Source organism: Nonomuraea sp. NPDC003560 (assembly GCF_042878785.1).
GTDB lineage: Bacteria > Actinomycetota > Actinomycetes > Streptosporangiales > Streptosporangiaceae > Nonomuraea.
Genome location: NZ_JBIAOF010000012.1, coordinates 1 through 56,403, shown reverse-complemented (window position 1 = coordinate 56,403; position 56,403 = coordinate 1). Strand labels below are relative to the sequence as shown.

General features: G+C 70.7%; 55 protein-coding genes (1 of these 55 only partly in view). 28 read left to right on the top strand and 27 right to left on the bottom strand.

The window, feature by feature from the left end:
• Positions 1-217, bottom strand: the beginning of a protein-coding gene (locus tag ACFYUV_RS37775; protein WP_387677596.1) for an NYN domain-containing protein. The gene continues 1,046 nt to the left of window position 1, outside the view; only the first 217 of its 1,263 coding nucleotides appear in the window; the start codon lies at positions 215-217; its stop codon lies off the left edge, out of view.
• Positions 218-403: 186 nt separating this feature from the next.
• A complete protein-coding gene (locus ACFYUV_RS37770; protein ID WP_387677593.1) occupies positions 404-2,740 on the bottom strand; it encodes a sigma-70 family RNA polymerase sigma factor in 2,337 nt (778 codons plus the stop codon).
• A gap of 111 nt (positions 2,741-2,851) precedes the next feature.
• On the opposite strand from ACFYUV_RS37770, the gene ACFYUV_RS37765 reads away from it, so the two are divergent.
• Both ACFYUV_RS37765 and pyrE read left to right on the top strand, forming a co-directional pair.
• On the top strand, positions 2,852-3,550 hold the full coding sequence (locus ACFYUV_RS37765; RefSeq protein WP_387677590.1) for a hypothetical protein: 699 nt from the start codon (positions 2,852-2,854) through the stop codon (positions 3,548-3,550).
• A 10-nt stretch (positions 3,551-3,560) separates the two neighbouring features.
• A complete protein-coding gene (gene pyrE / locus ACFYUV_RS37760; RefSeq protein WP_352357535.1) occupies positions 3,561-4,094 on the top strand; it encodes an orotate phosphoribosyltransferase in 534 nt (177 codons plus the stop codon).
• Here pyrE and ACFYUV_RS37755 read toward each other — a convergent pair.
• Both ACFYUV_RS37755 and ACFYUV_RS37750 read right to left on the bottom strand, forming a co-directional pair.
• Complete coding sequence (locus ACFYUV_RS37755) at positions 4,069-4,473, bottom strand: hypothetical protein (RefSeq protein ID WP_387677587.1); 405 nt, start codon at positions 4,471-4,473, stop codon at positions 4,069-4,071. The genes pyrE and ACFYUV_RS37755 overlap by 26 nt on opposite strands.
• An 89-nt stretch (positions 4,474-4,562) precedes the next feature.
• On the bottom strand, positions 4,563-5,273 hold the full coding sequence (locus ACFYUV_RS37750) for a DedA family protein (protein WP_387677584.1): 711 nt from the start codon (positions 5,271-5,273) through the stop codon (positions 4,563-4,565).
• A 126-nt stretch (positions 5,274-5,399) separates the two neighbouring features.
• Here ACFYUV_RS37750 and fbaA point away from each other — a divergent pair, with 126 nt between their 5' ends.
• The 3 genes from fbaA to ACFYUV_RS37735 all read left to right on the top strand — a co-directional run bounded on the left by fbaA (position 5,400) and on the right by ACFYUV_RS37735 (position 8,279).
• A complete protein-coding gene (gene fbaA / locus ACFYUV_RS37745; RefSeq protein ID WP_352318009.1) occupies positions 5,400-6,422 on the top strand; it encodes a class II fructose-bisphosphate aldolase in 1,023 nt (340 codons plus the stop codon).
• Between the two features lie 34 nt (positions 6,423-6,456).
• A complete protein-coding gene (locus ACFYUV_RS37740) occupies positions 6,457-6,867 on the top strand; it encodes a DUF3151 domain-containing protein (RefSeq protein ID WP_352318011.1) in 411 nt (136 codons plus the stop codon).
• A gap of 128 nt (positions 6,868-6,995) precedes the next feature.
• Positions 6,996-8,279 carry an adenylosuccinate synthase gene (locus ACFYUV_RS37735; RefSeq protein WP_358290619.1) on the top strand — a complete coding sequence of 428 codons (1,284 nt, stop codon included), beginning with the start codon at positions 6,996-6,998 and terminating at the stop codon, positions 8,277-8,279.
• 171 nt (positions 8,280-8,450) lie between these two features.
• Here ACFYUV_RS37735 and ACFYUV_RS37730 read toward each other — a convergent pair whose 3' ends face one another.
• Positions 8,451-9,137, bottom strand: coding sequence for a GNAT family N-acetyltransferase (locus ACFYUV_RS37730; RefSeq protein WP_387677581.1), 687 nt, complete (start codon positions 9,135-9,137; stop codon positions 8,451-8,453).
• Between the two features lie 155 nt (positions 9,138-9,292).
• On the opposite strand from ACFYUV_RS37730, the gene ACFYUV_RS37725 reads away from it, so the two are divergent.
• The gene (locus ACFYUV_RS37725; RefSeq protein ID WP_387677579.1) at positions 9,293-10,201 is read left to right on the top strand and encodes a glycerophosphodiester phosphodiesterase family protein; all 909 of its coding nucleotides are present in this window, start codon (positions 9,293-9,295) and stop codon (positions 10,199-10,201) included.
• A 90-nt stretch (positions 10,202-10,291) separates the two neighbouring features.
• Here ACFYUV_RS37725 and corA read toward each other — a convergent pair whose 3' ends face one another.
• Positions 10,292-11,308 carry a magnesium/cobalt transporter CorA gene (gene corA, locus ACFYUV_RS37720; protein WP_352357551.1) on the bottom strand — a complete coding sequence of 339 codons (1,017 nt, stop codon included), beginning with the start codon at positions 11,306-11,308 and terminating at the stop codon, positions 10,292-10,294.
• Between the two features lie 462 nt (positions 11,309-11,770).
• Between corA and purD the strand changes: the two genes are divergently transcribed.
• From purD to ACFYUV_RS37700, 4 genes are all read left to right on the top strand, one after another.
• Positions 11,771-12,988 carry a phosphoribosylamine--glycine ligase gene (gene purD / locus ACFYUV_RS37715; protein WP_358290629.1) on the top strand — a complete coding sequence of 406 codons (1,218 nt, stop codon included), beginning with the start codon at positions 11,771-11,773 and terminating at the stop codon, positions 12,986-12,988.
• The gene (locus tag ACFYUV_RS37710) at positions 12,985-13,821 is read left to right on the top strand and encodes a phosphoribosylaminoimidazolesuccinocarboxamide synthase (protein WP_358290632.1); all 837 of its coding nucleotides are present in this window, start codon (positions 12,985-12,987) and stop codon (positions 13,819-13,821) included. Before purD ends, ACFYUV_RS37710 begins: the two co-directional genes overlap by 4 nt.
• A gap of 78 nt (positions 13,822-13,899) precedes the next feature.
• Positions 13,900-15,165, top strand: a complete 1,266-nt coding sequence (murA, locus tag ACFYUV_RS37705; RefSeq protein ID WP_358290635.1) for a UDP-N-acetylglucosamine 1-carboxyvinyltransferase — start codon at positions 13,900-13,902, stop codon at positions 15,163-15,165.
• Between the two features lie 201 nt (positions 15,166-15,366).
• A complete protein-coding gene (locus ACFYUV_RS37700; RefSeq protein WP_352357559.1) occupies positions 15,367-16,656 on the top strand; it encodes a GTP cyclohydrolase IIa in 1,290 nt (429 codons plus the stop codon).
• A 367-nt stretch (positions 16,657-17,023) separates the two neighbouring features.
• On the opposite strand, the gene ACFYUV_RS37695 is transcribed toward ACFYUV_RS37700, so the two are convergent.
• Positions 17,024-17,482 carry a rhodanese-like domain-containing protein gene (locus ACFYUV_RS37695; protein WP_387677574.1) on the bottom strand — a complete coding sequence of 153 codons (459 nt, stop codon included), beginning with the start codon at positions 17,480-17,482 and terminating at the stop codon, positions 17,024-17,026.
• A gap of 159 nt (positions 17,483-17,641) precedes the next feature.
• Between ACFYUV_RS37695 and ACFYUV_RS37690 the strand changes: the two genes are divergently transcribed.
• On the top strand, positions 17,642-18,580 hold the full coding sequence (locus ACFYUV_RS37690; protein WP_387677571.1) for an EamA family transporter: 939 nt from the start codon (positions 17,642-17,644) through the stop codon (positions 18,578-18,580).
• Here the strand turns inward: ACFYUV_RS37690 and hisC are convergent.
• The 7 genes from hisC to ACFYUV_RS37655 form a co-directional block, all read right to left on the bottom strand.
• Entirely contained in the window at positions 18,577-19,635 is a 1,059-nt protein-coding gene (gene hisC / locus ACFYUV_RS37685; protein ID WP_358290644.1) for a histidinol-phosphate transaminase, read from the bottom strand. The genes ACFYUV_RS37690 and hisC overlap by 4 nt on opposite strands.
• A gap of 62 nt (positions 19,636-19,697) precedes the next feature.
• Entirely contained in the window at positions 19,698-20,195 is a 498-nt protein-coding gene (locus tag ACFYUV_RS37680; RefSeq protein ID WP_387677568.1) for a GNAT family N-acetyltransferase, read from the bottom strand.
• A complete protein-coding gene (locus tag ACFYUV_RS37675) occupies positions 20,192-20,848 on the bottom strand; it encodes an NUDIX domain-containing protein (protein WP_387677565.1) in 657 nt (218 codons plus the stop codon). The genes ACFYUV_RS37680 and ACFYUV_RS37675 overlap by 4 nt, the downstream gene beginning before the upstream one ends.
• A gap of 31 nt (positions 20,849-20,879) precedes the next feature.
• A complete protein-coding gene (locus ACFYUV_RS37670; protein WP_358290652.1) occupies positions 20,880-22,679 on the bottom strand; it encodes a DUF4434 domain-containing protein in 1,800 nt (599 codons plus the stop codon).
• 43 nt (positions 22,680-22,722) lie between these two features.
• Positions 22,723-23,811, bottom strand: a complete 1,089-nt coding sequence (locus ACFYUV_RS37665; RefSeq protein ID WP_358290655.1) for a glycosyltransferase — start codon at positions 23,809-23,811, stop codon at positions 22,723-22,725.
• Positions 23,812-23,830: 19 nt separating this feature from the next.
• Positions 23,831-25,093 carry a nucleotide sugar dehydrogenase gene (locus ACFYUV_RS37660; RefSeq protein ID WP_352357573.1) on the bottom strand — a complete coding sequence of 421 codons (1,263 nt, stop codon included), beginning with the start codon at positions 25,091-25,093 and terminating at the stop codon, positions 23,831-23,833.
• Between the two features lie 115 nt (positions 25,094-25,208).
• The gene (locus tag ACFYUV_RS37655; RefSeq protein ID WP_387677560.1) at positions 25,209-26,762 is read right to left on the bottom strand and encodes a glycosyltransferase family 4 protein; all 1,554 of its coding nucleotides are present in this window, start codon (positions 26,760-26,762) and stop codon (positions 25,209-25,211) included.
• Between the two features lie 176 nt (positions 26,763-26,938).
• Between ACFYUV_RS37655 and wecB the strand changes: the two genes are divergently transcribed.
• Both wecB and ACFYUV_RS37645 read left to right on the top strand, forming a co-directional pair.
• Positions 26,939-28,069 (top strand): non-hydrolyzing UDP-N-acetylglucosamine 2-epimerase, encoded by a 1,131-nt coding sequence (wecB, locus tag ACFYUV_RS37650; protein WP_358290661.1) that lies wholly within the window; start codon positions 26,939-26,941, stop codon positions 28,067-28,069.
• Positions 28,070-28,123: 54 nt separating this feature from the next.
• On the top strand, positions 28,124-30,160 hold the full coding sequence (locus ACFYUV_RS37645; RefSeq protein ID WP_387677556.1) for a glycosyltransferase: 2,037 nt from the start codon (positions 28,124-28,126) through the stop codon (positions 30,158-30,160).
• A 3-nt stretch (positions 30,161-30,163) separates the two neighbouring features.
• On the opposite strand, the gene ACFYUV_RS37640 is transcribed toward ACFYUV_RS37645, so the two are convergent.
• The 3 genes from ACFYUV_RS37640 to ACFYUV_RS37630 form a co-directional block, all read right to left on the bottom strand.
• Positions 30,164-30,811, bottom strand: coding sequence for a hypothetical protein (locus ACFYUV_RS37640; RefSeq protein WP_387677553.1), 648 nt, complete (start codon positions 30,809-30,811; stop codon positions 30,164-30,166).
• Between the two features lie 107 nt (positions 30,812-30,918).
• Entirely contained in the window at positions 30,919-32,442 is a 1,524-nt protein-coding gene (locus tag ACFYUV_RS37635) for an SPFH domain-containing protein (RefSeq protein WP_387677550.1), read from the bottom strand.
• A gap of 10 nt (positions 32,443-32,452) precedes the next feature.
• Positions 32,453-32,677 carry a hypothetical protein gene (locus ACFYUV_RS37630; RefSeq protein ID WP_364327704.1) on the bottom strand — a complete coding sequence of 75 codons (225 nt, stop codon included), beginning with the start codon at positions 32,675-32,677 and terminating at the stop codon, positions 32,453-32,455.
• 182 nt (positions 32,678-32,859) lie between these two features.
• Between ACFYUV_RS37630 and ACFYUV_RS37625 the strand changes: the two genes are divergently transcribed.
• From ACFYUV_RS37625 to ACFYUV_RS37600, 6 genes are all read left to right on the top strand, one after another.
• Entirely contained in the window at positions 32,860-34,248 is a 1,389-nt protein-coding gene (locus tag ACFYUV_RS37625; protein WP_387677547.1) for a hypothetical protein, read from the top strand.
• A complete protein-coding gene (locus ACFYUV_RS37620) occupies positions 34,245-35,102 on the top strand; it encodes a PrsW family intramembrane metalloprotease (RefSeq protein ID WP_387677545.1) in 858 nt (285 codons plus the stop codon). The genes ACFYUV_RS37625 and ACFYUV_RS37620 overlap by 4 nt, the downstream gene beginning before the upstream one ends.
• A 164-nt stretch (positions 35,103-35,266) precedes the next feature.
• A complete protein-coding gene (locus tag ACFYUV_RS37615) occupies positions 35,267-37,378 on the top strand; it encodes a nitrate- and nitrite sensing domain-containing protein (RefSeq protein WP_387677543.1) in 2,112 nt (703 codons plus the stop codon).
• The gene (locus ACFYUV_RS37610) at positions 37,375-37,782 is read left to right on the top strand and encodes a roadblock/LC7 domain-containing protein (RefSeq protein ID WP_352318060.1); all 408 of its coding nucleotides are present in this window, start codon (positions 37,375-37,377) and stop codon (positions 37,780-37,782) included. The genes ACFYUV_RS37615 and ACFYUV_RS37610 overlap by 4 nt, the downstream gene beginning before the upstream one ends.
• On the top strand, positions 37,779-38,141 hold the full coding sequence (locus ACFYUV_RS37605; protein WP_352357593.1) for a DUF742 domain-containing protein: 363 nt from the start codon (positions 37,779-37,781) through the stop codon (positions 38,139-38,141). Before ACFYUV_RS37610 ends, ACFYUV_RS37605 begins: the two co-directional genes overlap by 4 nt.
• Positions 38,122-38,694: an ATP/GTP-binding protein gene (locus ACFYUV_RS37600; RefSeq protein ID WP_352318064.1), complete on the top strand. Its 573-nt coding sequence runs from the start codon at positions 38,122-38,124 to the stop codon at positions 38,692-38,694. Before ACFYUV_RS37605 ends, ACFYUV_RS37600 begins: the two co-directional genes overlap by 20 nt.
• 50 nt (positions 38,695-38,744) lie before the next feature.
• Here the strand turns inward: ACFYUV_RS37600 and ACFYUV_RS37595 are convergent, their stop codons facing one another.
• The 6 genes from ACFYUV_RS37595 to ACFYUV_RS37570 form a co-directional block, all read right to left on the bottom strand.
• Positions 38,745-39,119, bottom strand: coding sequence for a DUF742 domain-containing protein (locus ACFYUV_RS37595; protein ID WP_358290686.1), 375 nt, complete (start codon positions 39,117-39,119; stop codon positions 38,745-38,747).
• Positions 39,116-41,350, bottom strand: coding sequence for a nitrate- and nitrite sensing domain-containing protein (locus ACFYUV_RS37590; protein ID WP_387677538.1), 2,235 nt, complete (start codon positions 41,348-41,350; stop codon positions 39,116-39,118). Before ACFYUV_RS37590 ends, ACFYUV_RS37595 begins: the two co-directional genes overlap by 4 nt.
• Before the next feature lie 56 nt (positions 41,351-41,406).
• Entirely contained in the window at positions 41,407-42,090 is a 684-nt protein-coding gene (locus tag ACFYUV_RS37585; RefSeq protein ID WP_364327722.1) for a DUF998 domain-containing protein, read from the bottom strand.
• A 353-nt stretch (positions 42,091-42,443) separates the two neighbouring features.
• Positions 42,444-43,952 carry a xylulokinase gene (locus ACFYUV_RS37580; RefSeq protein WP_387677534.1) on the bottom strand — a complete coding sequence of 503 codons (1,509 nt, stop codon included), beginning with the start codon at positions 43,950-43,952 and terminating at the stop codon, positions 42,444-42,446.
• An 84-nt stretch (positions 43,953-44,036) separates the two neighbouring features.
• Positions 44,037-44,225, bottom strand: coding sequence for a hypothetical protein (locus tag ACFYUV_RS37575; protein WP_387677531.1), 189 nt, complete (start codon positions 44,223-44,225; stop codon positions 44,037-44,039).
• A 60-nt stretch (positions 44,226-44,285) separates the two neighbouring features.
• Positions 44,286-44,735, bottom strand: a complete 450-nt coding sequence (locus ACFYUV_RS37570) for a MarR family winged helix-turn-helix transcriptional regulator (protein WP_387677528.1) — start codon at positions 44,733-44,735, stop codon at positions 44,286-44,288.
• Between the two features lie 63 nt (positions 44,736-44,798).
• Between ACFYUV_RS37570 and ACFYUV_RS37565 the strand changes: the two genes are divergently transcribed.
• Together ACFYUV_RS37565 and ACFYUV_RS37560 are read left to right on the top strand one after the other, a co-directional pair.
• Positions 44,799-45,308 (top strand): VOC family protein, encoded by a 510-nt coding sequence (locus ACFYUV_RS37565; RefSeq protein WP_358290701.1) that lies wholly within the window; start codon positions 44,799-44,801, stop codon positions 45,306-45,308.
• Positions 45,309-45,352: 44 nt separating this feature from the next.
• Positions 45,353-45,583 carry a hypothetical protein gene (locus tag ACFYUV_RS37560; protein WP_352318077.1) on the top strand — a complete coding sequence of 77 codons (231 nt, stop codon included), beginning with the start codon at positions 45,353-45,355 and terminating at the stop codon, positions 45,581-45,583.
• 128 nt (positions 45,584-45,711) lie between these two features.
• On the opposite strand, the gene ACFYUV_RS37555 is transcribed toward ACFYUV_RS37560, so the two are convergent.
• Positions 45,712-46,992 carry a TIGR04013 family B12-binding domain/radical SAM domain-containing protein gene (locus ACFYUV_RS37555; protein WP_387677523.1) on the bottom strand — a complete coding sequence of 427 codons (1,281 nt, stop codon included), beginning with the start codon at positions 46,990-46,992 and terminating at the stop codon, positions 45,712-45,714.
• A 15-nt stretch (positions 46,993-47,007) separates the two neighbouring features.
• The gene (locus ACFYUV_RS37550) at positions 47,008-47,586 is read right to left on the bottom strand and encodes an NAD(P)H-dependent oxidoreductase (RefSeq protein ID WP_358290706.1); all 579 of its coding nucleotides are present in this window, start codon (positions 47,584-47,586) and stop codon (positions 47,008-47,010) included.
• A 78-nt stretch (positions 47,587-47,664) separates the two neighbouring features.
• On the opposite strand from ACFYUV_RS37550, the gene ACFYUV_RS37545 reads away from it, so the two are divergent.
• Together ACFYUV_RS37545 and ACFYUV_RS37540 are read left to right on the top strand one after the other, a co-directional pair.
• Positions 47,665-48,003, top strand: coding sequence for a helix-turn-helix domain-containing protein (locus ACFYUV_RS37545; protein WP_352357614.1), 339 nt, complete (start codon positions 47,665-47,667; stop codon positions 48,001-48,003).
• A gap of 161 nt (positions 48,004-48,164) precedes the next feature.
• The gene (locus tag ACFYUV_RS37540) at positions 48,165-49,346 is read left to right on the top strand and encodes an MFS transporter (RefSeq protein ID WP_387677518.1); all 1,182 of its coding nucleotides are present in this window, start codon (positions 48,165-48,167) and stop codon (positions 49,344-49,346) included.
• Here ACFYUV_RS37540 and ACFYUV_RS37535 read toward each other — a convergent pair.
• On the bottom strand, positions 49,303-49,842 hold the full coding sequence (locus tag ACFYUV_RS37535) for a hypothetical protein (protein ID WP_387677514.1): 540 nt from the start codon (positions 49,840-49,842) through the stop codon (positions 49,303-49,305). The two genes, ACFYUV_RS37540 and ACFYUV_RS37535, sit on opposite strands and share 44 nt — an antisense overlap.
• Before the next feature lie 164 nt (positions 49,843-50,006).
• On the opposite strand from ACFYUV_RS37535, the gene ACFYUV_RS37530 reads away from it, so the two are divergent.
• The 4 genes from ACFYUV_RS37530 (at position 50,007) to ACFYUV_RS37515 (ending at position 52,850) form a co-directional block, all read left to right on the top strand.
• Positions 50,007-51,122, top strand: coding sequence for a S1 family peptidase (locus ACFYUV_RS37530; RefSeq protein WP_387677511.1), 1,116 nt, complete (start codon positions 50,007-50,009; stop codon positions 51,120-51,122).
• Between the two features lie 135 nt (positions 51,123-51,257).
• Positions 51,258-51,635: a VOC family protein gene (locus ACFYUV_RS37525; protein WP_387677508.1), complete on the top strand. Its 378-nt coding sequence runs from the start codon at positions 51,258-51,260 to the stop codon at positions 51,633-51,635.
• Positions 51,636-51,637: 2 nt separating this feature from the next.
• Positions 51,638-52,006: a VOC family protein gene (locus ACFYUV_RS37520; protein WP_387677505.1), complete on the top strand. Its 369-nt coding sequence runs from the start codon at positions 51,638-51,640 to the stop codon at positions 52,004-52,006.
• 283 nt (positions 52,007-52,289) lie between these two features.
• Positions 52,290-52,850 (top strand): DoxX family protein, encoded by a 561-nt coding sequence (locus ACFYUV_RS37515; RefSeq protein ID WP_387677502.1) that lies wholly within the window; start codon positions 52,290-52,292, stop codon positions 52,848-52,850.
• An 87-nt stretch (positions 52,851-52,937) separates the two neighbouring features.
• Here ACFYUV_RS37515 and ACFYUV_RS37510 read toward each other — a convergent pair whose 3' ends face one another.
• Positions 52,938-53,450: a hypothetical protein gene (locus ACFYUV_RS37510; RefSeq protein ID WP_387677499.1), complete on the bottom strand. Its 513-nt coding sequence runs from the start codon at positions 53,448-53,450 to the stop codon at positions 52,938-52,940.
• A 923-nt stretch (positions 53,451-54,373) separates the two neighbouring features.
• Between ACFYUV_RS37510 and ACFYUV_RS37505 the strand changes: the two genes are divergently transcribed.
• Positions 54,374-55,903 (top strand): hypothetical protein, encoded by a 1,530-nt coding sequence (locus ACFYUV_RS37505; protein ID WP_387677496.1) that lies wholly within the window; start codon positions 54,374-54,376, stop codon positions 55,901-55,903.
• Positions 55,904-56,403 lie beyond the last annotated feature (500 nt).

The window sequence follows — 56,403 nt, the reverse complement described above, 5'->3', positions numbered from 1 at the left end:
CGTCGTGCTCCGGGGTGCGGCGGCCCTCGACGGTCGCCTCGTACCAGTAGCACCGCAGCAGCGGCAGGCCCGTGCGTTCGCGCGACAGGTTGGTCATCAGCTGGAGGAGCCCGGGATAGTCCCAGGCGACGGCCTCTCGATGGCGAGTGCCGTGCACGGCCATCGCTCCGTCTGCCAGCAGATAGCCGGCGTCCACGAACAGCGCACAGCGATCCACTGACACCGCCCCTTTCCTGGTGGTCCGACCTTGCTGGCTCTGCACCGTCAGAGACCGGACTCGGCGGCCCTCTTTCAGGGTAATGAAAGCAGGTGATCGCGCGAGGGTGAATCCCGACGATTCGACCGCGGGCCGCCGCGCAGCCGGACCATTTAGGCAGACCGTACCAGTTCGTCCTGTTTGCGGTCATGAGCGTGCCCTGACGGTCAGCGCGGCCGCTCCGAAGAGCACGACGTCCTTGTCGGTCACGATCGTCAGCGCCGGATCGCGGCCCAGCTCGGCGTCGACCGTGTCGACGTCGACGCCGAAGGTCATGCCCCCGGCGCCGTTGGCGGAGCCGTCGAAGACGTTGGCGCGCTGGCGGTCGCCGCCCGCCGGGACGATCGCGCCGGTGCCGAGCGAGACCTTGTCGCCCTGGAGATCGGCGTCGCCCTCCCAGGTCACCAGCTCGGCCCGGGCCGGCGCGGCGGCCGGGCTCAGGCCGCCGAGCGGCATGCGCACCTTCCGGTCCGCGCCGCCGATCACGGTCGCGGTGTCGAGCACCACGGCCTGGCTGTACGGCTGCCGCGGCCCGGTCACGACCACCACCAGGCTCCACCCGGCGTGGCTGGAGGCCCCCTCCGCCATCGGCGCGTCGGCCGCCCACCACAGGCCGCCCGGCCGCGCCTGCCCGGCCAGCGCGGTGACGTCGGCGAACGCCTGGTAGGCCGGGCCCAGCGGCATGTCGAGGGCCGTGACGTGGTCGGGACGGACCGACACGTACGTGCGCCGGCCCGGCGCCCTGACCTTGACGGGCCCCGCCGCCGCGCCGCTCGCCGACCAGTAGAGGCCGGCCCACACGACCCTGCTGTCCTTGGGCAGGGTGAGCCGGGCCGCGCTGGAGGCGCTGGTGGCCGGACTGGCGTCCTGGTCGAGGGGGGTCATCGGCCACAGGTCGTTGTCGCGCTGGTCGCCCTGGCGGCGCCTGGCCTCGGGACAGCCGTCGTGCTCCTCGGGACAGCTCAGCAGCGTGTTGCCGATCGCCCGGACGGCCACCCTGCCCTCGGTGGCGAACCTGGCCGACGCCCCCACCGTGCGCACGCCCTGCGCGGCCCGCGCGTCGACGTGGAGGTCGTCGGCGTCGACGCGCACGGCGGGCCCGGCGCCCTCCGGAGCCAGCTCCGACACCAGCACGCGAAGGAACACCGCCGTGCCCTCCCCGGCGGCCAGCGGCCGCCTGGCGCACCGCGCGCCCTGCCCGGCCTGCCGGCAGGACCAGCCGTCGACCGTGCCCACGGGTTCGAGCAGCGCCACGCCGTGCCCGCGCCTGGCCGGTGGCAGGAGGGTCACGCCGGGCGGCAGCTCGACGGTCGCGGCCAGCTCGCCGCTCGGGCCGTCGCCGTCGTTGCGCAGGCGCATGCCGACGATGCCGGGCTGGGCGCGTACGAGGGCGCCGAGCGCGCCGATCGTGGCCCGCAGCCGCGCCCTGCCCCGCGGCTCCCGCCGCGGCGGCGGGACGCGCGCCGGCGGCTCGCTCGCCACGGGCAGCGGCACCGGCCGCACCGACACCGGGGGCCGGGCCACCAGTGTGGGCGTGGCCACCGGCCGCTCGGCCACCGGCGACTCCCCGGACACCAGCACGAACGCCGCCACCGCCGCGGACGCGACCGCGACACCGCCCGCCGCCACGACCTGCTGCCGCGAGGGCGCCCGCCGCAACCAGCCGAACAGCCGCAGCAGCCAGCCCGCTCCGCCGCCGGCCGCGCCCGCCTTGGCCAGCGCCGCGGCGTAGCCGCTGAACACCGGGCCGGCGATCAGCGGGCCGACGATGACCCGCAGGCCGCGGTTGACGTCGGTCAGTTCGAGCAGGACGCCGTGGCACTCCTCGCAGTCGTTGACGTGGTCGTCGACCGCGCGGGAGTCGCGCCTGGCCAGGCCGCCCCTGACGTAGGCGCCCATCTTGCCGAGCACCGGACGGCACTCGTGCTGCGGCGCCGCGCGCAGGTGCATCTGCAGGTACGCCTGCCGCAGCCCCTCGCGCGCCCGGTAGGCCAGCGCCGCCACCCCGTTGGCCGACAGGCCGAGCAGCGGCGCGACCTCGGCGGGCTTGCACTTCTCCACCTCGGTGTGCCAGAGCACCGCCCGCCACCGCTCGGGCAGCGACAGGAACGCGCGCGAGATCATCGACCGCTCCAGGCCGACGAGCGCCGGGTCGACGAAGGGCACGCCCGCGTCGTAGCGCTCGATCTCGCCGGTGGTCACCTGGCGGCTCTCGACCCGGCCGCGGTCGTAGACGGTACGGCGCACGACGGTCAGCAGGTACGTGCGGAACCCCGACTCGGGCCCGCCGCCCCTGCCCACCAGGTCGAGGATCTTCGTGAACGACTCGGCCACGACGTCCTCGACCTCGGACTCGCCCCTGACGAGCTGCCTGGCCAGCGCGCGGGCCGCGGCCACGTGACGCTCGTAGAGCCGTCCGTACGCGGTCGCGTCGCCGGCGCGGACCTCCTTCAGCAGGTCCGCATCGCTTCGCGGCGATTCCACACTCATTGTGACCTCACGATTACGGTGGGTTGCCCCGCGCAATCATTCCGCATTCTCCGTCATGACTAAACCGCAGCGCCGTCTTTACCTCTGAGGACCACGGGAGGGCGCATGGACGAGGACGTGCTGTCGCGCTGGCGCGGGCGGAGCATGGCGGAGGGCTGGTCGCTGGCCGACGACTGGTGGACCCCGGCGGTGGCGTACGCGATCAGGGCCGTGACGGACGGCGGCGACCTGCGGCGCGCCTGCGAGGAGCTGGGCGCGGCGCGCGCCGGGGCGGGGGTCGGGATCAGCGAGGGGCTGGGCGACCTGGCGGCGCTGTTCGCCGTCACCGATCGAGGAGAGCCGACGTTCCCGCTGGTACGGGCGTACGCGGCCGGGTGGGCCGAGCAGAGCTTCGCGCCCATGAACGACCTGCAGTGCGAGGACCCGCTGACCGGCCTGGCCACGGTGGCCTACCTGCGTACCAGGCTGGGCGAGCTCTACCGGGGGGCGGTCGCGGGCGGGCACCTGCTGGTGGTGGCCGAGCCGTACGGGCAGATCGCCGAACTGGCCGAGCGGCTGGCGGCGGCGCTCAACCTGGCCACGGCGCTGCGCAGGGCGTTCACCGGCGACGAGACGCTGGCGCTGCTCGCGCCCACCCGCGTCGGCGCGGTGACCAGGGAGGACGACCGGCTGGCCGACAAGATCGCCGGCCTGCGGGCCACGGAGATCCTGTACGGCCGCCACCCCCGCGTCCGGGTGCGCCGGCTCCCCCGCGCGCACGCGCAGGCCCTGGCTCTCATCAGGACGCTGAGCCTGGGACCCTAAGCTTGGGCGCATGACAGACCGCGACAACCTGCTGGCCGAGATCAAGCGCAAGGCCGTCGTCCACGGCAAGGTCACGCTCTCCTCGGGCAAGGAGGCCGACTTCTACCTCGACCTGCGGCGGATCACGCTCGACGGGGTGGCCGCGCCGCTCGTCGGCAAGGTGATGCTCGACCTGACCGACGATCTCGACTTCGACGCCGTCGGCGGGCTCACGATGGGCGCCGACCCGGTGGCCTGCGCGATGCTGCACGCGGCGGCGGCGCGCGGGCGCACGCTCGACGCGTTCGTGGTGCGCAAGGCGCAGAAGTCGCACGGCATGCAGCGCCGGATCGAGGGGCCCGAGGTGAAGGGCCGCCGGGTGCTGGCCGTGGAGGACACCTCGACGACCGGCGGCTCGCCGCTGACCGCCGTGGAGGCGCTGCGGGAGGCGGGCGCCGAGGTGGTGGCCGTGGCCACGATCGTCGACCGGGGCGCGGGCGCGCGGATGGCGGAGGAGGGGCTCGACTACCGCACCGCCTTCACCCTCCAGGACCTCGGGCTGTAAGGGCCTCCCTCGCGCCCTGCTCGCCGGGGGCGCGGGGGCTGCCGTTCTCGGTGACGCGGACGGTGCCCGCGTCACCGAGCACGACGTCGAGCTCGGGCTCGAAGTAGCTGACCTCTTCGCCCCTGCTCATCTCGCGATGGTGCAGCACGTCCCCGCCGGGGACGCGGACGGTCACGGTGGGGCAGACCTCGGCCACGCACTCGATGCGCACGGTCGGCGCCCTGCCCTCGCTCGCCCGCACGACCGTGGACCCTGCCGCGGCGGGCGGCCGCTCCGGCTGCGAGCCGGACGAGCCGATCAGGGCGCGCACGCCGACGACCACCAGCGTCACCACGGCCCCCACCGCGAGGACGACGAGGGCGGATCGGGCGATTCCCATCGGATCTGACCTGTGGCGTCCCACAGGGGGCACTGTACCCGGTGGTAACTCAAGGGCCCCCGGTCAGCGCCGGGGGCCGGTGCCTGCTGTCAGTGCTGGGGGTCGGTGCTGGAGGGCACGCGGTGGTGCTTGCCGTTGGGCAGCGGCAGCCGCTTGCGCTCGCGGCGCTTCTTGACGACCTCGACGATGATCGGAATCAGCGAGATGAAGACGATGATGAACACGCCCGGCAGGATGTACTTGTCGATCTGCTTGGGATCGACCTTGCTGCCGAGGAAGTAGCCGAGCAGCACCAGGCCCTCGACCCAGACCACGCCGCCGATGACGTTCCACAGGAAGAAGCGCCTGGCGGGCATCTCCAGGACGCCGGCCACCGGGTTCATGAACGTGCGGACGATCGGCACGAACCGCGCCAGCACGACCGCCCGCGCCGGGCCGAACTTCTGGAAGAACTCCTCGGCGCGTACCACGTGTTCGCGTTTGAACAGCCGCGAGTCGGGCCGGTCGAACATCTTCCTGCCGAACTTGGCCCCCAGGAAGTGGCCGAGCTGGGCGCCCGCGATGGCACACAACGGTGTGCCGATCACCAGGACGGGGAAGGAGATCGGCGGCGCCTCGCCCACGACCAGCGACGCGGAACTGAAGATCCCCGCCGCCACCAGCAGCGAGTCGCCCGGCAGGAAGAAGCCGAGCAGCAGACCCGTCTCGGCGAAGATGATCGCCAGGACGCCGATGGTGGCGAAGGCGCCGAGGATGGTGAGCCACCACGTCGGGTCGAGGAGATTCCAGAGCCAGTCCACCCCGTGAGCCTACCTGGAGCCGAGCGAATCGGATGTGGCCATCCGGCACGCGTTGTCACTACCAGTTGTGGTTGGGAGCCGGGATACTGGGCAGGCGCGAAGCCGTACTTCTCAGGGAGATGACTCATGCCCATCGCGACTCCAGAGGTCTACGCCGAGATGCTCGACCGTGCCAAGGCGGGCGGGTTCGCCTATCCGGCGATCAACGTGACCTCTTCTCAGACCTTGAACGCCGCGCTGCGCGGGTTCGCCGAGGCCGAGAGCGACGGCATCGTGCAGGTGTCCACCGGCGGCGCCGAGTTCCTCTCCGGCACGACGGTCAAGGACATGGTGACGGGCGCGACCGCGCTGGCCGAGTACGCGCGGGTGGTGGCCGCCAAGTACCCGGTCACGGTGGCGCTGCACACCGACCACTGTCCGAAGGACAAGCTCGACGGCTACATGCGGCCGCTGATCGACATCTCGCTGGAGCGGGTGTCCAAGGGCCTCGACCCGCTCTTCCAGTCGCACATGTGGGACGGCTCGGCCGTGCCGCTGGAGGAGAACCTGGAGATCGCCAAGGAGCTCCTGGACAAGTGCGCCCGCGCCCGGATCATCATGGAGATGGAGATCGGCGTCGTCGGCGGCGAGGAGGACGGCGTCGTCGGCGAGATCAACGAGAAGCTCTACACCACCGCCGAAGACGCGCTGGCCACGGCCGAGGCCGTGGGCGTCGGCGACCGGGGCCGCTACATGCTGGCCGCCACGTTCGGCAACGTGCACGGCGTCTACAAGCCGGGCCACGTGAAGCTGCGGCCGAGCGTGCTGAAGGAGATCCAGGAGGCGGTCGGCGCCAAGTACGGCAAGGACAAGCCGTTCGACCTGGTCTTCCACGGCGGCTCCGGCTCGCTGCTGGAGGAGATCCACGAGGCCATCTCCTACGGCGTGGTGAAGATGAACGTCGACACCGACACCCAGTACGCCTTCACCAGGCCGATCGCCGACCACATGTTCCGCAACTACGACGGCGTGCTGAAGGTCGACGGCGAGGTCGGCAACAAGAAGGCCTACGACCCGCGCGCCTACGGCAAGAGCGCCGAGACCGGCATGGCGGCCCGCGTGGCGGAGGCCTGCCACAACCTCAAGAGCAGTGGGACGAAGATCTCCTAGCCACTTGGGCGGCACGGCGGGTATGACTTGTCCTATGGATAACCTTCTCGCCGGGCCGCCCCCGACTCACCTGCCGGACCTGCCCGAGGCCAGGGAGGCGCTGGAATCCGGGGCCAAGGCCGCCGACGTGGCCGCCCGCTTCCCCGCCCACCCGGCGGCCTGGGCCGCGCTCGCGGAGGAGTACTTCGCGCAGGGCCATGCCGTCACCTCCTACGCCTTCGCCCGCACGGGCTACCATCGCGGCCTCGACCAGCTGCGCAGGAACGGCTGGAAGGGCCACGGTCCCATCCCTTGGGAGCACGAGCCCAACCGCGGCTTCCTGCGCTGCCTGCACGCCCTGTCCAGGGCGGCGCAGTCCATCGGCGAGAAGGACGAGGCCGAGCGCTGCCTGCAGTTCCTCAAGGACAGCAGCGAGACCGGATATGAGGCGCTGACCAAGGGTTAGCAGCGCATTGGGCCCGCATTGGGCCCACGCGCCTTGGGACGAATGGGCAGACTCGGGTAGTCTCTCTACGCAAGAGCCCCTGTCGCACTTGCGCCAGGGGTTTCGTTTTGTGCTCGGGAGACTGAACAATGCCGGCTGCCGTTCTCGTTGGGGCCCAGTGGGGCGATGAGGGCAAGGGCAAGGCCACCGACCTGCTCGGTGGCGACGTCGACTACGTCGTCCGTTATCAGGGTGGCAACAACGCGGGACACACCGTCGTCATCGGTGACCAGAAATACGCTCTGCATCTTCTGCCGACGGGGATCCTGTCGCCGGACGTCGTACCGGTGATCGGCAACGGTGTGGTGATCGACCCGGGGGTGCTGCTGAGCGAGATCGACGGGCTGGCCGCGCGGGGCATCTCCGCCGAACGCCTGCTGATCTCCTCCAACGCGCACCTGATCATGCCGCACCACAAGGCGCTGGACAAGGTCACCGAGCGCTATCTGGGCAAGGCCAAGATCGGCACCACCGGACGCGGCATCGGCCCCGCGTACGGCGACAAGATCGCCCGGATGGGCGTGCGGGTCCAGGACCTGCTCGACCCGGGCATCCTGGCCAAGAAGATCGAGGTCGCGCTGACCGAGAAGAACCAGGTGCTGACCAAGGTCTACAACCGGCGCGGCATCGACCCGGCCGCCGTGCTGGAGGAGTACCTGGCCTACGCCGAACGGCTCAAGCCGCACATCGCCGACACCTCGCTGGTGCTCTCCAAGGCGCTGGACGAGGGCAAGTTCGTGCTGCTGGAGGGCGGTCAGGGCACGCTGCTGGACATCGACCACGGCACGTACCCGTTCGTCACCTCCTCCTCGCCGACGTCCGGGGGCGCGTGCGCCGGGGCGGGCATCCCGCCGAACCGGCTCACGAAGATCATCGGGATTCTGAAGGCGTACACGACCCGTGTGGGCTCGGGGCCGTTCCCGACCGAGCTGACCGACGAGACGGGCGAGTGGCTGCGCAGGACCGGCGGCGAGTACGGCGTCACCACCGGCCGCGACCGTCGCTGCGGCTGGTTCGACGCGGTGATCGCCCGCTACGCGACCCGGATCAACGGGGTCACCGACTACTTCCTCACCAAGCTCGACATCCTGTCGGGGCTGGAGCGCATCCCGGTGTGCGTGGCCTACGAGGTCGACGGCGAGCGGTTCGACGAGATCCCGATGACCCAGACCGACTTCCACCACGCGGTCCCGGTCTACGAGGAGCTGCCGGGCTGGAAGGAGGACATCTCCAACGCCAAGTCGTTCGACGACCTGCCGCCGAACGCGCAGTCGTACGTGCGGGCGCTGGAGGAGATGAGCGGGGCGCCGATCTCGGCGATCGGCGTCGGCCCCGGCCGCGACCAGACCGTCGTGGTGCGGTCGCTGGTCTGACCGGCACGTGACGAGGGGCCCGGCGCGACAACGCGCCGGGCCCCTCGCGTGTGAAAGGGACTACGGCCGGACGGCGGGCTCCTCACGTGTCAGGTGACTACGGCGGGACGGCGGGCTCCCCGCGTGTCACCGGACTACGGCCCGACGGCGGGCTCCCCGCGTGTCGCGGGACTACGGCCGGACGGCGGGCTCCTCCTCCGCCGGGTCCGCGGCGGTGAGGACGGCGGCGGTCATCGGGGTGTGCAGGGTCCAGCCCAGGGTCTCGTACAGTGCCTGGCCCGCCTCGGTGGCGACCAGGATGCCCGTGCGGGCGCCCCGGGAGACGGCGGCGGCGGCGAGCGCGGCCATGACGACCGTGCCGAGGCCGCGCCGGCGGTGTTCGGCGGCCGTCTCCACCTGGTCGATCACGGCGGCCCGGTCCGCGACGGCGAACTGGCCGCGCGCCGCGACCTCGCCTGCGGCGGTGAGCAGCCGGGCCACGGTCACCCCCGCCCTGGTGGTGATCGCCAGGGTGTAGCCCGCGGGGGCCTTCGGGGTGGTGCGGGCCAGGGACGCGGTGGTCATCATGTACTCCTGCTCCTGCACGGACCACCGCGCGGGCAGGGAGGGGGCGACCGCCTCGGCGGGGGCGCAGAGCTTGAGCCAGGTGCCGGGGACGGTGAGGGCGCCGGTCAGGTGGTCCAGGATCTCCGCGGTAGGGGTGGGGACGACGTGCCGCGCCACGTGGCCGGGAAGGCCGACGTCCACTCTGAGGCCCCACGGTTCGGGTACGGGCCGCGGGGCGTTGCGGGAGATCACCCAGCCGTCCACCCATGCCCGGACTGTTGCTGAATGGGCATGTTTGAGAACCTCCGTCATGAGCTCCAGCTTATTGCAAGGTAGTTGCATTTATCGTGTAATAAGCGGCCGGAGAGTCCTCTTGGCGCCTTCCCTTCCGACCGGGGCGTAGCAGGATAAAAAGGACACGGCGTGGCACTGCCTCAGCGGGCCTCGCGCCGGGTAGTGTCCCCGGTGTGCGCGTTGAGATTCATGGTCACCGAGGAGCGCGGGGCCTGTGGCCGGAGAACACCCTGCCAGGGCTGAGCCGCACGATGGAGCTGGGCGTTCACGCGCTTGAGCTCGACGTCGCCCTCACCGCCGATCGCCGCCTCGTGCTCACGCACGACCTCACGGTCTCGGCCGTCACCAGTGCCGACCGCCGTCCGCTGCGGCAGGGCGATCCGCTCTTCCCGTACGTGGGCAAGCCGATCAACGCGCTCAGCCTCGCCCAGCTGCGCACGCTCGACGTGGGCGTCCGCCTGCCGCGTCACCTCGACGACCCGTTCGCGCTCACCCAGGTCGCCATGCCGGAGACCAGGATGCCGACGCTCGGCGCGGTGCTCGGGCTGGTCAACGCCTACGAGGCCGAGCACGTGCGGCTGCACGTCGAGCTGAAGTCCGACCCGACCAGGCCGGAGCTGACGGCCGACCCGGAGATGTTCACCGAGCTGGTGGTCGAGGAGCTCGACCGGCACGGCCGGCTGGGCAACGCCGCCGTCCTGAGCTTCGACTGGCGCGTCATCAGGCACGCGGCCCGGCTCGCCCCGGCGGCCAGGCGGTTCGCGCTGATCGAGCTCGACACGCTCCACTGGCACGAGGGCGGGCTGGGCGACGACATCCCGGCCGCCGCCCGCGAGGCCGGGGCCACCACGCTCTCGCCCGAGCACGTGATGGTCGACGAGAAGCTGATGGCCCAGGCGGCCGCGGCCGGCCTCGACGTGGCGGTCTGGACGGTCAACGACCCGGCCCTGGCCGGCCGCCTGATCGACCTCGGCGTGGCCGGGATCGTGACCGACTACCCCGACCGCATGCGGGAGCTGTGGCGCGAGCGCGGCCTCGACCTGCCGGAGGGCGTCCGGCCGCTCAAGCCCGTGAGCGTCTGAGCACCGCGCGAGCCCGTGAGCGTCTGAGCGCCGCGCGAGCCCGTGAGCGTCTGAGCACCGCACGAGCGCCCGAGCGTCAGGACGCGTCGTTCAGAGCCAGCCGTTGCGGCGGAAGCCGCGGTGCAGCAGCACGCAGGCAGTGATCATCACGGCCAGCACCGCCGGATAGCCCCAGACCTGCTTGGTCTCGGGCATGAAGTCGAAGTTCATGCCGTAGATGCCGGCGATCATCGTCGGCACGGCCAGGATGGCGACCCACGACGAGATCTTGCGCATGTCCTCGTTGGCCAGGGCGTTCGAGCGGGCCAGGGCGGCCTGCAGGATCGAGCTGCACAGTTCGTTGGAGGACTCGACCTGCTCGCACACGCGGGACAGGTGGTCGCCGACGTCGCGGAAGTACTCGCGCATCTCCGAGGGGATGACGCGGCGCTGCGGCAGCGCCGACAGCGGCGACTGCAGCGGGGTCACGGCCCGCTTCATCTCCAGCATCTCCCGCTTGAGCTGGTAGATCCGGTTGATGTCGCGGGAGCTGACGTCGGCGAAGACGGTCGCCTCGACCTCTTCGAGCTCCAGCTGCATCAGGTCGGCCACCTGGAGGTACTGGTCGACGACGTGGTCGGCGATGGCGTGCAGCACGCCGGCCGGGCCGCGGTTCATCAGCTTGGGCTTGTCCTCAAGGCGCTCGCGGACCAGGGTCAGCGGGCAGTGCTCGCCGTGGCGCACGGTGACCACGAAGTCGACCCCGAGGAACACCATGATCTCGCCGGTGGCGATGATCTCGCTGTTGGCCGTCAGCTCGTCGTGGTCGAGGTAGGCGACCGTCTTCAGCACCATGAACAGCGACTCGCCGTAGCGCTCGACCTTGGGACGCTGGTGGGCCTTGACCGCGTCCTCGACGGCCAGGGGGTGCAGCCCGAAGACCTCGGACAGCCACTCCACCTCGGGCGCCTCGGGCTCGTGCAGCCCGACCCAGACGAACGCGTTCGCTCCGTCGGAGTTCTTGTTGTGCTCGCGGACGAGGTCGAGGGACTCGACGATGCCCGGGGCGCAGACCTTCTTGCCCTGGATGTAGGCGCCGAATTCGACGATGGAGTCGACAGGGGGCACGCAGACCTCACGCACCGGCTTGGTGAGCGGGCGTGCGGCGTGCGGCTGAACAGGGTGACGGTTGATGCGACGGAAAAGCGTGGACGAGCGCATGGCAGTCCCTTTCCGCCCGACCTGGCACGCTCCACGCGCGATGAAAAGTCACCTCAATCGACACAAATGCGTGGAGGCACGATCAGGCTGCCGGATTGGAGTGGTCGGGGGTAACTGGGGCGTACGTGGGAGAGCACGTACTGCTGGGATCACCAGGTTTCATCCCGGACCACCTCCAATCACAAGAGACGCCGCAAAGCCGCCTTAACCTACCACAGGCGGGTGAACCCAAACGACGATACTCGCCGGAGGGTGCTCGGTTCAGGTAGAACCGCACAAAGATGCGGGCTTGTTCCGGCATTCGACGTGCCTGCAACCCGCCCGGGACCCGCGCCGGGCGAGGGGGCCGGGCCTGCGACAATGGGGCACGTGCGCGTTCTAGTCATTGGTTCCGGAGGGCGTGAGCACGCCCTGTGCCGTTCGCTCAAACTCGATCCCCAGGTCAGCGAGCTCCACTGTGCTCCCGGTAACGCGGGCATCGAGGGCGTCGCGACCGTTCATCCCGTCGATCCCGTCGATCCCGCGCAGGTGGCCGAGCTGGCCGGGCGGCTGGGGGCCGACCTCGTCGTCATCGGGCCGGAGGCGCCGCTCGTCGCGGGCGTGGCCGACGCCGTGCGCGAGGCCGGCATCGCCTGCTTCGGGCCGACCCGTGAGGCGGCCATGCTCGAAGGCTCCAAGGCGTTCGCCAAGGAGATCATGAATGCCGCCGACGTGCCCACCGCCCGGGCCCGCACCTGCGAGACCGAGGAGGAGGCCGCCGCCGCGCTCGACGAGTTCGGCGCCCCCTACGTCGTCAAGGACGACGGCCTCGCCGCGGGCAAGGGCGTGGTCGTCACGCGCGACCGCGACCAGGCGCTGGAGCACGCGCGGGCCTGCGAGCGGGTGGTCATCGAGGAGTTCCTCGACGGGCCCGAGGTGTCGCTGTTCGCGCTGTGCGACGGCAGCACGGCGGTGCCGCTCCAGCTCGCCCAGGACTTCAAGCGCGCCTACGACGGCGACGAGGGGCCCAACACCGGCGGCATGGGCGCGTACACGCCGCTCCCCTGGGCGCCGGAAGGGCTGACCGAGCAGGTCATGCGCGAGGTCGTGCACCCGACGATCGCCGAGCTGGGGCGGCGCGGGCTGCCGTACCAGGGGGTGCTCTACGTGGGGCTGGCCCTGACCCAGAAGGGGCCGAAGGTGGTCGAGTTCAACGCCCGGTTCGGCGACCCCGAGACGCAGGTGCTGCTCGACCGGCTGGAGACGCCGCTCGGCGGGCTGCTGATGGCCTGCGCAACCGGCGAGCTCGGCCTCGACCCGGTGTTCAAGGACGGCTCGGCGGTGACCGTGGTGATCGCGGCGGAGAACTACCCCGACTCCCCGGTCAAGGGCGACGTGATCACCGGCCTGACCGAGACCGAGAACGCGTACGTGATCCACGCCGGCACCGCGCGCGGCCCCGGCGGCGAGGTCGTCTCCAACGGCGGCCGGGTGCTGACCGTCGTCGGCCACGGCCCCGACCAGGCGAGCGCCCGCCGCAACGCCTACGACCTCGTCGACCGCGTCGAGCTGCGCGGCTCGCACCACAGGACGGACATCGCCCGATGAAGCATCTGCACTCCGGCAAGGTACGCGACCTCTACGAGACCGACGAGGGCCTGCTGCTGATGGTCGCCTCCGACCGCATCTCGGCCTTCGACTACGTGCTGGAGCCCGGCATCCCCGACAAGGGCGCGATCCTCACGCAGATGTCGCTGTGGTGGTTCGACCAGCTCAAGGACGTCGTGCCCAACCACATCCTGGCCAGGGGCGACGACGCGCGCAGCGTGCTGTGCAAGCCGCTGCGCATGGTCCAGGTGGAGTGCGTGGCCCGCGGCTACCTGACCGGCGGCGGCCTGTCGGAGTACCGCGCGACCGGCACGGTCTCCGGGGTGCCGCTGCCCCCCGGTCTGGAGGACGGCTCCCGGCTGCCGGAGCCGATCTTCACCCCCTCGACGAAGGCCCCCCAGGGAGAGCACGACGAGCCGATCTCCTTCGAGCAGGTGGTCGCCGAGGTCGGCGCGGAGACGGCCGACGAGCTGCGGCGCATCACGCTCGACGTCTACACGCGCGGCTCGGAGATCGCCCGCGAGCGCGGCATCATCCTGGCCGACACCAAGATCGAGCTGGGCTTCGACGCCGACGGCGTGCTGACCCTGGGCGACGAGGTGCTGACGCCGGACTCGTCGCGGTTCTGGCCGGCCGACGAATGGCAGCCGGGCAGGGCGCAACCTTCTTTCGATAAGCAATATGTACGTGATTGGCTGCTCTCGCCCGAATCCGGATGGGACAAATCCTCCGGAAACCCCCCACCTCGGCTTCCCGAGCATGTTGTCGAGCGCACAAGGCAGCGATACCTAGAAGCGTATGAGCGCGTCACGGGGGCTCCCTTTAGCGGATGATTCGGCTGGGTCACCTGGTGTCAGCCACTACTGTTGGCCCGATCGAGCCTCACCGTTGATTTCAAGGAGCCGCACGAAATGGTCCGTTACCGCGTGCGCGGTGGCAACGCACTGCGTGGAACCGCGTTCATCCAGGGCGCGAAGAACGCCGTGCTTCCCATGATCGGTGCGGCTCTGCTGGCCGCCAAGGGCCGTACCGTGCTGCGGAACGTGCCGATCATCGAAGACGTCCGGCGCGCGGTCGAGCTGGCCGAGGCGATCGGCGCGTACGTGGAGCTGCACGAGTCCGAGCGCACGCTGGTCATCGACGCCTCCCGGCTGAGCAGCCCGGTGCTGCCGGCCGAGATCGCGCGCCGGTTCCGCGGCTCGGTGCTGTTCACCCCCGCGCTGCTCCACCGGCTGGGCGAGGCGATCGTGGAGGGCGTGGGCGGCTGCAACCTCGGCAGCCGCAACCTCGACTTCCACTACCTGGGCTACAAGCGGCTGGGCGCGGTCGTCGACGAGGGCGAGACCGTCATCCACGTCAAGGCCAGCGGCCTGACCGGCGCGACGCTCTACCTGGACACGCCCTCCCACACCGGCACCGAGAACCTGATCATGGCCGCCGCCCTGGCCAAGGGCACGACGGTGATCGAGAACGCGGCCCTTGAGCCGGAAGTGCTCGACGTCATCGACATGCTCACCAAGATGGGCGCGCGCATCAGCGGCGGCGGCACCGGGTTCATCACCGTCGAGGGCGTGGAGGAGCTGCACGCCGTCGAGCACACCGTGATGCCCGACCGGCTCGACGCGGGCGTGTTCGCGATGGCCGCGGCGATCACCGGCGGCGAGCTCAGCCTCGTGGGCACCGGCCTCGACCTGGGCGTCGTCCGCTACAAGCTGGAGCAGATGGGCGTCGACTTCGCCCGGCAGGGCGCGGTGCTGCACGTGCGGTGCGACCGCCCGCTGCGGCCCATCAACATCATCACCGACACCTATCCCGGCTTCGCGACCGACCTGCAGTCGCCGATGATGACGGTGGCCGCCCTGGCCGACGGCACGAGCTACATCCACGAGCGCATCTTCGACGGCCGTTTCGCCCTGGCCGGCGAGCTCAACAAGATGGGCGCCGACGTCGAGGTCGACGACAGCAGGGCCGTCGTGCGCGGGCGCACGCCGCTCAAGGGCGCGCAAGTCACGGCGCACGATCTGCGCTCCGGTATCGCGCTCGTGCTCGCCGGTCTGGCGGCCGAAGGAGAGACCGTCATCGAGTCCGGATACCTCATCGATCGCGGCCACGCACATCTCGCGGCGCGAATGCGCGCGCTCGGCGCGGACATTACACGAGAGATTTCTGAGCGCTAAAAAACATGAGAAAAACCGCGTTGAGCTGCTGAGACATCTTGTCGGGCGGTCAACCAGAACGACTTTCCGGAAAAGTCGGGCGTGACATTACGGCCCCCGCGAGCGATCGTTCCAAAAGAGAGCACTGCAACGGACGGCAGGATGGGACGAACATTGGTCGAGAGGGCCGAAGAAACTCCCCGAGTGTCACGCCCGGGCGCCATGACACCGGACCTCACCATCGGCGTGGTCGGACCCCACGACCTGGTCGAGCGAGTCATGCTGATGGGTCACGCCGCGGCACCGCTGCCGTGTCGCCTGGTCGCGGCCGCGTACCGCGATGAGCAGGAGGCGCCCGACAAGGTGACGCGGCTCGGTCCCGGTGTCGACGCGTGCCTGTTCGCCAGCCCGGTCCCTTATGACCTGGCCAGGCGATCAGGCGTGCTGACGATGCCCGCGACCTACGTGCAACTCGGCGGAGCGGCATTGGTGGCGGCGCTGGCGAAGGCCGCACTTGACACTCGGATGGACCCGCAACGGGTCAGCGTGGACGTGGTCAGCAGGGCGGATGTCGAGGAGGCGTACACCGACCTCGGCATACCGGCCACGGATGTGCACAGCCGCGACGAGCCCGGAGCCACGGGCACGATCGCGGCCTACCACGAACGGCTGGCCCGCCAGGGCGCCACCTCGGGGGCACTGACGTGCCTGCCCGCGGTGGCCGAACGCCTGCACGCAGCCGGCGTGCCGGTCATCAGGATCAGGCCGACCTCGGCCGCGGTCCGGACGGCGCTGCACACCGCGGCGCTGCTCGGGGCGCATCACCGGCTGGAGGAGTCGCAGCTCACCGTGGTGCTGGTGGAGGTGCCGACGCTGCGCGAGCCCGTGCGGCGCGCGGCGCCGCGCTACTGGCGCGACGAGCTGCGGCTGTCGCTCCACCGGTTACTGGTCCAGGAGGCGAACCGGATCAACGCGACCGTCTGGCCGATCGACGATCACAGTTACCTGGTCACCGCGACCAGGGGCTCGATCGCCGCGGCCACCGACGGGTTCAGGGTGCTGCCCTTCGCGGCCAGGATCCGGGACGAGCTGGGGCTGGCGGTCGAGGTGGGCGTCGGTATGGGGCGCACGACGCACGACGCGGAGTCGCACGCGCGGGCCGCGCTGGCCCGTACCCAGGCGGGCAAGCAGGCGCAGGGGTTCGCGGTGGACCGCGAGGGCCGGGCCCTCATCCCGGCCCCCCGGATGCCACCCTCCGGGTCGACCGCGCTCAAGCCGAAGGGCGTGGAGGTGCTGGCCAGGCTGGCGGCCAAGCTCGAAGGCGGCGACACGGTGGTCGACGCCGAGGGCGCGGGCAAGATGCTCGGGGTGACGCCGCGCACGGCTCGGCGGTTGCTGCGCACGCTGGTTGACGAGGGACTCGCGTGGCCGCTTCCGCCGAACCGCACCCCGCAGCCGGGGCGTCCGCGTCAGCTCTACCGGCTCATCGTGGAGAAGCTCGGACCGCGGTGACCGTACGGGGCCCGTCGTCCCATTTCAGGGGCGACGGGTGCCCGGTTCTTGACCTGGGGAGTCAGAGGTACAGACAATCCGCTTGACTCTTGTGGTCTTATTGGTTGACCCGAGTAGATCCGGGTATGTTCTCCCACGCCCCCGATCGACGGGATTCGGACGGGGGCGCCAAACTTTCCCGCACAGCCCCTTCGCCGCCGCCCTTTTTACGGAAGGCGTCCGGACGGGGCTGTGAGGCCGTTTGGCGGCACTGTCGGACCGGCGGGCATGTCCGGATATAGCCGGTCACCACAACCCGCCTGGGGCGCTTTCAGCAGGCGCCCGCCAATCGCCCGCTACAGCAGGCGGACGCCATCCCACACCGGCGTCAGCAGGCGCACGCGATCCCCGACACCGGCGCCGTCAGGGCGTCGACCGGTCGCCGGGTCACGCCCGACGCCGTCTCGACCGGAAAGCCCTCCCTGGCCCAGTACTCGAAGCCGCCGAGCATCTCCTTGACCGCGTAGCCGAGCCGGGCGAACTCCAGGGCGGCCCGCGTGGCGCCGTTGCAGCCGGGGCCCCAGCAGTAGGTGACGACGGTGGCGTCCCGGGGGATCAGCGCGGCCGCCCCGGCGGCGATCTCGGCCGTCGGCAGGTGCACCGCCCCCTGGACGTGCCCCTGGTCCCAGCTCTCCCGGCTGCGCGAGTCCACGACCACGACGCCCGGCGCGCCGGCGGCCAGGTCGGCGGCCACGTCCGAGACGTCGGTCTCGAAGGCCAGGCGGGCGGCGAAGTGGGCGAGGGCGGCGGCGTTGGGGGCGGCCGGGGTGGAGGTGACGGCTGACATCTACGACATTTCCCTTCATTGCTGGTCAGTGACGATCGTCCCAGCCGGCCCGCCCGCTCAACAGTGGCACGAAAGCCGCCTGTCGCTAATATCGTGCCAAATCCCTAAGTCCGATACCCGCAGGTACTTTGTCGTGGTCGCCCGATAAAGTCATGACCCATGAGTGCGAACACCACTGACAGCCGGGCTCCCGTCCTCGTCTGGAGCGCCCTGGCGATCGTGTACGTGGTGTGGGGCTCGACCTACCTCGGCATCAGGATCGCCATCGAGACCATGCCCCCCATGCTGAGCGGCGCGCTGCGATTCGTGACGGCCGCGCTGCTGCTCGGCGGCTTCCTGCTGATCAGGAAGGGCCTGGAGCCGTTCCGGGTGTCGTGGCGGCAGGCCTGCGGGGCCGGGCTGGTCGGCCTGCTCCTGCTGACCAGCGGCAACGGCATGGTCGCCGTGGCCGAGCAGCACATCTCCAGCGGCCTGGCCGCGCTGCTCGTGGCCTCGGTGCCGCTCTGGCTCGTCGTGTTCCGGATCCTGGTCAGGGACCGGCCGGCCGTGCTGACGCTGGCCGGCGTGCTCGTCGGGTTCGCCGGCGTCGCGGCGTTGTCGCTGACCGGCGGCCAGTCGGTGGACACCACCGGGATCGTGGTGATCCTGGTGGCCTCGTTGTCGTGGTCGGTCGGCTCGTTCCTGTCGGCGCGCATCCCCATGCCCGCCAACCCCTTCGCGGCCAGCTCGATCGAGATGCTGGTCGGCGGCGCCGGCCTGGCCGTGACCGGCACGGTGCTCGGCGAACGGCTCGACCTGGCGGCGGTCTCCGGACGTTCCTGGGCGGCGCTGGCCTACCTGGTGCTGGTCGGCTCGCTGGTCGGCTTCACCGCCTACACCTGGCTGCTGGGGAACGCGCCGATCTCGCTGGTCTCCACGTACGCCTACGTGAACCCGGTCGTCGCCGTGCTCCTCGGCGTGCTGGTCGTGAACGAGCACGTGACCCCGCAGATCATCGCCGGCGGGGCGGTGATCCTGGTGGGCGTCGCCCTGGTGGTCTCCACCGAACGACGCGCCAAAGCCAGGACCGCGACCCTCGCGGAAGAGGTCAGCGCCTAACCGCGGAACTCCTTGGCGGCGGCGAGGAAGGCGTCGTTGGCCTCGGGGTCGCCGATGGACACCCGGGCCCCCTCGCCCGCGAACGGCCGTACGGCCACGCCCTCCACCGCGCAGGCGGCGGCGAAGTCGAGGGTGCGCTCGCCGAGCCGCAGCCAGACGAAGTTCGCCTCGGTCGGCGGCACCGTCCAGCCCTGCTCGATCAGCGACTCGCGGACCCGGCCGCGCTCCTTGACCACCCGCTCGACCCGCTCCAGCAGCTCGTCCTCGGCCTTCAGCGAGGCGATGGCGGCGACCTGCGCGAGGTGGTTGACGGCGAACGGGATGATCGTCTTGCGGACGGCCGCCGCCACGGGCTCGTGCCCGATCAGGTAGCCGACCCGCAGGCCCGCCAGCCCGTACGCCTTGGAGAAGGTGCGCAGCACGCAGACGTTCGGCCGGTCGCGGTAGAGCGTCAGGCCGTCGGGGACGTCCTCGTCGCGGACGTACTCGCGGTAGGCCTCGTCCAGCACCACGAGCACGTTCTCCGGCACGCGGTCGAGGAAGGACACCAGGGCGTCGCGGCGGATCGCGGTGCCGGTGGGGTTGTTGGGGTTGCACACGAAGACCATGCGGGTGCGGTCGGTGATCGCCTCGGCCATGGCGTCCAGGTCGTGGTCCTCGCCGGCCAGCGGCACCTGGACGGACGTGACCCCCGACAGGTCCGCCAGCAACGGGTACGCCTCGAACGACCGCCACGCGTAGACGACCTCGACGCCGGGCTCGCCGACCGTCTCGAACAGCTGCTGGGCCACCGTGACCGAGCCCGCGCCCAGCGCGATGTGCTCGAACGGCACGTCGTACCGCTCGGCGATGGCCTCGGTCAGGCCGACGGCGCCGGGGTCGGGATAGCGGTTGATCTGCCGGGCGCCCTCGGCGACGGCCTCGACCACGGAGGGCAGCGGGTCGTAGGGGGATTCGTTCGAGGAGAGCTTGTACGACCGGCCGTCGGCGGAGACCACGGCCTTGCCCGGCTTGTAGGGGGGCATGGTGTCCAGGATGTGGCGGAAACGAGGCATAGAACTACCTTAAAAGGCCACGCCCGATGAAGCATCCGCCAGCCCCCGCACGTCGAGAGGGCTCACGGCCGGACGCGTTCCCAGCGCGTCTCGCCGTCGTGCACGAGGTCGGTGGGGTGGAGGCCGGCGTGGGCGGCGACCGCGGCGGAGGCCGCGTGGCCGGGGTGGATGTGGGCGACGACCGTGCCGATGTCGTGGGCGTCGCACCAGGAGACCAGGGCGCCGGCGGCCTCGGCGGCCAGGCCGCGGCCCTGCCAGGGCACCCCGACCACCCAGGCGATCTCGGCCGTGCCCGCCTCGACGGTCGCCTGCACGTAGCCGGTCAGCCGGCCGTCGGCACGCAGGCGGAGCACCCAGTTGCGCCACCCGGGCGGGCCCGCGGCCAGGCGTTCGTAGCGGGCGCGCAGCTCCTGCTCGGTGGCGGGGGCGCCGCCGACGAACTCGTGCAGGCGCGGGTCGGCGAGCACCGCCGCCATCTCCGCGGCGTGCTCGACCCGCAGGGGCACGAGCGACAGGCGAGGGGTCTCGATGACGTCGATGAGGTCGTTCGGGATGGTCACTCCTGGAGCATGGGCGGGTGGAGGAGTTCGGCGGGGCCGCGGCGGAAGAGCTTGGCGGGGCGGCCGCCGTCTCTGGTGGTGGTGGCGCCCGTCTCCACCAGGAAGCCCTCCGCCTTGGTGACCTTCCGATGGAAGTTGCGGGGATCGAGAGGACGCCCCCAGACGATCTCGTACACCCGGCGCAGGTCCGCGACGGTGAACTCCGGCGGGCAGAAGGCCGCCCCCAGGGACGTGTACTCCAGCTTGGCGCGGGCGCGGTCGACGCCGTCGAGCATGATGCGGCGGTGGTCGAAGGCCATGACGGACAGCGCCTCGACCGGCTGCCAGCTCATGTGCGCCTTCTCCGAGGCCGGCAGGTCGGGGGCCAGGCCCAGGTAGGCGACGCTCAGCACGCGCTGGCGCGGGTCGCGGTCGGGGTATCCGTACGTCTGGAGCTGCTCCAGGTGCACCGGGGCGCCCGGGAGCCCGGCCCGCTCGGCCAGGATGCGGTGGGCGGCGGCCGGCAGGTCCTCGTCGAGCTGGATGAAGCCGCCCGGCAGCGACCAGCGGCGCATGAACGGCGGGTTGTCGCGCCGCCACACCAGGGCGCTGAGCGCATGGTTGCGCACGGTGAGCACGACCAGGTCGACGCTGACCGGGATGCTCGGGACCATGGACGGCACGTTACACGGAGTCCCGTCTGCCCTATGCGGATATGCGTACGTGGAGGGGCGTCGTGGCCTCCTTGCCGGACGCCCCCTTGATCCCTATCTTGACCCATTCCCCGGGCGGCACCTGGGTCCAGTCGAACGGCACCCAGGCCGTCGCCATCCGGGCCGGGTGCTCGTCCAGCGGGTCCTTGTCCAGCCAGCCGACGGCCGCGACCACCAGTTCCTTGGTGCCGCCGGACCATTCGACGAGCACGGTGCTGCCGTCCAGGTTGTAGCCGCGCACCTCGACGCCGTCCTGGGGGTCGCGGGGCCGCCTGATGGCGTCCACGGCGATCGGGCGCTGCCAGTCGCCGGCGATCTCGTCCTGGAGCGAGGGGTCGCCGCAGGTCATGAAGTCGCTCCACATGTAGGAGACGATCTTCTGGACGTACCGGCCGGCCATCGTGACGGCCTGGTCGAGGCGCTTCTTGTCCGTCTGGCCGCGGGTGCCTTGCGGTGCGCACGGCTGCTTGCCGGACGGCTCGAACGCCTCCACGTTCGCCCACAGCTCCACCTCGTGACCGGCCTGGAGCATCTCGTCGCGGGCCTTGGCCATCTCCCGGTAGTAGTCGCGGGTCGAGCCGTGGTACGCGGTGCCGTACGTGGCCTCGCCGACCACCGGACGCAGCCGGTCGTCCACCTCGGTGTCGCGCTCGTCCGGCCAGAACAGGCCGACCTTGCCGGTCCCCCGGCTGTCCTGCGGGGCGATGATGCCGACGCCGGTCCGGGCCAGCGCCTTGAACGCCTCGGCCACCTGCGCCGGCGTCTGGCCGAAGCCGACCCGCTTGCGCGCGTCCAGGTACGGGCTGATCAGGATCGGCTTGCCCAGCTCCTGCTCCACGATCCGGTGCTGGTCGGCGTACACCTCAAGGGTGGGGTTGGTGGCCAGCGTGGCCCCCATCTGAACCTCGAACGGCTGGTAGACGCCACCCAGGGCCTGCCGGTCGGCGAAGCGCACGCCGTAGTCCTGGAGAATGCGCCGGGTCAGTGTGGTGAGGGTGCCGATGTGCCGCTTGTTCGCCCTGGTCGGCGTCTCGGAGTCGCGCGGGGCGAGCGGCAGCGCGGGGAAGACCCGCATGCTGAACTGGTCGGCCAGGTCGAGCAGCTCGGCCAGGCTGTCCTTGGCCGAGCCGGCCACCAGGATCAGGTCGTACGACGTGGCCTTCTTGGTGAAGTCGCAGGTGGCGTCGTCGGAGCCGTCCGGAGGGGCGACCATGCGGTAGTAGATGCGGTCGCCGGCCTTGACGGCGTGTTCCATCTTGGGGCAGCGGAACAGGTCGCCGCCGAACGCCTCGTCGGTGCGGTAGACGTACGTGCGCCCGATCCGGTTGCCGGGGTTGGCCTTGCGCAGGTCCCGTTCGGCCGCGTCGTGGCAGCTCAGGCCGTCCTCTTCGCACGCCTTGTACAGCGGGTCGAGCGTCCCGTCCTTCGCCAGCACCTCGCCGGTGTCGTCGGAGACGCTGCGGAACTGCAGGCCGTACCCGATCCTGATGATCGTGTCGCCGCCGGCGCGGTGGATCTCCTGGAGCTGGTGACGCCAGGTGCACGGGTTCGACTTCGGCGTGATCCAGTAGCCGGTGACGGCGTAGAAGTTCTTGGTCGTGGTGTCGAACGTGCCGCAGGGGTCGGTGAACTCCTTGACCTTCGGCGGCGGCGGCGTCGATACGGTCCTGGACGGCTTCGGCGTGCTCGACGAGGACGCGACCGGCCGCTCGGACGACGACGGGAAGAGGATGATCACCACCGCGACCACGGCCAGGACGGCTGCGCCCACGAGCAGGAAGAGCCATCGCACGTTCAGGAACCTACCGCTCTCGTGATCTGCCGGAGATAAACCGCTATCGCGTGATCCCGGCCCATGCCTCAAGCTGGGTCACGAACCGCTTGGCCGAGTTCGGCCAGTGGTGGTTCGCGCGGGCCGCGGCGTACCCGCGAGCGCCCTGCGCCCGCCGCTCGCGCACGTCGTCCCGCAGCGTCAGCACCGCCTGCGCGACGGCCTTCGGGTCCTCCCAGGGCACGACGACGCCGCTGTCGTACCGCTCCACCAGCTCGACCGCGCGCGGCGACGGCGTCGTGATGACCGGGATGCCGTGCGCCATGTACTCCACGATCTTGGTGGGCATCGAGTGCCGGTAGTTGGGCTCGTCGTGCAGCAGCGACAGCCCGGCCAGCGCCCCGTCGAGCCGCTTGAGCGCCTCGTCGTTGGGCATGAAGTCACGCCACTCCAGCAGGCCGTCGGCGACGGCCTGGTTGAGCATCGGACGGCTCTGCGGATCGGCGTACCCGATCAGCTCCACCGTCACCCGGTACGGCTGCAGCAGCTTGGCCACCTCGACGGCCTCGAACACGCCGCGCGCCCGCGACAACCACCCGAGGTAGACCACCCGGTCGTCGCCCGGAGGCGTCACCGAGTCCGGTACCCAGGTCTCGTTCGGCACGATCAGATGGGCGTGCTTGAACCGGCCCGCGTAGGCGGTCTCGGCCAGCAGCAGGTGCATGTGCCGCTCGGCCGTGCCCTCCAGCATGCGGGCGAAGAAGCGCACCGGAGGGCGCAGGAACGAGGGCAGCCACGGCTTGAGCGACAACGTCGCCGGGGTGTCCTCGTGCACGTCCCAGACCACCGGCGGCCGGTTGCGCACGCCCCAGACCGCGAACAGCAGCTCCGGGTCGTGGATCAGGACCAGGTCGACCTTGTTCCGCATGCGCTTGAACAGCCGCCGGGCGGCCCAGACGGCCGCCACGCGTTTCCGCTGGGCGGCCCTGGGCAGATCGACGCCGTTGACCCATGGACGCGGTACGACCCCGTGCGCCGAGAAGGAGGCGGCATACGTGACCTCATGACCGGCATCCACGAGGGCACGGATCTGCCGATGCAGAATTCTCGCGTCCTCGGGGTTATGCACCACCGTCATGACGAGCACGTGCACTGCGCGCAGCCCTCCGTCGCTACAGCCGCTCGACGCGTTCACCCTCGGTGAGCACACCGCGGGTGTCCAGCACGAGCTTGGCCTTCGCCTCGACCATGGCCAGATCGAACGCGGCGTGCTGCTGCAGCAGCAGCGTCACGTCGGCGTTGACCACGGCCTCGGTCAGATCCTCTTCCCGTGGCACCGGAGTGCCGTCGACCGACCACTCCTTGACGTACGGATCGGCGAACGAGAGGTCGGCCCCCAGTTCCAGCAGCGCACGCGCCACAGGCAGAGCCGGAGTTTCCCGTTCGTCGGCGATATCCGGTTTGTACGTGACGCCGAGCATAACCACTCGGGCGCCGTTCACGGGCTTCTTGTGTCTGTTCAGCAATCGCTGGACGCGCGCCACCACGTAGGACGGCATGCGCTCGTTGATCTCCTGGGCCAGCTCCACGAACCTGAACGGGTAGCCGAGCTTGCGCACGGTGTAGGACAGGTACGAGGGGTCCACGGGGATGCAGTGACCGCCGACGCCCGGCCCCGGCAGGAACTTCTGGAAGCCGAACGGCTTGGTGGCCGCGGCCTCGATCGACTCCCACAGGTTGATGCCGAGCTCGTCGCAGAAGATCGCCATCTCGTTGACGAGGGCGATGTTGACGTGCCGGTAGGTGTTCTCCAGCAGCTTGGCCATCTCGGCCTCGCGGGTGCCGCTGACCGGCACCACCTGCTCGATGAACTGCTTGTAGAACGCCGTCGCCCGGTCGCGGCAGACCGGCGTGTAGCCGCCCACGACCTTCGGGGTGTTCTTGAGCCCGAACTTCGGGTTGCCCGGGTCGATGCGCTCGGGCGAGAAGGCCAGGTGGAAGTCCACGCCGGCGGCCAGGCCCGACTGCTCCAGCAGCGGGCGGGCCACCTCGTCGGTGGTGCCGGGCCAGGTGGTGGATTCGAGCACGACGAGCGTGCCCTTGCTGAGGTTGCGGGCGACGGCCTTGGTCGCGCCCTCGACCGCGGACAGGTCGGGACGGTGGTCCTCGTCCAGCGGGGTGGGTACGCAGATGACGATCGTGTTGCTTCTGGCCAGCACGGACTCGTCCAGCGTCGCGCTGAATCCGTTCGCCAGCATGTGATCGAGGTCAGCGTCGGTCAGGTCATCGATGTAGGACTGCCCGGCGTTGAGCGCGTCGACCTTCCGGGGGTCGACGTCCACGCCGACGACCCGCAGCCCGGCGGCAACCGCTTCCTTCGCAAGCGGCATACCGACGTAGCCCAGGCCGATGACAGCCAAGTCGATTTCTGTCACAGCAGTGCCTTCGAGAGCCGGAAACAACACTTCATGGTCGCAAAGGTTATCTCAAGTCCACCTAGCTCACGCCTAATGCGACCGAACCCGTCACAACGTACAGGCAACGTGGAGGTCATCTTTCGGCAAGCGATCGGTATAGAGCTTGATAAGTCTCGGCAACGCGGCTCCAGGTCCGCTTCGCGGCGACTTCGGCGCGTCCGGCCTCGCCCATCTCCGCCCGTCTGGCCGGGTCCTCGCGCAGGCCGGCGATCGCCTTGGCCAGCTCGGCCGGGTCGCCGGCTGGCACCAGCAGACCGGCCCCGTCGGAGCCGACGAGCTCGGAGAGCGCGGGCAGATCGCTGAGCACCACCGGCTTGCCGAGCGCCATCGCCTCGACCGGCTTCAGGGGCGTGACGAGCCGGCATACCCGCAGGTCCTCACGCGGGCAGGCGAAGATGTCGATGGCGTCCTGGGCCTGCAGCGCCTCGTCGGGGCCGACCCGGCCGGGCAGGACGGCGTCGCGCAGCCCCAGCTCCTCGACCAGGGCGAGCAGGTTCTCCCGCTCGGCGCCGTCGCCGACGATGAGCACCCGCACCGGCGTGCGGTCGTCGCGCAGCAGCGCGGCGGCGCGCAGCAGGGTCGCGAAGCCCTCGTAGGCCACGATGCTGGACACCGAGCCGACCACGATCTCGCCGGGGGCGATGCCGTACGCGTCACGGAACGAGGCGCCGTCGTAGTGGGCCGACAGCAGGGTGTCGTCGACGGCGTTGGGCGCCAGGTGGATGCGTTCCCTGGGCACGCCGCGCTCGACGATCTCGGTGGCCATCGTCTCGGCCAGCGTGACGACCGCGTCGGCCTCGCGCATGAGGAACGCCTCGCGCTCGCGCTGGAGCACGTGCCGCTGGCTGCCGACCCGGATGGGGTCGCGGGAGGCCCACGTCTCCTCCAGGAAGCCGCGCACCTCGTAGACGAACGGGGTGCCCGTCCGGTCGCGGACGGCGTGCGCGACCGAGCCGTTGCGGTGGTCGGTGGCGGCGTGCAGGACCTGCGGGCGCAGCTGCTCGACCAGCCGGGTGACGCCCTCGGCGCCCTTGACCATGCGGCCGCGCATCTCGAACGGCACCTCGCCGTGCCCGTCGGGCAGCAGGCGGTAGTACGGGATGCCGTCGATCTCCTCCTGCGCGGGCGCGTCGGCGTGCCCCTGGAGCATGGGCCAGCCCCAGCTCGTCACGACGTGCGGGTCGAGCCCGGCCGCCTTCTGGGAGGTGACGATCCGGTGGGTGCGCACGGTGTAACCGGCCTGCGTGTACGGCAGCGCGTTGGTGACCAGGTGCAGCACGCGGCCCTCGACGCGCCCGGCGATGGCGACCTTCGGTCCCGGCGGGATCGGGTCGGGGCTGATGGCGGCCAGCTCACCGCGGTAGTAGGCGGCCCTGCGCTTGACGAAGGGGTATTTGGTGTACGCGTCGAGCACTTCGGCGGCCTGGGAGACCCGGCCGGCGTCCCAGTGGGCCTTCGCCTCGTTCCACGGCGCCTTGATCATGCGCATGCCGAGCTTGCGGACCATGCGCCGGGCCCCGCGGGCGGCCGGCCAGGCCACGCTGCCGACGATCGGGCGCAGCTTGGGCGGGAGCGCGTCGGCGGCGGCCTGCGCCACGCGGACGGGGTCGGATTTGACCTTGGTCACGACGACGCGGGAAACGATGACGGGGTGCTGGACGAAGCCTTTGAGAAGTCCCCCGACGCCGGCCCGGGCGGACTTCGCGGAAACCTTGGAGGAGTCTTGACGACTGGCGTCGGATGCCACGCTGGGACCGTACCATAGGCAGCGTTTTTTCCCTTCCGCTATGAAAGGCGAGGTCAATGAGGGAGAACCCCCTGGTCCTGCACGTTTTGGGTGCTCGTCCCAATTTCGTGAAAGCGGCCCCGGTGGTGCGTGCACTCGGTGAACTCGGCGTGCGGCAGGGCATCATCCACACCGGTCAGCACTACGACGCGCTGATGTCGGACGTCTTCTTCGCCGATCTCGGCCTGCCCGAGCCGGTGGCCAACCTGGCGGTGGGCTCCGGCACGCACGCCAGGCAGACCGCGGCCCTGCTCGTGGGCCTGGAGGACGTCTTCGTCGCCCAGGAGCCCGACCTCGTCGTGGTCTACGGCGACGTGAACTCGACGCTGGCCGCGATCCTGGTCGCCGCCAAGCTGGGCATCAGGACGGCGCACGTCGAGGCCGGGCTGCGCTCGTTCGACCGGGGCATGCCCGAGGAGGTCAACCGGGTCGTCACCGACGCGCTGGCCGACCTGCTGTTCGTCACCTCGCCCGAGGCGCTCGCCTATCTGGCCTCGGAGGGCGTGCCGCCCGCGAAGGTGCACCTGGTGGGCAACCCGATGATCGACAGCCTGTTCGCCGCGCTGCCCTCGCTGGACCCGGCGCCGGTGGTGGCGCGGCTCGGCCTGCCGGCCCGGTACGCCGTGGCGACCCTGCACCGCCCGGCCAACGTGGACACCGCCGAGGCCGCCAGGGAGCTGGTCGAGGCGGTGCTGGAGGTGTCGCGGCGGACGCCGGTCGTGGTGCCGGTGCACCCGCGCGGCAAGGCTCGGCTGGCCGAGGCCGGTCTGGTGGACGGCGACACGATCAAGGTCATCGAGCCGCTGGGTTATGTGGACTTCCTCTCACTCGTCCGGGGCGCGGCGCTGGTCGTCACCGACTCCGGCGGCGTTCAGGAGGAGACGACCATGCTGGGCGTCCCCTGCCTGACGCTGCGGCCCAACACCGAGCGGCCGATCACGATCACGCACGGCACGAACCGCCTGGTCACGCCCGCGCTGCTGCCCGCCGCGGCGGAGAAGGCGCTGGCCGACGGCGCCGCCACGCCGGCCGGCGAGCTGCCGGTGCTGTGGGACGGCAAGGCCGGTCCGCGCATCGCGACGGTGATCGCGGCGTGGCTGAAGGGCGACAACCTGGCCCCCGCTTCCCAGGCCAAACGCCCCGAATAGCGGCTGAATCCGCCGTACTATGACATACCTCCGCTGAGCGATAGGCGTATCACCATGGCCGAAAACCCTGAGCCCCCCGCGTTCCAGCGACTGGGACCCGTCAACTGGCTGCCCGAGGAGCGCAAGCTCATCGAGCGGTACGAGGCCGAGGTCAGGGAGCTGCGGCGGCGGCTGGAGATCGCCGAGGCCAAGGCCGCGTACGCCGGCTGGAAGCTGGAGGCCACCCAGGCCAAGCGCACGTTCAAGCTGGGCGAGGCCCTGGGCTCGAAGAGCCCGGGGAGGATCGTCGAGGCGGTCAGGTCGAAGGACAAGGCGCCCAAGCCGCCCATGCCGGTCACCGAGGCGGTCGAGCTCGCCAGCCACCGCCCTCCGCTGGTCGAGGTGCCGACGGCGAAGTGGCCGCTCGGCCCGGTCAACCGGCCCGACCTCAAGGTGGCGGTCATCCTGGACGACTTCTCCAGGATGGCCTTCAGGTACGAGTGGGACCAGATCGAGTTCGGCCTCAAGGACTGGCCCGAGATCTTCGCCGAAAAGCGCCCCGACCTGCTGTTCTGCGAGTCCGCCTGGCACGGCAACCAGGGCCGCTGGCGCTACCAGATGACCGGCACGAACGCCCCCAAGGAGCCGCTGCGCGACCTGGTCGCCTGGTGCCGTTCCGAGGGCATCCCCACGGTCTTCTGGAACAAGGAGGACCCGCCGAACTTCGACTTCTTCATCGACACGGCCAAGCTGTTCGACCACGTGTTCACCTGCGACGGCGACATGGTGCCGAAGTACCGCGAGGTGCTCGGCCACGACCGGGTCGATGTGCTGCAGTTCGCCGCCCAGCCGCGGGTGCACAACCCGATCCAGCAGAAGCAGGGCCGGCTGCACGACGTGGTGTTCGCCGGCATGTACTTCCGCGACAAGCACCCCGAGCGGCGCGAGCAGATGGAGGTCGTCCTCGACCCGGTGCGCGAGCTGGGCCTGCACATCTTCGCCCGTAACGGCGAGGTGGACGAGAAGTACGCCTGGCCGGAGAAGTACCGCCCGCACATCGTGGGCGAGCTGCCCTACGACCAGATGCTGGCCGCGTACCGGATGTACAAGGTCTTCCTCAACGTCAACTCGGTGCTCGACTCGCCGACCATGTGCGCCCGCCGCGTCTTCGAGCTGTCGGCGTGCGCGACCCCGGTGGTGTCGGGGTGGTCGCGGGCGATCGAGGAGACGTTCGGCGAGCTGGTGCCGATCGCGCGTGAGCCGGTCGAGTCGTACAACCAGGTGCTGCATCTGATCAACAGCCCCGAGCTGCGGGCCAGGATGGGCCACCTGGCGATGCGGGAGGTCTTCGACAAGCACCTGTTCTCGCACCGGGTGGACCAGATCCTGCAGAACCTCGGCCAGGCGACCACGCCCCGGTCGCGCTCGATCTCGGTCGTGCTGCCGACCAACCGGGCCGCGCAGATCGAGCATGCGATCTCGTCGGTGGCCCGGCAGCTCCACCGGCCGCTGCAGCTCGTCATGGTCCTGCACGGGCTGGACATCGACCCGGTGGTGGTCGCCGACAAGGCGCGGATGGCCGGCATCACGGACGTCGTCGTCCTGCCCGCCGCCCCGGAGCTGACGCTCGGCGCCTGCATGAACCTGGGCATCGCGGCCGCCGAGGGCGACCTGATCGCCAAGATGGACGACGACAACCTCTACGGCGAGCACTACCTGTCGGACCTGGTGCGCGCGTTCGACTACTCCGACGCCGAGCTGGTCGGCAAGGGGGCGCACTACGCGTACTTCGAGGGCAGCAACACCACCATGCTCCGGCTGCCCGGCCTGGAGCACCGGTACTCCTTCCTCGTCCAGGGCGGCACGTTCCTCGGCAAGGCGGACATGTTCCGCTCGTACGGCTTCGCGGACATCACGCGGGGGGAGGACACGCAGCTGGTACGCCGGCTGAAGGAGGACTCCGTCAAGATCTACTCGGCCGACCGGTTCAACTTCGTCTACTGGCGCAGCGCCGACGCCTCGATGCACACCTGGCAGGCCGACCACATCAAGCTGACCCGCAACGCGCAGTTCTCCTTCGTCGGCCGCCCGGACGACCACGTGCTCATCTGAGCCTCAGCGGGTGACGCGGGCCAGGTTCTGGTCGGCCAGGCGGGCGAGCTCGTACAGGCCGGCCGCCTTCACCTTCTCGCCGACGACGAGCATGCTCATGATCAGATGGGCCCGCCTGATCACGACCGACCCGATCTGGGCGCGCTTGTCGCCGCCGGAGGCCGTCGTCAGGTAGGCCCGCGACTCGTCGCCCCTGGCCGGCATGGCCAGCTTGGCGGTGCGGTAGGTCACGTCCGCGCCCTCGACGGTGGCCTTGTACAGGGCGCACTGCGGCGGCAGCGGCGCCGGCATGGACGCCGACGGCATCGACACGACGGCCTGCGTGATCGAGCCGCGCGCGGCGGAGAAGGCGATGACGGCGGCGGGCGCCTTGGCGACCTCCGGCTTGGCCGCGTCGAGCTGGGCGGCCCCTGCGCACTCCGGACGTTCCAGCTTGGCCTGCTGGATGGCGGCCAGCCCCTCCTGGGTGGACTTGAGCGAGCCGAACGCCCCCATCTCCGGCCCGTACGCGATGCGCATGCCCTTGGGCACGGGCAACAGGGCGGCGCGCAGCCGGGCCGCCTCCACCGCCGAGGAGGACGCGGCGGGCTGCGCCGACCCGGCGGCCTGATTGTCGGCCTCGCCGGCGGAACATCCGGCGACGACCATCATGCTCAGACATACCCCCGAAATAGCCTTAAGCACGAATTCTCCCCTTGCTCTAGCGGCTTTTTCGAAAACGCTAGAGGAAGGGCCGAGTAAGGAGCCGAGTAACGTCGCTATTCACGGAATTCGGCAGGTTCGCGAGGAATTTCAGGCTCGCGAGTGGTTTTGGGCTCGCGCGGGACTTCAGGCTCGCGAGAGGTTCTGGGTCCGCGCGGGGCTTCGGGTTCGGCGCCGTTCCGGCTTCCGCCGTCGAGCAGCGCCCTGGCCAGGCCGATCCCGGTGCCGCCGAGCGTGAGCGCCTTGGCCAGCAGCTCCTCCACGCCCTGGGCGCCGTTCAGCACCACCATGTGGTCCACGTTCCCGAACGCCTTCGCGCCCGCCTCGACGACCTCCGGCCAGCGCTCGGCGAGCTGCTGGGCGATGACCGCCTCCTGGTTCTCCTTCAGCGCCTCGGCCCGCGCCCTGATCGCCTCGGCCTCGGCCAGGCCCAGCGCCCTGGCCGCCTGCGCCTCGGCCAGCCCGCGCGCCTGGGCGGCCTGGGCCTCCGCCTCGCCCGCGATCTTGGTGGCCGCACCGGCCGCCTCGCCGCGCAGCCGTACGGACTCGGCCTCGGCGGCGGCGGCCAGCTTGACCTGGCTCGCCTGGGCCCCGGCGCGCAGCTCGGTCTCCTGTGCCTCGGCCTGGGCCTGGGCGATCCGGGCGTCCCGGTCGGCCTGCGCGAGCGTGACGGTCTCGTACGCCTTGGCGTCGGCGGGCTTGCGCACCTGCGACTGGAGCCGCTGCTCGGCGAGCTGGGCCTCCAACTCGGCCGCCCGGGTCTCCTGGACGACGACCTCCTGCCGGGCGGTGGCCTCCGACAGCGGCCCCGCCTGCCGGGTCGTGGCCTGCGCCCGGTCGATCTCGGCCTGGTAGGCGGCCCGCTTGAGCTGCGCGTCGCGCTGGGCGGCGGCCTTGTTGGCCTCGGCGATCTGCTCGGCCTCGGTGGCCTCCTGGTCGCGCTGGGCCTGGGCGATGCGGGCGACGGCGGCGACCCTGGCGGCGTGCGGCTTGCCGAGGTTGGCGATGTAGCCGGTCTCGTCGTCGATCTCCTGGATCTGCAGCGAGTCGACGATCAGCCCGAGCTTGCTCATCTCGTCGGCCGCCGAGGCCCTGGTCTCGCTGGTCAGGCGTTCGCGGTTGAGTATCAGGTCCTCGATGGTGAGGTTGCCGATGATCGAGCGCAGGTGCCCGGTGAACAGCTCGTGGATCGCGCTGGTCATGAAGTCCTGCTGGTCGAGGAAGCGGCGGGCGGCGTTGGCGATCGAGGACAGGTCGTCGCCGACCTTGTAGATGACCACGCCGCGGATGTGCACGGGGATGCCCTGCTGGGTGACGCAGGAGACCTGGAGATTGGCCGCCCTGGTGTCCAGGCGCAGCCGCCGGGCGGCCTGGAAGCCGGGCAGCACGGCCGCGCCCTTGCCCGTGATGATCTTGAAGCCCAGGCTGTCGACGCCCTCGCCCCTGCGGCGCGCCCCCAGACCGGAGATGATCAGCGCCTCGTTGGGCTCGGCGACCCGCCAGACGGCTTTGAACAGCAGAATCACGATGACGACCGCGACGACCGCGGCTCCGGCGACGATGAAGACCTCGGGGGACAACCGGCCCTCCCTAGACGAGTGCTCTGGCCACGTAAACCGTCCGCGGGGGGAAGTAGTCCACCACGACCACGATGGTTGCGAGGCCGAACTCCTCGTCGGGCACGCTGGGGTGGGCGTAGAAGGCCTCCACCCCGCCCCTGACCGGGATCATGACCTCGCCGACGAGCCCTGGGCCGATCTTCCCGGTGACCCTGCCCTGCTTGCCGACCACCGCGCTCCCCCCGCTCGCGTCCATTCCGGACGCTACTCCAAACGGGCATTCGCGGTAATAGGCCACGCAAAATGTTTCTCGAACCGCTGCGCGCCCCTGTGGGGCTTTTGGCCGAAGTGCTGATGATCGCCCTCATGAGCAGGAATCCGCGCGACCTCGGGATGGATGTGCCCATTTCCCGCCGTGACTTGTTCGACGGGATTGCGGTGAGCGCTCTGGGCTGCTCGGCGGCGAAGGCCGTTGTCAACGCCGCGGAACCGGCCGGAGGGCTGCGCGGGGACACCGCGCAGGCGGTCGCGGTGCCGCACGCGCTGCGCGACGGCCGCTTCTGGCGGCACGCGGGCCCGCCCGAGCCCACCGGCGAGAGCTACGACCTCGTGGTCGTGGGCGGCGGTCGCAGCGGTCTCAGCGCGGCGGCGGAGTGGCTGCGCCGGGAGCCGCGGGCCCGCGTGCTCGTGCTGGACAACCGCGACCCCGGCGAGCACGGCGGACCTGCGGGGTTCGGCGCGGGGCCGGCCGTACATGTGATGTGCGACAGGGAGAGCTTCGGCGCCGACACGCTGGTCCCGGCCGGCCGGCCGGAGGAGCTGCCGCTCGCCGCGCGGGCCGTCGACGACCTGCGCATGCTGCGCGACGACCCGCCCGACTGGTTCCCCGGGCTGTCGCAGGAGGACAAGCAGGAGCGCCTGGCCGGGCTGACCTACTCCCGGTTCCTGCTGGAGGTCTGCGGCGCGCATCCCGACGCGGAACGGTTCTGCCGGACGCTGCCGTGCGCCGAACGGGCCTACGACGGCCGGGCGCTCGGGGCGGTGGACGCCTGGGCCGCCGGCTACCCGGGGTTCGGCGGCCTGGGGCTGGACAAGCCCTCGCGGTACGCCTCGGCGGCCGGGCCCGCGACCGGGAGCCCGCCCGGTGCCGCGCGGGCGGTGCTGCGGCCGTCCAGCCCGGTGGTCTCGGTCCGGCACGGGGACGCGTCCGTGGTGGTCGCGTACTTCGACGGGCATCGGGTCAGGACCGTCGGCGCGGAGTCGGTGATCATGGCCTGCTGGAGCGCGGACGTGCCGCACCTGGTGCCCGACCTGCCCGAGCAGCAGCGGCGGGCGTTGGGCCAGGCGGCCCGGCTGCCGGTCCTGGAGGCGAGCGTGCGGCTGCGCGGGGGCCGGGCGCGGATCGGGCGCACCCGCTGGACGGGCGCGTTCTGGTGCCTGACCGAGCCCGCGCCCGAGGGGCTGCGCCTGCTGGCCACGCCGTGCCGGTCGGAGCTCGGGCCCGTCGCGGGGGCGGCGGCGGGCCGGCGGGAGATGATGGCGACGCCGTACGACCGGCTGGCGGACGGCGTGCGCGACCAGGTGGCCCGGCTGCTGGGCCCCCGGGCCGGCGTCGAGGCGGTCACCGTCCACCGCTGGGGGCACGGGCTGCCCGTGGCGTACTGCAGGCCCTGGCACCCCTTCTACCCCGACGGCCCCTTCCCCGCCGATGTCGCCCGCAGGAGGTTCGGCCGCATCGCCATCGCCGGGTCGGACACCGAACCGGCGGCCGGCGGCGACGCGGCCGTGGTGGCCGCGCACCGGGCCGTGCGCGAGCTCACCGCATGAGGCCCTGGCTGCGGGTCTTCCTCGGCGGACTGGTCCTGTGGCTGGCCACGGTCGCCGTCACGGCCTGGACGGCCAACTCCAACCTGGTGCCGACCGTCGTGCTGTTCGGCAGCTTCCTGATCCCGGTGACGTTCGTGGTGTGGGCGCACGGGCGCGACCGCTCGCCGGTGGTCACGGTGGAGCTGCAGTTCCGGGCGTTCGTGGTCGGCGGCGTGCTCGGGGTGCTCGGCGCGTCGCTGCTGGAGAGCTGGCTGATCCGGCCCTCGTTCCTCATGTACGCGCTGGTCGGCCTGATCGAGGAGGGCGTGAAGCTGGCCGCGCTGATGTACGTCACCCGGCACGCGGTCCGCCGCTCGTCCAGGGACGGCGTGGTGCTCGGCGCGACGGTCGGCTTCGGCTTCGCCGCCTTCGAGAGCTCCGGCTACGCCTTCAACGCCCTGTTCACCGCCGACGGCCTGTCGCTGGCGCAGCTCGTCGAGACCGAGATCCTGCGGGGCATCCTGGCGCCGGTGGGCCACGGCCTGTGGACCGCGATACTCGGCGGCGTGCTGTTCGCCGCCCACGGACGCCTCACCGGGCACGTCGTGTGGTGCTACCTCGGCGTCTCACTGCTGCACGCGCTGTGGGACTCGATGAGCGCCATCGCCATCGCGATCACGCTGGTGCTGACCGGGCGGCCGTGGCAGTTCGAGCTGCTGCGGATCGGCCGCGTGCCGCACGTGACCGAAGGGCAGGTGCACGTGTACACGCTGGTGAACTGGGCCGGACTCATCGTGATCTCGCTGGTCGCGCTGGGGTGGCTCTGGCGGGTGCTGCGCGCGGCCCGCCGGGAGACCGAGATCATGCCCCAATAATCACGGTAATCATCCTGTTCCTCCCACTGCGCCGGAACCATAAACGATGCTAGTCTCCTGTGCGATCTTCCGGAGGTGTATTTACACAAGGTGTGGAAATGCCCCCGACTCGAGGTTGGGACATGGGCTCGCGAAACCGGTCAATTCGGTTCAAGATCTTTTTATTGCTGCTGCTACCCCTCCTGTCTCTCAGCGCGCTGTGGGGTTTCGTCCTCAACCTGACCATGGGCGACGCACAGTCACTCCTCCGGGCCGACACGCTCTACGAAACACTCGGCGTCACCTCCACCGACCTGGGCGTTCAGCTCCAGTCCGAACGGGTGCGCTCCGCCGAGGCGCTCACTACCCGTGAACTCACCGAGGTCCTGGGCGCGCAGCGGGCCCGTACGGACAAGGCGGCCGCCGACTTCGCGCACGCCGTCACCGAGGCGGGCGACGCGGTCGGCGACGACCTGCGGACGCCGCTCGACGCCCTGACCGCCCACCTCGACCGGCTCGGCTCCATCCGCGCCGACATCGACGACGGCATCAGCTCCCGCCTGGCCGGCGTGGACGCCTACAACCAGGTGCTCGACGCCGTCTTCGCCCTCTACGACCACCTGATCTCCGTCTCCGACCTGACCGTCTTCCAGCAGGCCACCTCCCTGCACGCCATGGGCAGCGCCCGGGAGTACATCGCCAGGGAGCACGCCCTCATCGTCGGCGCGCTGGTGGACAAGCGGCTGACCGAGCCCGAGCGGGCCGCCTTCACCGAGTACGCGGCCTCCAGGAAGTTCCTGCACGCCCGCGGGCTGGCCGGGCTCGACGTGCCGCTGCGCAGGCCGTTCGAGCAGGTGTTCGCGTCCCAGCCGTTCCTGACCTTCTCCGCGCTGGAGTCCAGGGTCGTCAAGACCGGCTCGCCGCCCGCCGACGCCGAGGCGTGGAAGAGCGCGGTGGACCGGCTCACCACCGAACTGGACCGCGACAGCGCCGCCGCGGCCAAGACGCTGGCCGGCCGGACCTCGCGGGCCGCGACCGGCACGGTCGTCGAGATCGCCGTCGCGGGCGGCCTCGGGTTGATAGCCGTGCTCGCGTCGATCATCATCTCTGTACGCTTCGGTCGCCGCCTGGCGGGCGAGCTGTACGGGCTGCGCACCGCCGCGATCGAGCTGGCGGAGGTGCGCCTGCCCGACGTCGTGGACAGGCTGCGCAAGGGCGAGGACGTTGACGTTCGGAAGGAGGCCAAGGCCATCAGGGTGAGCGGATCGGCGGAGATCACCGACGTGGGCCGGGCCTTCGCGTCCGTGCAGCGCACGGCGGTGACGGCGGCCGTCGGGCAGGCCGCGCTGCGCCGCGGGGTCGGACAGGTCTTCCTCAACCTCGCCAGGCGCAAGCAGGGCCTGCTGCACCGGCAGCTCGGGCTGCTCGACGGCATGCAGCGCCGCACGCACGACCCCGACCGGCTGGAGGAGCTCTTCCGCCTCGACCACCTGACCACCCGCATGCGGCGGCACGCCGAGAGCCTGATGATCCTGTCGGGCGCGCCCCCGGCGCGGGCCTGGCGCAGGCCGGTGCCGGTGATCGACATCGTCCGGGCCGCGGTCGCCGAGGTCGAGGACTACACGAGGGTCAACGTCGAGGCCATGCCGGTCAGCGCGTTCGACGGCGGCTCCGCGGCCGACCTCACGCACCTCGTGGCCGAGCTCATCGAGAACGCCACCATCTATTCACCGCCGGACACCGTCGTCCAGATCCGCGGCGACGTGGTCAGCAACGGCTACGCCATCGAGATCGAGGACAAGGGGCTCGGCCTGTCGGCCGTCGAGTACGCCGCGATCAACAAGCTGCTGTCCGCCCCGCCCGAGTTCGACCTGGCCGACAGCGACCGGCTGGGCCTGTTCGTGGTGGCCAGGCTGGCCGAACGCCACGGCCTCAAGGTCCAGCTCCGCCGCTCGCCCTACGGCGGCACCGCGGCCATCGTGCTCGTGCCGCGCTCGCTGGTCGCCGACCAGGCCGCGCTGGCCTCCGGTGACGACGACGGCCGGCCGGCGGAGCTGCCGAGCCGGACGAAGAAGGCCCTCGCGGTGGTCACCTCGGGCACCCACGCCGGACTGCCCAGGCGCGTGCGCCAGGCGAACCTGGCGCCGCAGCTGAAGGAAGAACCGCCGGAGCCGGAGCCGCAGGCCGAACGCTCTCCCGACGAGGTACGCGATCTGTTCTCCGCGTTCCAGCGGGGAACCCAACGTGCCCGAGAAGAAGCCTCCGAGGAGGAGCCCATGAGCAAGGGGGACGCATGACTGCGCAAACCACCAACACCGGTGAGCTGAACTGGCTGCTCGACGACCTGGCAGGCAGGGTCGCCGCCGTCCGCCAGGCGGTCATCCTTTCCACCGACGGCCTGGCCGTCGGGTACTCCAAGGGATTGACCCGCGAGGACGCCGAGCACCTGTCGGCCGTGGCCGCGGGCTTCCAGAGCCTGGCCCGCGGCACCGGGCGCCATTTCGGCGGCGGCGACGTGCGCCAGACCATCGTGGAGATGGAGAGCGCGTTCCTGTTCGTCACCGCGGCCGGCCAGGGCACCTGCCTGGCCGTGATCGCCGAGGCGAACGTCGACGTCGGGCACATCGCGTACGAGATGGCGATGCTGGTCAAGCGGGTGGGCCAGCACATCACCACCAACCCGCGCGCGGGAACGGCATGACCGACGCCCCCCGCTGGTACGACGAGGAGGCCGGGCCCGTCGTCCGGCCCTTCGCCCTCATCCGAGGCCGGACGCGCTCGTCGGGAGACGCCTTCGACCTCGTCGCGTCCGTGCGCGCGCTCGCCGACCAGGCGGACGACCTCGGGCCGGAACAGCAGCTCATCCTGCGGGCGGCGCGGAGCCCGATCTCGGTGGCCGACCTGGCCGTCGAGCTCGACCTGCCCGTAGGCGTCGTCCGGGTGCTGCTCGGCGACATGCGTGACCACGGCCTCATCTCGGTGACGTCGCCCTCGGCAACGGGGTCGCGTTCGAATGAGCGCATTCTCAAGGAAGTGATCAATGGACTCCGTGCTCTCTGAGGACCCCGTCGCGCTGAAGATCCTCATCGCGGGCGGGTTCGGCGTCGGCAAGACCACCCTGGTCGGGTCGATCAGCGAGATCAAGCCGCTGCGCACGGAAGAGGTGCTCTCCGACCGCGGGATCGGGGTCGACGACCTCGACGGCGTGGAGGCCAAGACCACCACCACCGTGGCGATGGACTTCGGCCGCATCACGATCCGCGACGGACTGGTCGTCTACCTGTTCGGCACCCCCGGCCAGGAACGGTTCTGGTTCATGTGGGACGAGCTGTCCTACGGCGCGCTGGGCGCGGTCGTCATCGCCGACACCCGGCGGCTGACCGACTGCTTCCCGTCGGTGGACTACTTCGAGCAGCGCGGCACGCCGTTCGTGGTGGCCGTCAACTGCTTCGACGGCGCGTCCCAGCACAGCGTGGACGACGTGCGCATCGCGCTCGACCTCGACGACGACGTTCCCGTGATGCTGTGCGACGTGCGGCGCAGGGCCTCGGCCAAGGAAGTGATGATCACTCTGGTCGAGCACTCCCTGCGGACGCTCACCGCCGCCAACTAGGACGCGCGGCCCGCCGTCGCGAACCCGGGCGGGCGCGGCCCGCCGCCGGGCTAGAGCGCGCGCAGCCCGTTGATCACCTCGCGGAGCAGGCTCTCCGTCGGGGTGGCGGTCTTGTCGCGCGGCGGGCGCACGTCGATCAGGTCGTACTCCAGCAGGTCGCCGAGCAGCACCCGGATCACGCCCACGGGCAGCCCGAGCTCCGAGGCGACCTCGGCGACGGGCCTGGAGTGACCGGACAGGCAGCTCATCAGCCGCCGGTGCTGGCCGCTCAGCTCGGCCTTGGCCGGCGCGGGCCGTCCCGTCGAGACGACGGTCGCCAGCAGATCGAGGGCCGGGGACGAGGGCCTGGTGCGCCCCCGCGCCACGGCGTACGGCCGGACGACGGGCCCGGCCTCCTCGTCAACCCACTCGTGCTCGCCGCTCACGCTCGGGAACCCCCATCCTGGTCGCTTTCCTGCCGCCCCCGCTGCCATCCGGACTGGAGTGAGGAGAGCAGCGCCCTGGTCTCCTCAGGAGAACGCTCGTCGGCCACGGGCGCCACGGGCGCCGGCGGCGTCGGCGCGGCCAGGGGCGCCTGCCTGAGCCGCTGCCGCTGCGGCAGGCCCGTCTGCCGGTCGCGGCGGGGCAGGTCCTGCCCCTCGCCCGGCGCCGGCCCCGCGCGCTTGCTCGTGCGCACCCGGCGCGGCAGCTCGCCCGGCCCGGTCGCCTCCCCCGCGTCGACCGGCCGCTCGGACCGGAGGACGGAGACGGACACGGGCTCGAACTCCATCGGCCGCACCGGCGTCGCCATGGGCTCGACCAGCGATCCCGGCACGAGCACGATGGCGGTCGTGCCGCCGTACGGGGACAGCTTCAGCGTCACCTTGATGCCGTGCCGGGCGGCCAGCATGCCGACCACCGCGAACCCCAGCCGCTCGGTCTGCGCGGGGTCGAACTCGGGCGGGCTGGCCAGCCGGTCGTTGATGGACTTGCGGGTCTCCTCGTCCATGCCGAGGCCGCGGTCCTCGATCTCGACCGCGAAGCCCCTGCCGACCATCTCGCCGCGCACCGAGACCTCGTTGGCGGGCGAGGAGAACGACGTCGCGTTCTCGATCAGCTCGGCGAACAGGTGCATGAGGTCGGCCACGGCCGAGCCGGACACGCCGCACTCGGGCATCGGGTAGACCCGGACCCGGGTGTACTCCTCGACCTGGGCGGCGGCGCCGCTCAGCACGTCCTCGACCGGGATGACGCCGCGCCACCTGCGGCCCGCCGTGCCGCCCGAGAGCAGCACCAGGCCCTCGGCGTGGCGGCGCATGCGGGTGGTCAGGTGGTCGAGCCGGAACAGGCGCTCCAGGGCCTCGGGCTCCTCGGTCTGGTGCTGCATCTCGTCCAGCATCCTGAGCTGGCGCTGGAGCAGCGACTGGCTGCGCCTGGCCAGGTTCCGCAGCGCCTCGGACACGCCCTCGCGCAGCCTGGCCTGCTCGACGGCGGCGTCCACGGCGGTGCTCTGCACGCTGTCGAAGGCCGCGGCGAGGTCGGCGACCTCGCTGGTGGCGTTGTCGCCGACCTTGATGGGCGGCGCCTCGGCGTCGATGTCCACCCGCTCGCCGGTACGCAGCTTCGACACCACGTCGGGCAGCCTGACCTCGGCCAGGTCCAGCGCCGTACGGCGGAGGGTGGCCAGCTCCCTGGTGATCCTGCGGCCCACCCGGACGGAGATGAAGATCGAGAAGGCCACCGCGATGAGCCCCAGCGCGCCCGCGATCGCGGCCCTGACCACGATGACCACGCCGGCCGGCTGCATCCGGCCCAGCAGCTTGTCCCCGGTGTCCCAGACGGCCTCGCTGTACTCCTTGAGCACCTGGTCGGCGATGCCGCGCCAGAGGTCCATGTCGGCCGGCTGGCCGGCGACGAAGCTCCGCAGGAGGCTCTCCATGGTGATGTACCTGGAGGAGTAGAACAGCTTCTCGAACGGCGCCCGCAGCTCGGTGTCGAGGTTGGCCAGAGCCTTGGGGAACAGGAACGTGCGGGTGCCGTCGATGCCGGCCAGCAGGTGCACGTCGTGCATCGAGGGGCGGCCGTTGGAGGCGACGACCAGGGCGTTCTCGCGGCTGAGCAGCTCGCGCACCTCGTCGGCCGCGATCAGGCCGTGGGCCTGGAGGGACAGTTCGAGGTCGGTGCTGACGGTCAGCCGGGAGTACAGCAGGTGGACCTCGTCGGAGACCTTGGCGTACTCGGTGACCAGGTTGCCGGGGGTGATCCTGCGCTCGTCGACCTTGCGCCGGACCTCCGGCAGCCGGTCGACGGTGTCCAGGACGACCTGGAACTGCTTCTTCATGTCGTCGGTCATCGCCGACTGGGCGTCCTCCGACAGGGCCTGCTCGCGCAGGGTCTTCCTGGCGGCGTCCACCTTGGCGCGGGCCTTGGTCAGGGCGCCCTGCTCGGTCGCCGTGCCGGCGAGGCGTTCGGCGGAGGCCAGGCGTTCGGTCTGGAGGCTGGAGACCAGGCCGTCGGCGTTGTTGATCACAGTCGACCAGATCGTATCGATCTTGAAGAGGTTCAGCGCCTCACCCGTGGTCGTGCTCGCGGCGAAGCCCCAGAGCGCGATCAGGGAGATCAAGGGGATGACGAGCAGCGTCGAGATCTTGAATCGGATGGATCTGCCCGATGCCATGACACCTGCTCCCGCATAGAAGATCGCGGGAGAGAATAGCATCGAAACGGACGAGATTAAGATCGACTAGCGATAAATCTGTGATATGTCGGGAAATTTGCGTCTACTGGGTGCTTCGGGGCGCGGGCCGGCGACCACGTCAGCCACAGCGCCCACGCCGCCAGCAGGCCGAGCAACGACACCTCGGCGCCCAGCAGCAGCCGCTCGACCAGGCCGATCATGACCCGCTCCCCCGGCAGGGCCACGTACGTGATCGCCAGCAGTCCGAACCCGCCCGCCAGCGCCACCCACTCCACGGCCCGCGCGACGGGCTTCCAGTGGACGTCCGCGGTCAGCCTGGGCACCAGCAGCGCCCCGGCGGCCGGCAGGCTCACGAACGCCGCGATCGACACGTACCGGTGAACCTGGGCCGCGACGTCGAGATCGAGACCGAGGGGGACGGTCGGGATGACCGCCACCACGACCAGCGCCGCCGACCACACCATGAGCAGCTTCTCCGGCAGCCCCCGGATCGGCGCCCCCATCCTCCGCAGCGCGGTCAGCAGCGCGAGCGACCCGAGCCCGAGCACCGCCATCGCGACCTCCGTGACGCCCCCGCGGTCGGTCACGGCGTACTCGCTGATGGTCACGTTCATGGGGTCGAGGTAGGGGTCGGGCCCGAAGTGGCCGACCAGGATCGCGACCACCGAGAACACGATCGATGCACAGGCGATCAGGGGGTAGAGCCTCGTCGGGGTCATGAGGGCCCTCAGACTCACGCTCCAGGGCGCTCTCGCGACTCTCACTCTGCTGTTCGGCACTGCGGTCATGTGCCCAACTCTCGCGCCCGCAGGCGTGCCGGCACATCCGGTGGCACCCCCGAGCCGTCCCTGAGTCCACCCCTGAGTCCCCCTCCCCGGCCCCCGGGGGTGGACGGCACTCCTCGGTGCCCGTCTCATCGCCGGATCCCCTCTCGCAGGCAAGACACCCGTGGTTCCGCACACCACGCTGATCGCAGCATCGCTTCGTACGGCCGCGATCAGTACGTCCGACACGCATCCGGACTTCTAAGGAATTGTCAACTGCGAGGCTTTTTCACCCGATACCAGAGCCCTCAGTCGAGCACGTGGGACGTGGCCCTGGCGTAGCGGGCGCGGATCTCCGGGACGGCCGGGGCGTCGTAGGTCTCGGTGTCCTCGGTCCGCCAGTCGGGGGTCGTGAGGAGGGCGGCGGCCTGGCGGGCGGCGCCGTCGGCGACGTACTCGCCGGGCGGCGGCACCGCTATCGGCACGCCGAAAACGGTCGGCGCGACGCGGCGTACGGCCTCCGAGCGGGCCGCGCCGCCGATCAGCAGCACCCGCTCAGGACGGGTGCCGAGCGCGTCGAGGGCGTCGGCGAGGCCGCACAGCATGCCCTCGACGGCCGCACGGGCCAGGTGGGCCGGGGTCGAGGTGGCCAGCGTGAGCCCGAGGACCGAGCCGGTCGCGGTGGGCCGGTTGGGGGTGCGCTCCCCCTCCAGGTAGGGCACCAGCGTCAGCCCGCCGGCCCCCGCCGGGGCCCGGAGCGCGAGGTCGCTCAGCTCGTCGAGGCCGACCCCGGCCAGCCCGGCGGCGGCGTCGAGGACCCGGGCGGCGTTCAGCGTGCACACCAGCGGCAGGAAACGCCCGGTGGCGTCGGCGAACCCGGCGACCGCGCCGGTGGGGTCGGCGCTGGGCGTCTCCGCGACCGCGAACACCGTCCCGGACGTGCCGAGCGAGACCACCACGTCGCCCGGCCCGGCACCGACGCCGAGTGCGGCCGCCATGTTGTCGCCCGTGCCGGGCGCGAGCAGCGGCCCGGCCGACGCCGGATCGCCCGCGCGGTCGGCGGGCCCCAGCACCCGGGGCAGCAGCGGGACGGCGCCGAAGGCGGCCTTGAGCAGGTCGGTGCGGTAGGCGCCGGTCGCCGGGGACCAGTAGCCGGTGCCCGAGGCGTCGCCCCGGTCGGTGGTGAGCAGGTCGAGCGGCGGCGGGGGCGCGTCGCGCCAGGCCGCGAGATCGAAGCCCGAGCCGGAGCCGCCCCGAGGACCCGAGCCGCCGCCCCGGCCGGAGCCGTTGCCCGAACCGGAGCCGCCGCCCCGCCCGGAGCCGTCGCCCAGGGCGAGCGCGCCCGCCAGGCGCCAGGTCAGCCAGTCGTGCGGCAGGCAGACCGCCGCCGTGCGGCGGGCGTTGTCCGGCTCGTGCTCGGCCAGCCACCGCAGCTTGGCCACGGTGAACGCGGCGACGGGCACCGAGCCGACCGCGTCGGCCCAGGCCCCCGGCCCGCCCAGCTCCGCCACCAGGTCGGCGGCGGCCCGGGCGGAGCGGGTGTCGTTCCAGAGCAGGGCGTCGCGCACGACCTCGCCCGCCTCGTCGAGGCAGACCATGCCGTGCTGCTGCCCGGCCACGCTGATGGCGGCGACGTCGGCGAGCCCGCCGGCCTCCTCGACGGCCCGCAGCAGCGCGGTCCACCAGTGGGAGGGGTGGATCTCGGTGCCGGCCGGATGGGCGGCGCGGCCCTGCCTGACCAGCGCGCCCGTCTCGGCCTCGCGAATGACGACCTTGCAGCTCTGCGTGGAGGAATCGACCCCAGCGACCAGCGTCACCCGAACTCCTTATGCGTGTCCCGCGCGAGATGGTTGAGATGGTATCCCCGCGCGGGAGCGACGTTCAGGGGCAATTCGGGTGATTTACAGCCCCGAGGGGTCGCGGCCGACGCTGATCTCCTCCGCGATCTTGCGGATCTCCACCACCTCGAGACCTGGGGCCTTGGGCAGGTGGCGCAGCAACGCCTCCATGACGACGGGCACGGGCTGGCCCGCCATCAGCCCGGCGATGCCGTGGACCGTCCGGAACAGTGCCTCTTCGGTGTCGTGCATCGGCAATCCCCTCGTTCGGCTACCGGGAGAGGCTACGGCCTGGCCATGACAGTTCGCTCGCTACCGCTCCAGCGTGTCCCGCACGGCGGAGCAGATCGCGCCGAGCTCGCGGACCTGCTCGGGGGTGAGGACGTCGAACAGGCTCCTGCGCACCTCCTCCACGTGACCGGGAGCGGTGGCGGCCAGTGTGGCGAACCCCTCGTCCGTCAGGACGGCGATGTTGCCCCTGCCGTCGGCCGGGCAGCGCTCACGGCGCACCCAGCCCCGCTCCTCCAGGCGGGCGACGGCGTGCGACAGGCGGCTCTGGGAGCTCTGGGCCCTGGCGGCCAGCTCGCTCATGCGCATCGACCGGTCCGGCGCCTCCGACAGGGCCACCAGGATCATGTAGTACGTGTGCGGCATACCCGCCTCGCGCTGGAGCTGCCGGTCCAGCGCCTCGTTGATGAGCTGACCGGCGGCCAGGAAGTCACGCCAGGTCTGCTGCTCGTCCGGATCCAGCCATCGAGTCACCCTCTCATTTTAGTTGAACTCTCATATACTCTGGCCGGGAGAAACAGGTGAAAGGGGACGACCATGCCGGTCCACAGGCTCAATCACGCGGTCCTCTACGTCCGTGACGTGGAGCGCAGCGTGGCCTTCTACCGGGAGGCGCTCGGATTCGAGGTGGTCATGGGCATGCGCGGCGCCGCGTTCCTCCAGGCCCCCGGCTCCAGCAACGACCACGACCTCGGGCTGTTCGAGATCGGCGCGGGCGCCGGCTCCTCGCCCGCCGGACGCACCGCCGTCGGGCTCTACCACCTGGCGTGGGAGGTGGACACGCTCGACGAGCTGGAGCGCATCGCGGTCACCCTGAGCGAGCTCGGCTCCCTCGTCGGCGCCTCCGACCACGGGACGACCAAGGCGCTGTACGCCAAGGACCCCGACGGCCTGGAGTTCGAGGTCTCCTGGCTCGTGCCCGCCGCGCTGATCACGGAGGAGACCCTGGCCGCCCGGTCCGCCATCCGCCCGCTCGACCTGGCCGCCGACAAGGAGCGGTACGGCGCGCAGACCCGGGGCGGGGTTGGGGTGTCGATCCCGGCCTGAAGGTACCGTGGCAGGTATCCGACCGATTTGTTCCGGAGAGGGTCATGCCAAACGATCCGGATCACGTCCTCGACGCCATCGACGGCGTCGTGGACGAATGGGAGACGCTGAGCGCGGACGCCATGCGCTGGGCGCCTCCCGAGCACAAGTCGCCCGACCTGCTGGACGAGGCGACGGAGATCCTCAGGCCGCTGGCCGAGGCGCTCTCCGAGGTTCTGCGGCCGCTCGGCGACTCCATCAACCGCGCACTCGAACGACTCACCGACGACGACTGACCGGCCCGCCGCCGCGCGTGCCGGTCGGACGCAGTCGGGTCGTCCTGCGCGTGCTCGGCTTGCCGTCTCCGTCTCCGTCTCCGTTCCGTCGGCGTCGGCGTCGGCGTGGCGTGGCGTTTCGCGGCCCCTCAGTCCGTTCGGCGGCGGCGGGTGCGGCGGGGGTAGGCCTTGGCCGTCTCGGCCAGCCGGGCCGAGTGCTCGGCCTGCCGGCGCCAGTGGCCGTACGCGTCGCCGCGCTGGGCCAGCCGGTCGAGCTCCCGCATGGTCGCGAGCGGGATGAACGCGGGCTCGGCGTCCCGCCAGGGCGTGCCGGGCAGCGGCATGAACGTGTGCGTGTGGATGCGGGCGCCCAGCTCGGCCAGGTCGCCGGCCAGCACGAGCGACTGGCGCTGGTCCTCCTCCGACTCCCCCGGCATGCCGAAGATGAAGTCGACGTTCGGCCTGAAGCCGTGCTCGACGGCGATCCGGACGGCGTCGCGCACGGGCGAGGTGCCGTGCCCCCGGCCCGAGGCGGCCAGCACCCGGTCGGACCCCGACTGGGCGCCGATGATCAGGTTGTCGTTGGCGACGTACCGCTTGAGCAGCCGCATGGCCTCCGGCGTGACGTGCTCGGGCCGCACCTCCGAGGGGAAGCTGCCGAAGAACACCCGGCCGTGCGGCGGCAGCTCCTCCTTGACCCCCGCCAGCAGCTCCTCCACCGCGCCGAGATCGGGGTCGGGGCCCGGCGAGCCGTAGGAGAGCGAGGTCGGCGTGATGAACCGCACGTCCCGCAGCCCCTGCTCGACCATGCCCTTGACGTGCTCGCGCACACTGGCCACCGACCGGTGGCGGAACTGGCCGCCGAACATGAACGGCGTCTGGCAGAACCGGCAGGTGTACCGGCAGCCCCGGGTGATCTCGATCGGCCCCTTACGCCCCAGGAACGACGGGAACGCGTCGAGCGGGAGCTGCGGGGCCGGGCGCGTCCTGAGCGCGACGCCGTCGGTGTCCTTGACCGCGAGGCCCGGCACGGTCGTCAGCGGCTCGTCCCGCCGCAGCGCCTCGACCAGGGCGATGATCGTGGACTCGCCCTCGCCGATCGCGGCCAGGTCCCAGCCGGCGTCGAGGACCTGCTGCGGCTCGGCGGTGGCGTGCACGCCGCCGGCGATGTGCAGCCCCCGGCCGTCGCTGAGCGACCTGACGGCGGCCAGCTCGGCGGCCATGGCCTCGGCGTCCGGCGAGTAGAACGACCAGAGCACGAGCACCCGGTCGGCCCGGCTCGCCGCGATGTGGGCCGCCGTCTCCTCCGGGGTGACGCCCAGCAGCTGCCGGTGCTCCACGCCCGAGGTCTCCAGGGCGGCGAGCACCGCGTGCACGCCGTACGTCACGGCCTTGCGGTAACGGACCACCACATCCACTGCCAGCGCCACGACCGGCAGCGTAGCTCAGGCGGAGGCCAGCCGCATGGGACGCAGCGCGCCGGTGAGCTTGGCCAGCTCGGCGAGCATGGCGTCGGCGGCGGCGATCATGACGTCGTTGGGCGCCACGGTGCCGTCCTCGGCGATGAACTGCTGGTAGAAGGGGATGTTGACGGCCTCGACCACGGGGATCATCTTCAGCGTGCTGACGACCTGACGCAGGCCGTTCACCGCCCGGGTGCCGCCGGAGATCCCGCCGTAGCTGACGAACCCCGCCGCCTTGTGCTGCCACTCGTGGTGCAGGTAGTCCAGGGCGTTCTTCAGCACGGCCGTGAAGCTGTGGTTGTACTCGGGGGTGACGAACACGAAGGCGTCGCCCCGCTCGACGGTGGCGCTCCACTCCTTGGTGTGGGCGTTCACGTACTGCTTGAGCTTGGGGTGGTTCGGCTCGTCGAGGAACGGCAGGCCCACCTCGGCGAGGTCGACCAGCTCGACGTCGAACTGGCCGGCGGCGACGGCCCGGCTCCTGAACCACTCGGCGACCTCGCGCCCCGCGCGGCCGGGACGGGTGCTGGCGACGATGATCTGCAGGACTGGCTTGTCCATGGGGTTCCTCCTCGGGTAGTTGATACCTCAACATTATTGAGTAACTAAACATTTCTTAGCAAATGCTAGGATCTGCCCGTGAGCCCCCATTCCGTCTGCGTCCGGTTCCACGTCGCCCTCGAACTGATCGGCGCCCGGTGGTCGGGAGCCCTGATCCACATGATCTTCAAGGGCGCCCATCGTTACGCCGACCTCAAGGCGGCCATCCCCGGCATCAACGACACGATGCTGGCCCGCCGGCTGCGCGAGCTGGAGACGGCCGGGCTCGTCGAGCGGCGAGTGCTGGCCACGTCGCCGGTGCGGGTCGAATACCACCTGACGGAGATGGGCCAGGAGCTGCGCCCGGTGCTCGACGAGCTGGTCACCTGGGCGCACAAGTGGATCCCGCGGCCCGAGGAGCCGGCCAGATCCGCCTAGCGCGTACGGGCGAGCGCGGGGAGGCGGGCCGGGGTTAGACTCCGGGCATGCACTGGCGACATTGATGAACCACCAGCGGCCGACGCGGCAGGAGCGCGCGCGGGCCTCCGAGGTGCCGAGCACCAGACGGAGTCCCTGTCCGCCCCTTCCGAGAGGGCCGCATGTTCGTCCCCAAGCTTTACGTCTACACGTTCCTCGGCGAGTTCGTCCTGCTCTACCCGGTGTACACGCTGTTGTTCACCGATTCCGGGCTCTCGGTGGCCGAGACGTCCTCGCTGTTCGTCATCTGGTCCGTGACCGGCATGGTGCTGGAGATCCCCTCCGGCGCCTGGGCCGACGCGGTGTCCCGCAGGCTGTTGTTGTTCCTGGGCCCGCTGCTGGCCGGCGTCGGCTTCGGGCTGTGGGTGCTGTTCCCGTCCTACTGGGCCTTCGCGCTGGGCTTCGTGTTGTGGGGGGCCGAGGGCGCGCTCGTCTCGGGCGCCTTCGAGGCGCTCGCGTACGAGGAGCTCGAACGCCGGGGCCTCCAGGGCCGGTACGCCGTCGTCATGGGCCGGGCCCACTCGATCGGCATCGCCGCCGCCGCGTCGGCGATCGCCCTCGCCACGCCCGTCTTCGCGGTCGGCGGCTATCCGGCGGTGGGGGCGGCCAGCGTGGCGGCCTGCCTGTTGTGCGCCGCCACCGCGCTGACCCTGCCCGAGCGGCGTCCTGCCCGAGCGGCGTCCACTGAGACGTCCACTGAGACGTCCACTGATTCGGACGGGCGGTATCTCGCGGTTCTGCGGGCCGGTGTGGCCGAGGCCCGTACCGAGCGGAACGTGCTCGAAGCGATCGTCCTGATCTCCGTCGTGACGGCGATCTGGGGCGCTCTGGAGGAGTACGTGCCCTTCCTGGCCGCCGCGACCGGCGCGTCCAGGACGGCCGTTCCGCTGCTCGTCCTGGCCGTCTGGGTCGGGGCGGCGGCGGGCGGCCTGCTGGCGGGGCCCGCCCGCCGCCTGAGCGAGCGGTCGTTCGCGCTGGTCCTGGGGCTGGCCGCGGTGGCCATGGCGGCGGGCGCGCTGGTTCCGCATCCGGCCGGATTCGTGCTGGTCGCCGGCGCCTTCGGGGCGTTCCAGATGGCCGGCGTGGTGGCCGACACGCGGCTGCAGGAACGCGTCTCGGGCGATCAGCGGGCCACCGTGACGTCGGTGGCCGGGCTCGGCACGAACGTGGTCACCCTGGCCGTCTACACGGTCTACGGCGCGGGATCGCCGTTCCTGTCCCACGGCACGACGTTCGCCCTCCTGGTCCTGCCGTACGTGGTCATCGCCCTGTGGCTGGCCCGGGAGCGGGTCGCGCCGATGTGATCCTCTTCGACGCGAACGGGACGCGCTTGGGCAGCGGCGGCGGCTCCTCCCCCTCCTTCTCCGGAGCCGGCGTCCCGCCCCGGCGCGCCCGCCAGCGGGACGGGAACAGCGAAGCGGTCAGCAGAATGCCGCCGACCACCAACGACCAGGTATTCAGCAATGCCGCGTACGCGTCCAGATAATCGGCGGGCACCAGGTCGAATCCCATTCTCCGGTCGCCTCCCGTGGCGGCCCGCACGACCGTCGCCCCGGCCAGGGCCGTGAAAGCCAGGCCGGGCAGCAGCGAGGCGACCGGGGAAATCCGGGAACCGGCCAGGATTCCGATGAGGACCGCGGTCCCCGCCAGCGCCGCCGTCGCCGTCCAGTCGGGGACGGACGTGGTCGCGCGGGGTCCGTACAGGAGACCGGCCGCGATCAACGGGATCGCGGCGACCCCCACCGCGGCCCCGGCGAAATGACGAACACCATTACCCATAGGGAACACCTCCAGGCCCAATACGATACCGACATACCACCAGTTACAACTTTAGGACGAAAAATCTCTATTTGTGGCCGGTGGCCGGAAGGACGGGCATATCGCCTTAATAGGAAATATTTGGTATCTCCTCATTTGTCTGTCAGCCGTTACCGTGACAGAACCCCCCATCGAGGAGCGGCGGCATGTTTCGCTGTGCAGTGGCAGGCATCACCCTGGTGGCCGCCTGCCTGGCCACCCCCGCCCACGCGGCGTCCGACCCCGTGATCGAGGCGCTCTCGCGCGACCTCGGCCTCTCGGAGCCCGCGGTGGTCACCCGGCTGGCGAACGAGCGGCATGCCGCCGCCCTGGAGGCCGAACTGGCCACCTCGCTGGGCGACTCCTACGGCGGATCGTGGCTGACCGAGGACGCCTCCGCCCTCGTCGTCGCCACCACCGACCCCGATCGGACCGCCGCGATCTCGGCCCGGGGGGCGCGTCCCGTCGTCGTGCGGCACTCGCTGTCGGAGCTGGACGCCGTCGTCCGCCGCCTGGACCAGGCCGCCCGCCGCATCCGGACGGGGCCCGCCCTCTGGTACGCCGACGTCCGCGCGAACCGGGTCGTCCTCCAGGTCCCCTCACCGTCCGGGTCCTCACCGTACGGGTCCTCACCGGCCGGGTCCTCACCGGCCGCGGCCCTGGCGGCGGCGGCGCGCAGTGCGGCCGTCGTGGTGGCGCCGTCCGCCGAACTGCCCCGCACGTACGCCGACATCATCGGCGGCGACCCCTTCTACGTCGGCTCGATGCGCTGCACGATCGGCTTCTCGGTCACCAAGGGCAGCATTCCGGGCTTCGTCACCGCCGGACACTGCGGGCACACCGGCGACCTGGTCAAGTCACCGGCCGGCACCTTCCAGGGCTCGTCCTTCCCGGGCAACGACTACGCGTGGGTCGCCACCCCCGGGTACACCGCGCAGCCGTACGTCCGCGGTCCCGGCGGGACGCTGGTGACCGTACGCGGCTCGGTCCAGGCGACGGTGGGCGCGTCCGTCTGCCGCGGGGGCCCGACCACCGGCTGGCACTGCGGCACCGTCCAGCAGCACAACGCCACCGTCACCTACGCGCAGGGCACCGTGTACGGCCTGACCCGCACCAACGTGTGCGCCGAACCCGGCGACTCCGGCGGACCGTTCATCTCGGGCGGCCAGGCCCAGGGCGTGACCGTGGGCGGCTCCGGCAACTGCAGCACGGGCGGCACGACGTACTTCCAGCCCGTCAACGAGATCCTGAGCGCGTACGGCCTGACCCTCCGCACCGCCTGACCCCCGCCCTCCTCCAGGGCCACCCGGCACCCTCAGGAAATCCGTTCGCGCGCCACCGATGAGTTCCCGCGCCCGGCCGAGTCTGCCCTCCCGAAAGCGGATCCCCTCCGCCGCACCGACCACCGGGAGGCCCCGATGACGCGCCCCAACCTGAACAGCCTGCTCCTGGCCAGCACCGACCCGGCCCGACTACGCGCCTGGTACGCCACCGTGCTCGACCCCGAGTCCGACACCGACGTCACCCATTACGGCGTGCTCACGTTCGGCGACTTCCACCTGATCATCGACACCCGGGCCGACGTGGCGGACAAGAATCCCGAGCCCGGACGGGTGATACTCAACTTCGACGTCCCCGACGCGCGCGCGATCGTCGCCCGGATGGAGGAGGCGGGCGTGTCCTGGCTGGCCGAGCTGGAAGACCGCGAGGGCAGCCTGTTCGCCACGGCGATCGACCCCGACGGCAACTACGTCCAGATCATCCAGCTCAGCGAGGACCACCGGAAGGCGATGTGACGATGTTCGGCAAGACGAAGGCGTTCAGCGGATTCTCCGTCAACGATCTGGCCGCCGCGAAGGCGTTCTACGGCGACACCCTGGGGCTGGCGGTGTCGGAGTCGAACGGCCTGCTCACCCTGCACATCGCCGGCGGCACCGACATTTTGGTCTACCCCAAACCCGACCACGTCCCCGCAACCTTCACCATCCTCAACTTCCCGGTCGAGGACATCGAGCAGGCCGTCGACGCCCTGGCGGCCCGCGGCGTGCATTTTCAGCGCTACGACCAGCTGAAGACCGACGAGAAGGGCATCTTCCGCGGCGGCGGCCCCCTGATCGCCTGGTTCACCGACCCGGCGGGAAACGTCCTCTCAGTCCTCCAGGACTGACGCCCGGAAGCCGGGCCGCGGTTCGGCGCCGCAGGAACACCTTCCCCACCCTGCGGCGCCCGCCCCACCGCCGAGCGTCCCATCCCGCGGTCACGGCAAAACTCGCGTTTCCGCAGGTAGGCCGCCTCCCCCATGTCCCACCCTGTCCCACGGACGATGCGCACGACCTCGCCTCCGTGTTCGGATAAGCCCCGTCAGCACGCACCGCTCACCACGTACTGACGAAGGCACGAAGCGCCGGCGAGTTCCCCGCGAATCCGATCAGAAAAGGCAGTGACAGGACATGAGCCACCACGTCAGCATCACGGACATCGAGCAGCAGCCCAGGACGCGCAGAATGAGGTTCACCCTCAACGGCGCCCTCTGGTCGCTCCAGGCGTTGTGGGGCTTCTTCTTCGCCGGCAGCGGCTTCGGCAAGGTGCTGCTGTACGACGACGCCCTGTTCGCGACAGCACCCCGGGCGGTGGCCTGGTACGCGGCGGTGCCGCAGTCCCTGATCGTCTTCATCGGGATCGTCGAGGTGCTCGGCGGCATCGGCCTGATCCTGCCGGCGATGACGAAGGTCAAGCCGATGCTGACGCCGCTCGCCGCCGCCGGTCTGACGCTGACGATGATCCTCGCGGCCGGTTTCCACATCCTGCGCGGCGAGTACGAACTGGTCCCCGCCAACCTCCTCCTGGGCGGCGTCGCGGCCTTCCTCACGGCCGGACGATGGAAGCAGCGCCCCATCTCCCCCGCGCCCCTCACCACCCGGCGCGTACTCGGCGCCCTCGCCGTCCTGGTGGCCCTGGTCCTGCTGACGTTCGCCCCGACCTGGTACACGATGACCAACGTCCAGTTCTGAGCACCGCCCCGGCACGCCCGGGCCGTGCCCGCACGGCAGCCGCTGAGAACAAGGTGCCATGGGCTCGAACCCCGGCACCGGCGGAGACTAGATGCCCATCCAGCAATAGATCATCTGCTCTTCCGCCTGTGCCCGCTGCGCAAGACCTCGCAGCCCGGTAAGGATCTCCAGCAGGTATCCATCGCCCGGTGGCACGAAGGCGAACTCCTCGATCTGCTCCCATTGCTCGACGAGTTCGTCCAACCTGCCGTCCGGGACGCCGGCCAACGTGTCGCGCACGTCCGCAGGGAGCTCTTCGATTCCCGGCCCGTCCTTATAAGGGGAGTCATCGGGCAGGGCCTCCCACTCCTCCATCGTCGCCGGAGCGCCCTCGGGCGGCGGATAGACGGTGGTCGTCCGCACCAGGTCCAGGCTGTACGGAACGTCTCTTGCAAACGCTATGAGCCGGCCAAGAATCACATCGGGGTCGATCCACTTGGCGTCCACGGCGTCGAACGTGGCCACCCCCGGCATGGGTTTCTCAACCGCACGTGGGTTATCAGGCTTCTCCACAGCGGCCTGCCTGTTCGCCGCCCGGCAATAGTTGTAGAAGACCCCCATGCGTCCCTCTTGTTCGATCGCCCGACTTCCATGCTCGCGACAGACTAGGGGCTCGTACATATGTACGAAAGACGCCCGAACCGCCAGCAGCAGTCCCAGCGCTGACGAGCCACCGCCGGAGACAAGGTTCGCTCGGGCAATCGCGCCCTGGAGACAACGCCGAAGGCGTGCGATCATCACGCTCATGACTTCGTGCAGAAAGGGCCATGCCGCGTAGGCGCCCGTCAGCGGTTCGCACCCGAGGATTCATGTGCGTAACCCACAGACCTTCGATTCATCAGGTTCCCGGCCTCGGACCGCGCCCCATGGCTGCGGTGATCGCACTGGAGCACACCCGGCTGAGCCCAGGTCATGTGGCCGCGGCGCTGCTGGCCTGAACCCGGCAAGTGCTCCCCGCCACCTCCACCCAGCTGCTGATGCCCGCAGCTTCACGTTGCCCGGCATAGCCATGCTGCCAGTGCTCGAAGGTCAGAGGCAGCAGTCACGCCAGCCCGCACTCGCCGCCCCCTTTGTCACGTTTCGATGTCGATCTAAGGGTCGCACTACCTGCGACGATCACTGAAAGTGACATCGGCCAGACCTGAGGACGCTTTCCGTGCGCGAAGTCGTTTGCCCACACGGGAGACCCCGCAAGGACTGCGAACAAGAGTTCTATGTTTTTTACGATCACTGACTGTACATCTTGACCGGATCTGCACCACTCTGGCTTGATCAGGATGCTTTGTTCCCCATTTCACCCCCTCCTGAGCGGAGTACGAGTGCGCCCCTCACCCCCAGCGCCAGTTCGTGCCAGCAGGCCCCTGATCACTCGATTCATACGCCGAATGGCTGCCCTCGGCAGCGCGCTGGCCATGACGGCTAGCGTTGCTACTGCCCTGGCGCCCAGTGCATCTGCAACCGACTCCACTACCTACCTTGATGGCATGGTGAAGGCCAGGGATGTGGCCACAGGCGGTGGCAGGGTCTTCGTCTCAGGGGACGACCAGATCGTCGTCGCGGATTCCCGCGGCACGCTCTTGGGCGCAATCGCCAGCCTGTCCGGGGCCTCAGGCCTTGCCGTGACACCGGACGGCACCCATCTGTACGCAGCGTTGAGCGGCTCGACGCAGGTGGCGGAGATTGACGCCGCCACCCTCACCGTCATCCGACGCATCGAGCTCGCCGAGTACTCGTGCCCCTCGAACCTGTCGCTGTCCGGCAACCGCTTGTGGGTCGGATACGGCTGTGCCAACCAGCAAAACGGTGGGGTTCTGGGCCTCGACCTGTCAGCGGCCACACCGGAGCCGGTCCGGATTGCGGGCAACATGTACGGCACCCCGCTGATCGCGGCGGCCGGGAGCACGCTGGTGATCGGTGAGACGGGCCACAACGCCTGCGACCTCATGGTCTACGACGTGAACGTGACCCCCGCCGCCCTGCGTGGCGTCATCGACGGTTTCGACAGCGGTGTGGACTTCCTGAACGATCTCGCCATCACGCCGGATGGCTCGATGATCATCTCGGCGGCCAACTTCCCACAGCGATTCGACGGCTGGGACTCCACCAACCTGACCAGGGTCCATGCATATGGTTCGGCGCCGACGGATCCGGGGACCTCGGTAGCCGTCACGGTCAGCCCAGACGGCGCCCATGTGGCGGCCGGCCGAACGTCCGGCGTACCCATTGCGCTCTACGACACGACAACGACAACACAGATTTACAAGGCCGACGGAGCCGGCGGCGACCTGTTCCCAGGGACGCTCGCCTTTTCGGGCCATGACGTCTTCGGCGTAGTGAGGGAGTTCACGTCTGCCGGACGGCTCCGCCTGTGGCGGGCGGAGGGCACCACCCTTCCGGCATCCACACTCACCCTGACACCCCCGGCCGCCGGGACAGCGCTCAAACCGCTCACCGTAACCGGCAAGCTCACGCTGTCCGACGGCTCCGCTTCTGGCACGCAGCCGCTAGTGGTGACCCGCAAGCTGCCCGACGGCACCAGCGCGACAGTGGCCGGTGTGACAACCGCAGAAGACGGCACATTCACCATCACGGACACCCCGCCGGTGTCCGGAGTGCTCACCTATGACGTGCTCTGGGAGGGCAGTTCGAACTTCCGGTGGAGCAAGGTCTCGACGACGGTCTCGGTAGCTCAGCACCCACTGTCGCTGACCCTGTCCGGACCGACGACGGGACACACCGATAAGCAGCTGCAGATCAGCGGCACGCTGACCGCGGGCGACCAGGCTCCTCCGCAGGATGTTCTGTTCGGGGTGCTGCGTACTGTTTCTAACAGTAAGGGCACCGTGACCACAGTGCTGGGGACCCTGACCGTGGACAGCGATGGAGCCTTCGGCTTCACCGACACACCGACCGAGGGTGGTCAGTACACGTACAAGGTGTACGGGGGAGGCAACGCCGTCTTCGCGTACACGTGGGCCGAGCACAACGTCACAGTTCGAGGAAATGCCGGATAACCGGCACCATGCCGGCCGAGCAACGACAACGGCGCCGGTCGGCATGCTTGTAGTGCTGGACCTGCTCACCTGGTCTTCTGTCAGCGTAAGGGCAGCTAACCCTCCATTGCTCGCCCGAACTCCTCCCCCCAGCTCATGGCACACCGCGAGACCGCAGACACCGAGCGTGAAAGGCGGGGGACCGTCGGGAAATTCACAATCTCGTATGCGCCGCTAAGCAACATACCGATCGAGCGCACCAAGGACTGGAAAGAGCGGGAAGCGACCTCAAGGAGGCGGCGTCCGCGACGTACAGGTCCACGACGCCCGCGCACACCGCCGCCACATTGCTGCATCCGCGTCGTCCAGGGGCTCCTTGGCCACATGGAGATGACAGCGAGCGGTACACCCACGTGACCGCCCCTCAGAGCGTGTTTGAGAAGATCGTTTATGCGCGGCGTGGCAGCGTGACGACCAGCTCGCGGGCAGCCAAGGTGGCCGAATGCCCCCGCAGCGCTACC

Coding starts and splice junctions, on each gene's coding strand:
- ACFYUV_RS37690 (WP_387677571.1), top strand. CDS start 17,642: ATGAGTGCGAACACCACTGACAGCCGGGCTCCCGTCCTCGTCTGGAGC.
- ACFYUV_RS37735 (WP_358290619.1), top strand. CDS start 6,996: ATGCCGGCTGCCGTTCTCGTTGGGGCCCAGTGGGGCGATGAGGGCAAG.
- ACFYUV_RS37565 (WP_358290701.1), top strand. CDS start 44,799: ATGCCGGTCCACAGGCTCAATCACGCGGTCCTCTACGTCCGTGACGTG.
- ACFYUV_RS37590 (WP_387677538.1), bottom strand. CDS start 41,350: ATGGCATCGGGCAGATCCATCCGATTCAAGATCTCGACGCTGCTCGTC.
- ACFYUV_RS37575 (WP_387677531.1), bottom strand. CDS start 44,225: ATGCACGACACCGAAGAGGCACTGTTCCGGACGGTCCACGGCATCGCC.
- ACFYUV_RS37710 (WP_358290632.1), top strand. CDS start 12,985: ATGAAGCATCTGCACTCCGGCAAGGTACGCGACCTCTACGAGACCGAC.
- ACFYUV_RS37740 (WP_352318011.1), top strand. CDS start 6,457: ATGGATAACCTTCTCGCCGGGCCGCCCCCGACTCACCTGCCGGACCTG.
- ACFYUV_RS37585 (WP_364327722.1), bottom strand. CDS start 42,090: ATGACCCCGACGAGGCTCTACCCCCTGATCGCCTGTGCATCGATCGTG.
- ACFYUV_RS37730 (WP_387677581.1), bottom strand. CDS start 9,137: ATGACGGAGGTTCTCAAACATGCCCATTCAGCAACAGTCCGGGCATGG.
- pyrE (WP_352357535.1), top strand. CDS start 3,561: ATGACAGACCGCGACAACCTGCTGGCCGAGATCAAGCGCAAGGCCGTC.
- ACFYUV_RS37630 (WP_364327704.1), bottom strand. CDS start 32,677: ATGGACGCGAGCGGGGGGAGCGCGGTGGTCGGCAAGCAGGGCAGGGTC.
- ACFYUV_RS37530 (WP_387677511.1), top strand. CDS start 50,007: ATGTTTCGCTGTGCAGTGGCAGGCATCACCCTGGTGGCCGCCTGCCTG.
- ACFYUV_RS37620 (WP_387677545.1), top strand. CDS start 34,245: ATGAGGCCCTGGCTGCGGGTCTTCCTCGGCGGACTGGTCCTGTGGCTG.
- ACFYUV_RS37675 (WP_387677565.1), bottom strand. CDS start 20,848: ATGGTCCCGAGCATCCCGGTCAGCGTCGACCTGGTCGTGCTCACCGTG.
- fbaA (WP_352318009.1), top strand. CDS start 5,400: ATGCCCATCGCGACTCCAGAGGTCTACGCCGAGATGCTCGACCGTGCC.
- ACFYUV_RS37510 (WP_387677499.1), bottom strand. CDS start 53,450: ATGGGGGTCTTCTACAACTATTGCCGGGCGGCGAACAGGCAGGCCGCT.
- ACFYUV_RS37765 (WP_387677590.1), top strand. CDS start 2,852: ATGGACGAGGACGTGCTGTCGCGCTGGCGCGGGCGGAGCATGGCGGAG.
- hisC (WP_358290644.1), bottom strand. CDS start 19,635: ATGCCTCGTTTCCGCCACATCCTGGACACCATGCCCCCCTACAAGCCG.
- ACFYUV_RS37525 (WP_387677508.1), top strand. CDS start 51,258: ATGACGCGCCCCAACCTGAACAGCCTGCTCCTGGCCAGCACCGACCCG.
- ACFYUV_RS37560 (WP_352318077.1), top strand. CDS start 45,353: ATGCCAAACGATCCGGATCACGTCCTCGACGCCATCGACGGCGTCGTG.
- ACFYUV_RS37610 (WP_352318060.1), top strand. CDS start 37,375: ATGACTGCGCAAACCACCAACACCGGTGAGCTGAACTGGCTGCTCGAC.
- ACFYUV_RS37755 (WP_387677587.1), bottom strand. CDS start 4,473: ATGGGAATCGCCCGATCCGCCCTCGTCGTCCTCGCGGTGGGGGCCGTG.
- ACFYUV_RS37505 (WP_387677496.1), top strand. CDS start 54,374: ATGGTGAAGGCCAGGGATGTGGCCACAGGCGGTGGCAGGGTCTTCGTC.
- murA (WP_358290635.1), top strand. CDS start 13,900: ATGGTCCGTTACCGCGTGCGCGGTGGCAACGCACTGCGTGGAACCGCG.
- ACFYUV_RS37515 (WP_387677502.1), top strand. CDS start 52,290: ATGAGCCACCACGTCAGCATCACGGACATCGAGCAGCAGCCCAGGACG.
- wecB (WP_358290661.1), top strand. CDS start 26,939: ATGAGGGAGAACCCCCTGGTCCTGCACGTTTTGGGTGCTCGTCCCAAT.
- ACFYUV_RS37700 (WP_352357559.1), top strand. CDS start 15,367: ATGACACCGGACCTCACCATCGGCGTGGTCGGACCCCACGACCTGGTC.
- ACFYUV_RS37640 (WP_387677553.1), bottom strand. CDS start 30,811: ATGATGGTCGTCGCCGGATGTTCCGCCGGCGAGGCCGACAATCAGGCC.
- ACFYUV_RS37520 (WP_387677505.1), top strand. CDS start 51,638: ATGTTCGGCAAGACGAAGGCGTTCAGCGGATTCTCCGTCAACGATCTG.
- ACFYUV_RS37540 (WP_387677518.1), top strand. CDS start 48,165: ATGTTCGTCCCCAAGCTTTACGTCTACACGTTCCTCGGCGAGTTCGTC.
- ACFYUV_RS37550 (WP_358290706.1), bottom strand. CDS start 47,586: ATGGACAAGCCAGTCCTGCAGATCATCGTCGCCAGCACCCGTCCCGGC.
- ACFYUV_RS37605 (WP_352357593.1), top strand. CDS start 37,779: ATGACCGACGCCCCCCGCTGGTACGACGAGGAGGCCGGGCCCGTCGTC.
- ACFYUV_RS37645 (WP_387677556.1), top strand. CDS start 28,124: ATGGCCGAAAACCCTGAGCCCCCCGCGTTCCAGCGACTGGGACCCGTC.
- ACFYUV_RS37600 (WP_352318064.1), top strand. CDS start 38,122: ATGGACTCCGTGCTCTCTGAGGACCCCGTCGCGCTGAAGATCCTCATC.
- ACFYUV_RS37695 (WP_387677574.1), bottom strand. CDS start 17,482: ATGTCAGCCGTCACCTCCACCCCGGCCGCCCCCAACGCCGCCGCCCTC.